Source organism: Streptomyces sp. NPDC030143, from assembly GCF_055573695.1.
In genome coordinates this window covers 106,706-161,273 of the sequence record NZ_JBVIAY010000015.1, presented here as the reverse complement: position 1 = coordinate 161,273, position 54,568 = coordinate 106,706, and the positions used below count along the sequence as shown (strand labels likewise).

General features: G+C 73.4%; 53 protein-coding genes (2 of these 53 cut by a window edge). 18 read left to right on the top strand and 35 right to left on the bottom strand.

Annotated features, from left to right (window positions below; genetic code table 11):
* On the top strand, positions 1–708 hold the 3' portion of the coding sequence (locus ACZ4YY_RS24875) for an FMN-binding protein (RefSeq protein ID WP_468294166.1). The gene continues 423 nt to the left of window position 1, outside the view; only the last 708 of its 1,131 coding nucleotides appear in the window; its start codon lies off the left edge, out of view; its stop codon occupies positions 706–708.
* The gene (locus tag ACZ4YY_RS24870; RefSeq protein WP_468294163.1) at positions 701–1,504 is read left to right on the top strand and encodes an FAD:protein FMN transferase; all 804 of its coding nucleotides are present in this window, start codon (positions 701–703) and stop codon (positions 1,502–1,504) included. The genes ACZ4YY_RS24875 and ACZ4YY_RS24870 overlap by 8 nt, the downstream gene beginning before the upstream one ends.
* A gap of 470 nt (positions 1,505–1,974) precedes the next feature.
* Here ACZ4YY_RS24870 and ACZ4YY_RS24865 read toward each other — a convergent pair whose 3' ends face one another.
* The 6 genes from ACZ4YY_RS24865 to ACZ4YY_RS24840 are packed head-to-tail and all read right to left on the bottom strand — an operon-like array spanning position 1,975 to position 8,102.
* The gene (locus tag ACZ4YY_RS24865; protein WP_031114708.1) at positions 1,975–2,520 is read right to left on the bottom strand and encodes an arginine repressor; all 546 of its coding nucleotides are present in this window, start codon (positions 2,518–2,520) and stop codon (positions 1,975–1,977) included.
* 7 nt (positions 2,521–2,527) lie between these two features.
* Entirely contained in the window at positions 2,528–3,724 is a 1,197-nt protein-coding gene (locus tag ACZ4YY_RS24860; protein WP_468294160.1) for an acetylornithine transaminase, read from the bottom strand.
* A complete protein-coding gene (gene argB, locus ACZ4YY_RS24855; RefSeq protein WP_468294157.1) occupies positions 3,721–4,629 on the bottom strand; it encodes an acetylglutamate kinase in 909 nt (302 codons plus the stop codon). Before argB ends, ACZ4YY_RS24860 begins: the two co-directional genes overlap by 4 nt.
* Positions 4,626–5,777 carry a bifunctional glutamate N-acetyltransferase/amino-acid acetyltransferase ArgJ gene (gene argJ, locus ACZ4YY_RS24850; RefSeq protein WP_468294155.1) on the bottom strand — a complete coding sequence of 384 codons (1,152 nt, stop codon included), beginning with the start codon at positions 5,775–5,777 and terminating at the stop codon, positions 4,626–4,628. The genes argB and argJ overlap by 4 nt, the downstream gene beginning before the upstream one ends.
* On the bottom strand, positions 5,774–6,802 hold the full coding sequence (argC, locus tag ACZ4YY_RS24845; protein ID WP_468294152.1) for an N-acetyl-gamma-glutamyl-phosphate reductase: 1,029 nt from the start codon (positions 6,800–6,802) through the stop codon (positions 5,774–5,776). The genes argJ and argC overlap by 4 nt, the downstream gene beginning before the upstream one ends.
* Before the next feature lie 25 nt (positions 6,803–6,827).
* Complete coding sequence (locus ACZ4YY_RS24840) at positions 6,828–8,102, bottom strand: MFS transporter (RefSeq protein WP_468294149.1); 1,275 nt, start codon at positions 8,100–8,102, stop codon at positions 6,828–6,830.
* A gap of 288 nt (positions 8,103–8,390) precedes the next feature.
* On the opposite strand from ACZ4YY_RS24840, the gene ACZ4YY_RS24835 reads away from it, so the two are divergent.
* Together ACZ4YY_RS24835 and ACZ4YY_RS24830 are read left to right on the top strand one after the other, a co-directional pair.
* Positions 8,391–8,885, top strand: a complete 495-nt coding sequence (locus tag ACZ4YY_RS24835) for a hypothetical protein (RefSeq protein WP_468294146.1) — start codon at positions 8,391–8,393, stop codon at positions 8,883–8,885.
* 31 nt (positions 8,886–8,916) lie between these two features.
* Positions 8,917–9,717: a hypothetical protein gene (locus ACZ4YY_RS24830; RefSeq protein ID WP_468294143.1), complete on the top strand. Its 801-nt coding sequence runs from the start codon at positions 8,917–8,919 to the stop codon at positions 9,715–9,717.
* A gap of 21 nt (positions 9,718–9,738) precedes the next feature.
* Here the strand turns inward: ACZ4YY_RS24830 and ACZ4YY_RS24825 are convergent, their stop codons facing one another.
* The gene (locus ACZ4YY_RS24825; RefSeq protein ID WP_468294140.1) at positions 9,739–12,216 is read right to left on the bottom strand and encodes an alpha-L-arabinofuranosidase C-terminal domain-containing protein; all 2,478 of its coding nucleotides are present in this window, start codon (positions 12,214–12,216) and stop codon (positions 9,739–9,741) included.
* A 144-nt stretch (positions 12,217–12,360) separates the two neighbouring features.
* Here ACZ4YY_RS24825 and ACZ4YY_RS24820 point away from each other — a divergent pair, with 144 nt between their 5' ends.
* Entirely contained in the window at positions 12,361–12,804 is a 444-nt protein-coding gene (locus tag ACZ4YY_RS24820; RefSeq protein WP_468294137.1) for a DUF6314 family protein, read from the top strand.
* On the opposite strand, the gene ACZ4YY_RS24815 is transcribed toward ACZ4YY_RS24820, so the two are convergent.
* Genes ACZ4YY_RS24815 through ACZ4YY_RS24805 form a run of 3 tightly spaced genes read right to left on the bottom strand, consistent with a single transcriptional unit; the run spans position 12,786 to position 15,388 of the window.
* Entirely contained in the window at positions 12,786–13,379 is a 594-nt protein-coding gene (locus tag ACZ4YY_RS24815; protein WP_468294134.1) for a histidine phosphatase family protein, read from the bottom strand. The genes ACZ4YY_RS24820 and ACZ4YY_RS24815 overlap by 19 nt on opposite strands.
* A 31-nt stretch (positions 13,380–13,410) precedes the next feature.
* On the bottom strand, positions 13,411–13,878 hold the full coding sequence (locus ACZ4YY_RS24810) for a GNAT family N-acetyltransferase (RefSeq protein ID WP_468294132.1): 468 nt from the start codon (positions 13,876–13,878) through the stop codon (positions 13,411–13,413).
* A 10-nt stretch (positions 13,879–13,888) separates the two neighbouring features.
* Positions 13,889–15,388, bottom strand: coding sequence for an aminotransferase-like domain-containing protein (locus tag ACZ4YY_RS24805; protein WP_468294129.1), 1,500 nt, complete (start codon positions 15,386–15,388; stop codon positions 13,889–13,891).
* Here ACZ4YY_RS24805 and ACZ4YY_RS24800 point away from each other — a divergent pair.
* Together ACZ4YY_RS24800 and ACZ4YY_RS24795 are read left to right on the top strand one after the other, a co-directional pair.
* A complete protein-coding gene (locus ACZ4YY_RS24800; protein ID WP_468294127.1) occupies positions 15,387–16,301 on the top strand; it encodes a DMT family transporter in 915 nt (304 codons plus the stop codon). The genes ACZ4YY_RS24805 and ACZ4YY_RS24800 overlap by 2 nt on opposite strands.
* 63 nt (positions 16,302–16,364) lie before the next feature.
* On the top strand, positions 16,365–16,571 hold the full coding sequence (locus ACZ4YY_RS24795; RefSeq protein ID WP_468294124.1) for a DUF1918 domain-containing protein: 207 nt from the start codon (positions 16,365–16,367) through the stop codon (positions 16,569–16,571).
* Positions 16,572–16,679: 108 nt separating this feature from the next.
* Here the strand turns inward: ACZ4YY_RS24795 and ACZ4YY_RS24790 are convergent, their stop codons facing one another.
* The gene (locus ACZ4YY_RS24790) at positions 16,680–17,903 is read right to left on the bottom strand and encodes a glycoside hydrolase family 10-like protein (RefSeq protein ID WP_468294121.1); all 1,224 of its coding nucleotides are present in this window, start codon (positions 17,901–17,903) and stop codon (positions 16,680–16,682) included.
* Positions 17,904–18,092: 189 nt separating this feature from the next.
* On the opposite strand from ACZ4YY_RS24790, the gene ACZ4YY_RS24785 reads away from it, so the two are divergent.
* Together ACZ4YY_RS24785 and ACZ4YY_RS24780 are read left to right on the top strand one after the other, a co-directional pair.
* A complete protein-coding gene (locus ACZ4YY_RS24785) occupies positions 18,093–18,968 on the top strand; it encodes a 3-hydroxybutyryl-CoA dehydrogenase (protein ID WP_468294118.1) in 876 nt (291 codons plus the stop codon).
* Positions 18,969–19,152: 184 nt separating this feature from the next.
* Positions 19,153–19,410 (top strand): hypothetical protein, encoded by a 258-nt coding sequence (locus ACZ4YY_RS24780; protein ID WP_468294115.1) that lies wholly within the window; start codon positions 19,153–19,155, stop codon positions 19,408–19,410.
* Between the two features lie 44 nt (positions 19,411–19,454).
* Here ACZ4YY_RS24780 and ACZ4YY_RS24775 read toward each other — a convergent pair whose 3' ends face one another.
* From ACZ4YY_RS24775 to infC, 10 genes are all read right to left on the bottom strand, one after another.
* Positions 19,455–20,000: an NUDIX hydrolase gene (locus tag ACZ4YY_RS24775; protein ID WP_468294112.1), complete on the bottom strand. Its 546-nt coding sequence runs from the start codon at positions 19,998–20,000 to the stop codon at positions 19,455–19,457.
* Positions 20,001–20,063: 63 nt separating this feature from the next.
* Positions 20,064–21,404, bottom strand: a complete 1,341-nt coding sequence (locus tag ACZ4YY_RS24770) for a transcriptional regulator (RefSeq protein ID WP_468294109.1) — start codon at positions 21,402–21,404, stop codon at positions 20,064–20,066.
* A 212-nt stretch (positions 21,405–21,616) separates the two neighbouring features.
* Positions 21,617–22,681 (bottom strand): PP2C family protein-serine/threonine phosphatase, encoded by a 1,065-nt coding sequence (locus ACZ4YY_RS24765; protein ID WP_468294106.1) that lies wholly within the window; start codon positions 22,679–22,681, stop codon positions 21,617–21,619.
* A gap of 245 nt (positions 22,682–22,926) precedes the next feature.
* Complete coding sequence (gene pheT, locus ACZ4YY_RS24760; protein WP_468294103.1) at positions 22,927–25,440, bottom strand: phenylalanine--tRNA ligase subunit beta; 2,514 nt, start codon at positions 25,438–25,440, stop codon at positions 22,927–22,929.
* Entirely contained in the window at positions 25,440–26,561 is a 1,122-nt protein-coding gene (gene pheS, locus ACZ4YY_RS24755) for a phenylalanine--tRNA ligase subunit alpha (RefSeq protein WP_468294100.1), read from the bottom strand. The genes pheT and pheS overlap by 1 nt, the downstream gene beginning before the upstream one ends.
* A gap of 148 nt (positions 26,562–26,709) precedes the next feature.
* Positions 26,710–27,849 carry a sensor histidine kinase gene (locus tag ACZ4YY_RS24750; protein ID WP_468294097.1) on the bottom strand — a complete coding sequence of 380 codons (1,140 nt, stop codon included), beginning with the start codon at positions 27,847–27,849 and terminating at the stop codon, positions 26,710–26,712.
* A 47-nt stretch (positions 27,850–27,896) separates the two neighbouring features.
* Positions 27,897–28,745, bottom strand: a complete 849-nt coding sequence (locus ACZ4YY_RS24745) for a TrmH family RNA methyltransferase (protein WP_468294094.1) — start codon at positions 28,743–28,745, stop codon at positions 27,897–27,899.
* A 121-nt stretch (positions 28,746–28,866) separates the two neighbouring features.
* Positions 28,867–29,250, bottom strand: a complete 384-nt coding sequence (gene rplT / locus ACZ4YY_RS24740; protein WP_030381833.1) for a 50S ribosomal protein L20 — start codon at positions 29,248–29,250, stop codon at positions 28,867–28,869.
* Between the two features lie 97 nt (positions 29,251–29,347).
* Positions 29,348–29,542, bottom strand: coding sequence for a 50S ribosomal protein L35 (gene rpmI / locus ACZ4YY_RS24735; RefSeq protein ID WP_468294091.1), 195 nt, complete (start codon positions 29,540–29,542; stop codon positions 29,348–29,350).
* Positions 29,543–29,651: 109 nt separating this feature from the next.
* Positions 29,652–30,329, bottom strand: coding sequence for a translation initiation factor IF-3 (gene infC, locus ACZ4YY_RS24730; protein WP_468294330.1), 678 nt, complete (start codon positions 30,327–30,329; stop codon positions 29,652–29,654).
* A gap of 393 nt (positions 30,330–30,722) precedes the next feature.
* Here infC and ACZ4YY_RS24725 point away from each other — a divergent pair, with 393 nt between their 5' ends.
* A complete protein-coding gene (locus ACZ4YY_RS24725; RefSeq protein ID WP_468294088.1) occupies positions 30,723–31,100 on the top strand; it encodes a DUF1844 domain-containing protein in 378 nt (125 codons plus the stop codon).
* A gap of 10 nt (positions 31,101–31,110) precedes the next feature.
* Here ACZ4YY_RS24725 and ACZ4YY_RS24720 read toward each other — a convergent pair whose 3' ends face one another.
* A complete protein-coding gene (locus ACZ4YY_RS24720; protein WP_468294085.1) occupies positions 31,111–31,839 on the bottom strand; it encodes an SseB family protein in 729 nt (242 codons plus the stop codon).
* Positions 31,840–31,989: 150 nt separating this feature from the next.
* Here ACZ4YY_RS24720 and ACZ4YY_RS24715 point away from each other — a divergent pair, with 150 nt between their 5' ends.
* Complete coding sequence (locus tag ACZ4YY_RS24715; protein ID WP_468294083.1) at positions 31,990–32,925, top strand: serine hydrolase; 936 nt, start codon at positions 31,990–31,992, stop codon at positions 32,923–32,925.
* Positions 32,926–32,961: 36 nt separating this feature from the next.
* Here the strand turns inward: ACZ4YY_RS24715 and mycP are convergent, their stop codons facing one another.
* Both mycP and ACZ4YY_RS24705 read right to left on the bottom strand, forming a co-directional pair.
* Positions 32,962–34,164, bottom strand: a complete 1,203-nt coding sequence (gene mycP, locus ACZ4YY_RS24710; protein ID WP_468294080.1) for a type VII secretion-associated serine protease mycosin — start codon at positions 34,162–34,164, stop codon at positions 32,962–32,964.
* On the bottom strand, positions 34,161–35,258 hold the full coding sequence (locus ACZ4YY_RS24705; protein WP_468294077.1) for a hypothetical protein: 1,098 nt from the start codon (positions 35,256–35,258) through the stop codon (positions 34,161–34,163). Before ACZ4YY_RS24705 ends, mycP begins: the two co-directional genes overlap by 4 nt.
* Before the next feature lie 763 nt (positions 35,259–36,021).
* Between ACZ4YY_RS24705 and ACZ4YY_RS24700 the strand changes: the two genes are divergently transcribed.
* Entirely contained in the window at positions 36,022–37,224 is a 1,203-nt protein-coding gene (locus tag ACZ4YY_RS24700; protein WP_468294074.1) for an amino acid deaminase/aldolase, read from the top strand.
* Between the two features lie 402 nt (positions 37,225–37,626).
* Here ACZ4YY_RS24700 and ACZ4YY_RS24695 read toward each other — a convergent pair whose 3' ends face one another.
* Genes ACZ4YY_RS24695 through ACZ4YY_RS24680 form a run of 4 tightly spaced genes read right to left on the bottom strand, consistent with a single transcriptional unit; the run spans position 37,627 to position 42,100 of the window.
* Positions 37,627–38,547, bottom strand: a complete 921-nt coding sequence (locus ACZ4YY_RS24695; protein ID WP_468294327.1) for a DUF2510 domain-containing protein — start codon at positions 38,545–38,547, stop codon at positions 37,627–37,629.
* Between the two features lie 28 nt (positions 38,548–38,575).
* Complete coding sequence (locus ACZ4YY_RS24690) at positions 38,576–39,358, bottom strand: 3-oxoacyl-ACP reductase (RefSeq protein WP_468294071.1); 783 nt, start codon at positions 39,356–39,358, stop codon at positions 38,576–38,578.
* Between the two features lie 7 nt (positions 39,359–39,365).
* Positions 39,366–40,730: an aldehyde dehydrogenase family protein gene (locus ACZ4YY_RS24685; protein ID WP_468294068.1), complete on the bottom strand. Its 1,365-nt coding sequence runs from the start codon at positions 40,728–40,730 to the stop codon at positions 39,366–39,368.
* An 11-nt stretch (positions 40,731–40,741) separates the two neighbouring features.
* Positions 40,742–42,100 carry a glutamine synthetase family protein gene (locus ACZ4YY_RS24680; protein ID WP_468294065.1) on the bottom strand — a complete coding sequence of 453 codons (1,359 nt, stop codon included), beginning with the start codon at positions 42,098–42,100 and terminating at the stop codon, positions 40,742–40,744.
* A gap of 113 nt (positions 42,101–42,213) precedes the next feature.
* Between ACZ4YY_RS24680 and ACZ4YY_RS24675 the strand changes: the two genes are divergently transcribed.
* Together ACZ4YY_RS24675 and ACZ4YY_RS24670 are read left to right on the top strand one after the other, a co-directional pair.
* Positions 42,214–42,948 (top strand): FadR/GntR family transcriptional regulator, encoded by a 735-nt coding sequence (locus tag ACZ4YY_RS24675; protein WP_468294062.1) that lies wholly within the window; start codon positions 42,214–42,216, stop codon positions 42,946–42,948.
* A 72-nt stretch (positions 42,949–43,020) separates the two neighbouring features.
* Entirely contained in the window at positions 43,021–43,776 is a 756-nt protein-coding gene (locus ACZ4YY_RS24670) for a gamma-glutamyl-gamma-aminobutyrate hydrolase family protein (RefSeq protein WP_468294059.1), read from the top strand.
* A gap of 22 nt (positions 43,777–43,798) precedes the next feature.
* Here ACZ4YY_RS24670 and ACZ4YY_RS24665 read toward each other — a convergent pair whose 3' ends face one another.
* A complete protein-coding gene (locus ACZ4YY_RS24665) occupies positions 43,799–44,734 on the bottom strand; it encodes a LysR family transcriptional regulator (RefSeq protein WP_468294055.1) in 936 nt (311 codons plus the stop codon).
* A gap of 71 nt (positions 44,735–44,805) precedes the next feature.
* On the opposite strand from ACZ4YY_RS24665, the gene ACZ4YY_RS24660 reads away from it, so the two are divergent.
* A complete protein-coding gene (locus tag ACZ4YY_RS24660) occupies positions 44,806–45,969 on the top strand; it encodes a TDT family transporter (RefSeq protein WP_468294052.1) in 1,164 nt (387 codons plus the stop codon).
* Here ACZ4YY_RS24660 and ACZ4YY_RS24655 read toward each other — a convergent pair.
* From ACZ4YY_RS24655 to ACZ4YY_RS24640, 4 genes are all read right to left on the bottom strand, one after another.
* Positions 45,881–46,600, bottom strand: a complete 720-nt coding sequence (locus tag ACZ4YY_RS24655; RefSeq protein ID WP_468294049.1) for a helical backbone metal receptor — start codon at positions 46,598–46,600, stop codon at positions 45,881–45,883. The genes ACZ4YY_RS24660 and ACZ4YY_RS24655 overlap by 89 nt on opposite strands.
* Entirely contained in the window at positions 46,600–47,166 is a 567-nt protein-coding gene (locus ACZ4YY_RS24650) for a helix-turn-helix domain-containing protein (protein WP_468294046.1), read from the bottom strand. Before ACZ4YY_RS24650 ends, ACZ4YY_RS24655 begins: the two co-directional genes overlap by 1 nt.
* 434 nt (positions 47,167–47,600) lie before the next feature.
* Entirely contained in the window at positions 47,601–49,415 is a 1,815-nt protein-coding gene (locus ACZ4YY_RS24645; protein ID WP_468294043.1) for an ABC transporter permease/substrate binding protein, read from the bottom strand.
* On the bottom strand, positions 49,408–50,490 hold the full coding sequence (locus ACZ4YY_RS24640) for a quaternary amine ABC transporter ATP-binding protein (RefSeq protein ID WP_468294040.1): 1,083 nt from the start codon (positions 50,488–50,490) through the stop codon (positions 49,408–49,410). Before ACZ4YY_RS24640 ends, ACZ4YY_RS24645 begins: the two co-directional genes overlap by 8 nt.
* A 199-nt stretch (positions 50,491–50,689) precedes the next feature.
* Here ACZ4YY_RS24640 and ACZ4YY_RS24635 point away from each other — a divergent pair, with 199 nt between their 5' ends.
* Both ACZ4YY_RS24635 and ACZ4YY_RS24630 read left to right on the top strand, forming a co-directional pair.
* Positions 50,690–51,619 (top strand): 5'-3' exonuclease, encoded by a 930-nt coding sequence (locus tag ACZ4YY_RS24635; RefSeq protein ID WP_468294324.1) that lies wholly within the window; start codon positions 50,690–50,692, stop codon positions 51,617–51,619.
* Positions 51,620–51,690: 71 nt separating this feature from the next.
* A complete protein-coding gene (locus ACZ4YY_RS24630) occupies positions 51,691–52,536 on the top strand; it encodes a siderophore-interacting protein (RefSeq protein ID WP_468294037.1) in 846 nt (281 codons plus the stop codon).
* A gap of 131 nt (positions 52,537–52,667) precedes the next feature.
* Here the strand turns inward: ACZ4YY_RS24630 and ACZ4YY_RS24625 are convergent, their stop codons facing one another.
* Positions 52,668–53,249: a GNAT family N-acetyltransferase gene (locus ACZ4YY_RS24625; protein ID WP_468294034.1), complete on the bottom strand. Its 582-nt coding sequence runs from the start codon at positions 53,247–53,249 to the stop codon at positions 52,668–52,670.
* A 69-nt stretch (positions 53,250–53,318) separates the two neighbouring features.
* Here ACZ4YY_RS24625 and ACZ4YY_RS24620 point away from each other — a divergent pair, with 69 nt between their 5' ends.
* Positions 53,319–54,293 (top strand): RluA family pseudouridine synthase, encoded by a 975-nt coding sequence (locus ACZ4YY_RS24620; protein ID WP_468294031.1) that lies wholly within the window; start codon positions 53,319–53,321, stop codon positions 54,291–54,293.
* On the opposite strand, the gene ACZ4YY_RS24615 is transcribed toward ACZ4YY_RS24620, so the two are convergent.
* Positions 54,287–54,568 carry the end of a cytochrome P450 gene (locus tag ACZ4YY_RS24615; RefSeq protein WP_468294028.1) on the bottom strand. Its footprint extends 1,356 nt past the window's final position, so only the last 282 of its 1,638 coding nucleotides appear in the window; the start codon falls outside the window, past its right edge; its stop codon occupies positions 54,287–54,289. The genes ACZ4YY_RS24620 and ACZ4YY_RS24615 overlap by 7 nt on opposite strands.

Genomic DNA, 54,568 nt, shown 5'->3' with positions numbered 1-54,568 from the left:
AAGGCGAAGGCGAGCGCGGGGGCCTCCCAGGGCTCCGGTGGCGCCGCGCAGGTCTCCGGCACGTTCACCGGTGACGCGGCGAACACCCAGTACGGGCTGGTGCAGGTCCGCATCACCGTCAGCAACAACAAGATCACCAAGTCGGAGACCGTCCAGGCGCCCAAGGGCGGGCAGAGCGACCAGATCACCTCGAACGCGGTGCCCAAGCTCAACCAGGCCGTGGTCACCACGCAGAGCCCCGACATCGACGCGGTGTCCGGGGCCACGTACACCAGTACCGGCTACCGGCAGTCCCTCCAGTCGGCGATCGACAAGGCGAACGCGAGCGCCGGGTCGCAGGGTTCGGGGTCGCAGGGCTCCGCGTCCCAGGGCTCCGCGTCCCAGGGCTCCGGTTCGCAGGACGCGGGGTCGCAGGGTTCCGGGAGCGCCCAGGCGTCCGGCACCTTCACCGGTGACGCGGCGAACACGCAGTACGGGGCCGTGCAGGTCCGCATCACCGTCGCCGGCGGGAAGATCACCAAGGCGGAGGCGGTGCAGGCGCCCAAGGGCGGCCAGAGCGACCAGATCACCGCGAACGCGGTGCCCAAGCTCAACCAGGCGGCCGTCGCGGCCGGCAGCGCCGACATCGACGCGGTGTCCGGGGCGACCTACACCAGCGGAGGCTACAAGCAGTCCCTCCAGTCGGCGCTGGACCAGGCCGGTGGCTGAGACGGTGGCCGAGTCGGCACAGGCTCCCGCCGCGGTACGTCACGCGGAGGAGGTCATGGGGACGGTCTTCTCCTTCGACGTCCGCGGCGGGGAATCCGGCGCGGTGCGGGCGGCGCTCCGATCGGCGATCGCCTCCCTGCACCGGGTCGACGAGGTGTTCAGCACCTATCGCGAGGACAGCCAGATCTCCCGGCTGGCGCGCGGTGAGCTGAGCGTCGAGGAGTGTGATCCCGAGGTGGCCGAGGTGCTGGAGCTGGGCGCCGAGGCGGAGCGGGTGACCGGCGGCTGGTTCAGCATGCGCTACCAGGGCGGCCGGCTCGATCCGACGGGGATCGTCAAGGGCTGGGCGGCCGAGCGGGCGGCCCGGCTGATCGCCGAGGCGGGTGTGAGCGGGGTGAGCGTCAACGGCGGCGGCGACGTGCAGTTGATGGGTGTGCCGGGGCCGGACCGGCCCTGGCGGGTCGGGGTGTCGGATCCGCTGCGCCCGGGCGGGCTCGCGGCGGTGGTCTCCGCGGCCGGGGCCGACGAGCTGGCGGTGGCCACGTCCGGGACGGTCGAGCGGGGGGCGCACATCGTCGACCCGCGCACGGGGCGCTCGGCGGTGACGGACCTGGTCGCGGTGACCGTGGTGGCCCCCCGGCTGACCTGGGCGGACTGCTGGGCGACGGCGGCGTTCGCGATGGGGTCGCGGGAGGCGCTGCAGTGGTTGGAGTCGCTGCCGGACGTGGAGGCCTTACTGGTCACGGCGGGCGACGAGGTGCGGTGCACCGGCGGGCTGGCGCGGCGGCTCGGCTGAGCCGGCCGGGGGGACGGATCGCGCGGCGCGGCGCCGACCGGCTGCCGCCGCGTACCCGTGCCGCCCCGGCGCCACGCGCTCCCGCGGTCGCGCCGGATGCCGTCGGGGACGAGCTGCGGGACGTCACCTGCTCATGGGCCAGGGGAACCGTACGCCACCCGGTTCGGGCTCGGGCGCGGAAACCAGACGCCACCCACCCGGGGCCCGGAGGGAACCGGACGCCGCCCGCTTCGGGCGCGGAGAACCGGACGCCGCCCAAGGGCGCGGCAAACTGAGCGTCTCCCAAGGGCCCGGGGACCTGGACGCCCCCGCCCCGAGGCGCGGGAACCGCCCGACCGGCCACGGTCAGCCCGCGGTCCCCGCACCACACGGGCTCGCCCACCGCACGGGCTCTCGCACCGCACAGGCTCGCGCACCGCACAGGCTCTCGCACCGCACGGGCTCGCACACCGCGCCGGCTCGCGCACCGCTCAGTGACCGTTCTGCGCCAACCGCAGCAAGTGGTCCGCGAGCGCCTGGCCCCCCGTGGGCTCCCGGCTGATCAGCAGCAACGTGTCGTCACCCGCGATCGTCCCCAGGATGTCGTGCAGTTCGGCCTGGTCGATCGCCGAGGCGAGGAACTGCGCCGCCCCCGGAGGGGTCCGCAGGACCACGAGGTTGGCGGACGCCTCCGCCGAGATCAGCAGTTCCTGGGACAGCCGCCGCATCCGCTCCTCCTTCGCCGACCCCCCCAGCGGAGCGCGCGGCGTGCGGAAACCACCCTCGCTCGGCACCGCGTAGATCAGGTCGCCGTCGGTGTTGCGGATCTTCACCGCGTTCAGCTCGTCCAGGTCCCGGGAGAGCGTCGCCTGGGTGACGCTCAGCCCGTCGTCGGCGAGCAGCTTCGCCAACTGGCTCTGCGAGCGCACCGGTTGCCGGTTGAGGATGTCCACGATCCGGCGGTGGCGGGCGGTACGCGTCTGCGGCACGGCGGGCCCGTTCGCCCCCGGCTGCTCGTGATCCTGCGCCTGGCTCATCGTCGTCTCATTCTCCGGATCGTCCGTCCCCGCCCACTGCGTCGAGGAGGCCGGGCAGTGCCCCGAGGAAGGCGTCCGCCGCGTCGTCGCCGAGGTTCAGCGGCGGCATCAGCCGGACGACGTCGGGGGCGGGCGCGTTCACCAGGAATCCGGCCTCCTGAGCCGCCTGCTGCGTCTGGGGCGCGAGCGGCTCGGTGAGCACGATACCCAGGAGTAGGCCCGCGCCCCGGACACCGTCGACCAACGGGTGCCCGAGACCCTCGATTCCCTCCCGCAGCTTCTCGCTCTGCCGCTTGACGTTCTCCAGCAGCCCCTCGTTCTCGATGGTGTCGAGGACGGCGATTCCGGCGGCGCAGGCGACCGGGTTGCCGCCGAAGGTCGTCCCGTGGTGGCCGGGACCGAGGAGTTCCGCCGCCCGCCCGAAGGCGACCGTCGCGCCGAGCGGCAGTCCGCCGCCGAGTCCCTTCGCCAGAGTGACGACGTCCGGCAGGACGCCCTCGTGGGCCTGGTACTCGAACCAGTGGCCGGTACGGCCGACGCCGGTCTGCACCTCGTCGAGCACCAGCAGCGCGCCGGAGGCGGCCGTGATCGCGCGGGCGGCCTTCAGATAGCCGGCGGGCGGGACGACGACGCCGTTCTCGCCCTGGACCGGCTCGATGATCACGAGGGCGGTCTCCTCGGTCACCGCGGCGGCCAGCGCCTGCGCGTCGCCGTACGGGACGTGGGTGACGTCCCCCGGCAGCGGCAGGAAGGGGTCCCGCTTGGCGGGCTGGCCGGTGAGGGCGAGGGCGCCCATGGTGCGGCCGTGGAACCCGCCGGTGGTGGCGACCATGTGGGCGCGCCCGGTGAGCCGACCGATCTTGAAAGCGCCCTCGTTGGCCTCGGCGCCGGAGTTGCAGAAGTAGACCCGGCCGTCCCGGCCGAAGCGCTGGAGGAGCCGCTCGGCGAGCGCGACGGGCGGCTCGGCGACGAACAGGTTGGAGACATGGCCGAGGGAGGCGATCTGCCGGCTGACGGCGTCCACGACCGCGGGGTGGGCGTGGCCGAGCGCGTTGACGGCGATGCCGCCGACGAAGTCGAGGTACTCGTTGCCGTCGGCGTCCCACACCCGGGTGCCCTCGCCGCGGACCAGGGGCAGGCGGGGGGTGCCGTAGTTGTTCATGAGCGCGCCCTGCCACCGCGCCGTCAGGTCCTGGTTGCTCACGACGACTCCCCCTTGTGCTCGTCGGGCACGACCATCGTGCCGATGCCCTCGTCGGTGAAGATCTCCAGCAGGATCGAGTGCTGGACCCGCCCGTCGATGACCCGGGCGGTGGTGACGCCGTTGCGCACGGCGTGCAGGCAGCCCTCCATCTTGGGGACCATGCCGGAGGACAGCTCCGGCAGCAGCTTTTCCAGTTGGGAGGCGGTGAGGCGGCTGATCACCTCGTCGGAGTTCGGCCAGTCCTCGTAGAGGCCCTCGACGTCGGTGAGGACCATGAGGGTTTCGGCGCCCAGTGCCGCAGCGAGTGCCGCAGCCGCCGTATCAGCATTGACGTTGTAGACATGTCCGTCGTCCTGGGAACGGGCGATCGACGAGACGACCGGGATGCGGCCGTCGGCGAGCAGGGCCTCGATGGCGCCCGTGTCGATCGCGGTGATCTCGCCCACCCGTCCGATGTCGACCAACTCGCCGTCGATCTCGGGCTGGTGCTTGATGGCGGTGATGGTGTGCGCGTCCTCGCCGGTCAGTCCGACGGCCAGCGGGCCGTGCTGGTTGAGCAGCCCGACCAGCTCGCGCTGGACCCGCCCGGCCAGCACCATCCGGACGACGTCCATGGCGTCCTCGGTGGTGACGCGCAGGCCGGCCTTGAACTCGCTGACGATGCCGTGCTGGTCGAGGGCGGCGCTGATCTGCGGTCCGCCGCCGTGCACGACGACGGGTTTGAGGCCCGCGTGGTGCAGGAAGACGACGTCCTGCGCGAAGGCGGCCTTCAGGTCCTCGTCGATCATGGCGTTGCCGCCGAACTTGATCACGACGGTCCTGCCGTTGTGACGGACCAGCCAGGGCAGTGCCTCGATGAGGATCTGTGCCTTGGGGAGCGCGGTGTGCTTACGCGTGGTGCTCATGAGGAGTAGGCGCTGTTCTCGTGGACGTAGTCGGCGGTGAGGTCGTTGGTCCAGATGGTGGCGGTCTCGGAGCCGGCGGCGAGGTCGGCGACGATGTGCACCTCGCGGTAGCGCATGTCGACCTTCTCGCGGTCCTCGCCCACGCCGCCGTTCTTGCACACCCAGACGCCGTTGATGGCGACGTTCAGCCGGTCGGGCTCGAAGGCGGCCCGTGTGGTGCCGATGGCGGACAGGACCCGGCCCCAGTTGGGGTCCTCGCCGTGGATGGCGCACTTCAGGAGGGTGTTACGGGCGATGGAGCGGCCCACCTCGACGGCGTCGTCCTCGCTCGCGGCGTTGACCACCTCGACCTTGATGTCCTTGCTGGCGCCCTCGGCGTCCCGGATCAGCTGCTGGCCGAGGTCGTCGCAGACGGCCCGCACGGCCTCGGCGAACTCCGCGTACTGCGGGGTGACCCCGGAGGCGCCGGAGGCGAGCAGCAGCACGGTGTCGTTGGTGGACATGCAGCCGTCGGAGTCGACGCGGTCGAAGGTGACCCTGGTGGCGGCGCGCAGCGCCTGGTCCAGTGCGGTGCTGTCGAGGTCGGCGTCGGTGGTGAGGACGACGAGCATGGTGGCGAGACCGGGGGCGAGCATGCCGGCGCCCTTGGCCATGCCGCCGACCGTCCAGCCGTCCTTCGTCACGACGGACGTCTTGTGCACGGTGTCGGTGGTCTTGATGGCGATGGCGGCCTTCTCGCCGCCGTGCTCGGACAGCTGTGCCGCGGCCGTCTCGACGCCCGGCAGGAGCTTGTCCATGGGGAGCAGGACGCCGATCAGGCCGGTGGAGCAGACCGCGACCTCGCCCGCGCCCACCCCGAGCACGTCCGCGGCCTTCTCGGCGGTGGCGTGCGTGTCCTGGAAGCCCTTCGGCCCGGTGCAGGCGTTGGCGCCGCCGGAGTTGAGGACGACGGCGGCCAGCTCACCGCTCCGCAGGACCTGCTCCGACCACAGGACCGGCGCGGCCTTGACGCGGTTGGAGGTGAAGACACCGGCGGCGGCGCGGCGGGGCCCGGCGTTGACCACGAGGGCCAGGTCCGGGTTGCCGTTCTCCTTGATCCCGGCGGCGATGCCCGCCGCCGTGAACCCCTTGGCTGCCGTGACACTCACGGTGCGACTCCGATCGTGGAAAGTCCGGTGGTCTCGTCGAGACCGAGGGCGATGTTCATGCTCTGGACGGCACCGCCCGCGGTGCCCTTGGTCAGATTGTCGATGGCGCTGATGGCGATGACCCGTCCCACGGCCTCGTCGTACGCGACCTGTACCTGAACGGCGTTGGAACCGTGGACGGACGCCGTGGCGGGCCACTGGCCCTCGGGCAGCAGGTGGACGAACGGCTCGTCGGCGTAGGCCTTCTCGTAGGCGGCGCGGAGGGACTCGCCGGTGACGCCCTGGCGTGCGGAGGCGCTGCACGTGGCGAGGATGCCCCGCGACATCGGCGCGAGGGTCGGCGTGAAGGACACGGAGACCCGCTCCCCCGCCGCGGCGCTGAGGTTCTGGATCATCTCGGGCGTGTGCCGGTGCCCACCGCCGACGCCGTACGGCGACATCGAGCCCATGACCTCGCTGCCCAGCAGGTGCGGCTTGGGCGTCTTGCCCGCGCCGGAGGTGCCGGAGGCGGCGACGATCACGGCTTCGCTGCCGGCGAGCCCCGCCGCGTACGCCGGGAAGAGCGCGAGGGAGACGGCCGTGGGGTAGCAACCGGGGACCGCGATGCGCTTGGACCCCTCCAGCGCGGCGCGGCCACCCGGCAGTTCGGGGAGGCCGTAGGGCCAGGTTCCGGCGTGCGGCGAGCCGTAGAACCGCTCCCAGTCGGCCGGGTCCTTCAGCCGGAAGTCGGCGCCCATGTCGACGACGAGGACGTCCGGGCCGAGCTGCTCGGCCACGGCGGCGGACTGGCCGTGCGGGAGGGCGAGGAAGACGACATCGTGTCCGGCGAGGACGTCCGCGGTGGTCTCCTGGAGCACACGGCCGGCCAGCGGCAGCAGGTGCGGCTGGAGCGCGCCCAGCTTCTGGCCCGCGTTGGAGTTGCCGGTCAGGGCGCCGATCTCGACCTCGGGGTGCGCGAGGAGCAGGCGCAGCACTTCGCCGCCCGCGTATCCGCTCGCTCCGGCCACTGCCGCACGTACCGCCATGGAATCCTCCTCCTGGATGGCATGACTATACGTTTCGTTGCACGTTTATGCAATCTGTTTCGGGTCTTCCGCCGCGGTGGCTGCGGCCGAGGACCGGGAGCCACAGGAGACATGCCAGCAGGGGGACGGCGGCGTAGGTGGCCATGCCCACGCCGGAGCCCAGCCCGTCCATGAGCGCGCCGAGGACGAGATAGCCGATGCCGATGAGCGCCGACTCCACGAACGCGATCATCGACAGCAGGCTCGCCCGGTGGCGCGACGGCACGGCCTCGTTGAACACGTTGTCCACGATCACGGCGGTGATCTCGGGAATTCCGACCAGGACCAGGAACGCGGCGATGGTGACCCAGACAAGGCCGAGGCCGCTCAGGCCGAGCGCCGCGGCGAGCGTCAGGAGAGACACCGGGACGATGACCCGGTACCCGATGCGCCGGTCCACGCGGTCCGACAGCAATGGAGTGAGCCCGCCGGCGAAGAACCCCGCCGATATGACCACGCTGACCAATGCGGTGCCCGCTCCCTGATCGGAGAGGGTCTTCTGCGTGAAGATGATGTACGGCGTCAAGGTCGCATGCATCAATCCGGACACCACGACGAGCGTCACGAGCGCCGGCGTGGCGACCCGAAGCACCGCCCGCCATGCTGTGGCGTCGCCGTGCTCCTCCTCGGCTCCGTCCTGCTCGTCCACCGCGTCCGCGCCGCGGATCTCGGGCACCCGTGACATCAGCACCACCACGGCCAGGGCGACAGCAGCAGCCGAACCGACGTAGACGGCTCCCCAGGAGATCCGCTGCAGTTGGCCGCCGAGGACGATGGCGGCTCCCGAGGTGACCGTCCCGAGCATGGTGAACCGAGACTTGATCTTGACGTAGCCGGCCGTTGCACCACGACGCACGAGCAGGTCGTACAGAAGGGCGGTGTCCGAACCGGACACACATGCCATGCCCACGCCCTGCCCGATGAACAACGCCAGGAACACCCAGTAGTCGGAGGACGCCGCCTGACCGAGCAGACATCCAGCTGTCAGCACCTGGCCGATCACGATGCCGGCACGCCTGCCGATTCGGTCGGCGATGACTCCCGTCGGCAACTCCGCCAGTCCGCTGACCAGATAGAGCAGCGTCTGAAGGAGGGCCACTTGCCCGGCGGAGAAGCCTCGCTGCTGAAGGAAGACGACGAATACGCCGCGCTGGAACAGCGAGTTGGCGAGCACGGCGTACACGTAGAACGGGCGCGTGACGCCTCGTGCCGCGTCGTCCGGTGCAGCCGACCCGCCAAGGGCCTCCGTGGTGCCGGTCATGCTGCGGGCTCCCCCTGGTGACTCCGGTGATCACACGCGCCCCCCGAAGGCGACCCCATCACTCTCATCCAGGGGTTCACACTGTCAAGTGCACTACCGGGTCGGGGTTCACGCTCCCGTGCTGAGCTCCGGCTCTCATCGACGTTCACGCACAGCGAGCGGTCACGGCGGCTCCGGGCGGTCAGTGCCCACCGCGTCGGCTCCCTCAGGGGTCCTTGCACCGTGCCCGCCTGGGCCGATCGGCCTGATCAGGCGGACACAGCGCAAGGACCCCTTAGTCTCCCCGTCATGGGCAACGTCTTCCGGGCCGGCGCCGACCGGCTGGACCTGTCGAACGGCGCGACCGAGGTCTTCGTGGAGGTGCTGACCCTCGCCGTCGCGGCGCTCGCGGGGCGCCCCTGGGAGCTGCGGTTCGCGGCACTGCTGTCCGCGCAGGACCAGTACGTGTGGGGCCGGGGCGCGGTCGGCTTCGATCTCGCCGAACTGGACTGGGGCGCCACGGCGCGGGAGCGGGCCGCCGCACGGGCCTTCGTCCTGCGCGTGACCGACCTGGCCGCCCGCGGACACCGCTGGGAGGAGCTGGGCTACGATCCGGTGCGCGCGCCCGCCCACCTGCTGCGGTTCCGGGAGATCGTCACGTCCTTCGTGCCGCCCGCCGCCACCCCGCCCGGCGACGCGCTCCCGCCGCCGGCCGTGGCCTGCTGCGTGCGGCACCGGGTGCTGAGCGGGCTGCCGGGGTGGGAGGGATGCGTCTTCTGCCACCGTGACGGCCCGGCATGGTGATCACCACGACCGGCCCGGCATCATGATCACCATGACACCGATCACCGGCTTCGACCTGACCGGCTTCACCGAGCGCGAGCCGGGCCTGTGGACCGACGCGGCGGGAGTCGTCCTGTCCGTCCACTTCTTCCCGCTCGTTCCCGACCTGCCGGCCCCGCTGCACGAGACGGAGCGGTTGCGGGCCGGGCTCGCCCAGGGGGTGGCCGCGGCCGGCGGAGGGCTGATCGAGGCGGCGCACGGCGAGGTGGACGGCGTCCCCGCCCTGCGCCAACTGGTGAAGATGCCGCTGGGCAGCCGGCCCGGGCAGGCCTTCCTCGCGACCTGGACCGTGCCGCGGGCCGGGTGCAGCACCGTCCTGAAGGTGCAGGCCGCCGAGGGCGCGACGACCGGCATGCGGGAGGCGATGGTCATGGCCCGGGTGGGACCGGCCGACTACTTCCGGCCCCATCCGTACGCCGGCGGGGGACAGCTGGGCGGGCTGCCGTACCACGTCGGCGACGACGAGCAGTGGGACGCGCAGTTCCCCGACCACCCGCTCACCCTCGTCCGGGCGGTCCTGCGGCGGATCACGCCCACGATCACCCTCGACGAGCGCTTCAAGGCGCTGCCGGCGTTCGCGGGCCCGGCGGCGCAGCCCCCGGCACCGCAGGCCCCCTACCCGCCGCAGGCCCCGCACAGCGCACAGCCGCCGCAGGCGCCTCAGGGGGCCTGCCCCCCGCAGACACCCCCGTTCCCGCATCACCCGCAGGCCCCCGTCCCTCAGCCGACCTACGCCCCGCAAGCGCCGCAGACGCCGCCCAAGCGGGGCTGGTTCCGGCGGAAGGACGGCTGAGGGAGGTCCCGGGAGAGCCGGCTACCGCTGTCTGATCCGCAGGAAGGTGACGGAGTTCGCCGGGAAGGTGTAGGTGAACCTGTCGGCGACCCCGGTGACGGTGGAGGTGACCGGAGCGACCGGCGTCTCCGTCTCCGTGTTGACCGCGTCGGGCGCCGCCGTCAGGGTGGTCGCCTTCGCGCGGGAGGCGACCCTGGCGCCGCCGAGGTCGATCGCGGTGCGGGCGGCCGCCGACTGGGCGTTGACGACCTTGACGATCAGGTCGCCCGTCCGGTCGTCCTCGGTGACGACCTGCCGGAACGGTTCGGCCGGCTTGTCGTCGGTGAAGTGGCCCCACTCCTGGCCGTCGAGGTACAGGGTGACCTGCCGGCCCCGCACCTTGATGTCGATGTCGTAGGCGCGACCGGTCTCGATCGTCCCGGGCTTGGAGAGGAGCGTGGACTTCCCGCCGTCCACGGCCTGCTCGACGGCTGAGGAGGTGTTGTTCCAGCCGCCCAGGTTCCACCAGTAGTAGGAGCCGGTGTCCTTCACGCCGAAGGCGACGAGGAAGCCCTCCTTGCCGGACTTCTTGGTGGCCTTCACGTGCAGGTCGTAGTCGTGCCAGGCCGGGTCACCGGCCGAGACCATGGTGTTCTCGGCGGCCACGTCGGTCTGCACGTACTGGCCGTCCTGGAGCGACCAGCTGCCGCCCCCGGTGTGCGTCCACCGCGAGGCGTCGCCGGAGAAGTCGTCGGTCAGCAGCGCGGCGCCGTCGGCACCGGTGACCCTCACGTCGTCGTACGCCGCCGTCGTCGCCCAGGTCGACAGGCCGACGGCACCGGTGATGGGGCCCTGCGCCGAGGGCGTCCCCGTGGCCTTGGACGGCACCACCCGGTCGCCGACGTTGGTCATGAACAGCTTCTGGACCTCGTAGTTGGCCGAGTTCCAGGAGGCGTGGTTGTTGAACCAGACCATGTCGGGGCGCCACTGGACGTAGTCCTCGTTGGCGAAGAGCGGGGCGTAGGAGGCGAGCTTGACGACGTCCGCGTTGCGCTCCAGGCCGGTCATGAAGGCCGCTTCGGCGAGGCCGTTGCCGAAGGCGTTGCCCTGGGAGGCGTACTCGCCGAGGAAGACCTTGGGGCCGCTGCGGTCGTAGGAGTCGTAGCGGTCGTTGTTCTGCAGGAACCACTGCGGGCTGTTGTAGTAGTGCTCGTCGACCATGTCGACGTTCTCTTCACGGTTGAGCCGCCACGCCGTGTCGAAGGTCGAACCGGAGTCGTCGGGGCCGGAGTTGGAGACGACGGTGATGTCCGGGTACGCGGCCTCGATCGCGGCGCGGAACCGCTTGAACCGTTCCATGAACTCGACCGGCAGGTTCTCCTCGTTGCCGACCCCGACGTGGGTGAGGCGGAAGGGCTTCGGATGTCCCATCTGGGCGCGCTTCCTGCCCCATGTCGAGGTCACCGGGCCGTTGGCGAACTCGATGAGGTCCAGGGTGTCCTGGATGTGCCTCTTGAGCAGCGCGTCGTCGACGACGGCCCTGTTCTGCCCGCAACCGGTCACCAGGGCCGGCACGACGGGCAGCGGCATCGCGCCGATGTCCTCGGCGAAGCGGAAGTACTCGTAGTAGCCGAGGCCGTAACTCTGGTTGTAACCCCAGAAGTTGGCGTTGGTGGCGCGCTGTTCGACCGGCCCGATGGTGTCCTTCCACTGGTAGGACCGGGCGCGCTGCCAGCCGGAGGCCTCGCTGTAGTCCTGCATGGAGCCGGTGTTGACCAGGCAGCCGCCGGGGAAGCGCAGGAAGCCCGGGTGCAGGGCGGCGACCTTCTCCGCGAGGTCCTTGCGCAGGCCGCCCGGCTGGTTCTTGTAGGTGTCGCGGGGGAAGAGCGAGACCATGTCGAGGGCGGCCGCCGCGGAGGAGCCGACCGTGAGGCGCCCGGCGCTGCTGGTGCGGGTCGCGGTGAAGGTGGCCCGGTACCGGGCCCAGCCGCCCGCCCGTACGGCGACCCGGCGGGCGGTGGCCAGGGCGCCGTCGGCGTCCTGCAACGAGACCGTGAGGGCCGTGCCGGCCTCGGCGCGGGCCCACACCGAGAAGTCGTACCTCCTGCCCTGCTCGACCCGGATGCCGGTGTTGTAGCCGGCGTTGGTGACGGACGAGCCGGCACCGAGCGAGAGGTAGGCACGGTTGCGGTCGTTGAGGCGGCCGGCGTCGTTCAGGACCTGCGCGGCGCCGTCGACCGTCCACGAGGTGAGCGGGGTGTAGGAGCGGTTGTCGACGGCTGCGTACTCGAAGGAGCGGTTCTGCACGAGTTCGGCGTACAGGCCGCCGTCGGCGGCGCGGTTGATGTCCTCGAAGAAGACGCCGTACATGGTGTCGTCGATCGTCGCGCCGCGCGCGGTGGGATCGACGGTGATGGCGTAGTCGGTGACGTCGGCGGCCCGGGCGGGTGCGGGCAGGGCGGCCGAGGCCAGCAGCAGGGCGGTGGCGCTGAGACCGAGTCTCCAGCGGGTGCGTGACATGGATACTCCGCAGCTCTCTGTTCAGATGTTCGAGATATCGGACTTTCGTCAGCACTTCGAACGGCAAGATAGGGAGGTGACGGAGGGACGTCAACGGGGCGTGCAGTGGCGGACGGGACAAACGAAGCCCGGGGAGGCAGAGCGGTGGACGAGTTCCGGCCAGTGTCCGACGTTCTGGTTCATCTGGCCGGGAGCTGGCGCGTGGAGCGGTCGGTGAGGGATCTCGCGAGCGGTGACGAGGGCTGGTTCACCGGGACGACCGTGTTCCGGCCACTGGACGGCGGCGGCCTGCTGCACGAGGAGTCCGGCACCTTCACCTGGCGGGGCGTGGCACGGCCGGCCGCGCGGACGCTGCGCTTCCTGCCGGGGGTGACGGCGGGCACGGCGGACGTGCGGTTCGCCGACGGGCGCCCCTTCCACGACCTGGACCTCAGAAGCGGACGGCACGTCACCGACCACCCGTGCGCCGCCGATCTCTACCGGGGCGACTTCACCGTCCGGGACGCCGACCGCTGGCGGACGGTCTGGCGGGTGGGCGGCCCCGCCAAGGACCTCGTCCTGGTCACCGACTACGTCCGCGAGCGCTGAGCGGGCAGCCCGTCGAACCGCAGGTTCCAGCGTCCGCACCAGCCGGTGAGCGTGGTCGTCGACAGCGGTCGCACATCGATGTTCCAGTACGACGCGGGCGGTGCCGCCAGCGCGTAGACCAGGGCGGCGCGGATCACGCTCGGCTCGGCCACCGCGACGATCCGCCCGCCGTCCTCCGCCGGCCGGGTGTCGAGCCAGCCGCCCACCCGTGAGACGAACGAGGTGAGCGCCTCGCCGCCGTGCGGAGTGGCCCGGGGGTCGGCCAGCCAGGCGTCCACCGCCTCCGGTTCGCGGGCCATCGCCTCCCCGAGGGTGAGCCCCCGCCAGCGGCCCATGTCGCAGTCGCGCAGGGCGAGCTGCACGAGCGGGGCGTAGCCGAGCGCCTCGCCGGTGGCCCGGCTGCACGGGGTCGGCGAGCAGTAGCGCAGCTCGGCGGCCGCGAGCGGCAGCAGGTCACCCGCCACGCGCAGTACCTCGTCCCAGCCGGCCTGGTCCAGCGGCCGGTCGTCATCGAAGCGCTCCGCGAGCAGCGGCAAGCTGCGCGCGGCCGCGACGAAGGTGACCCGCAGTGCCATGCGGTGATGGTGGGGCGCACAAGTGCGCAGGTCAAGGGGTGTTGTCCGGGGACTTTTCGAACGTCTCGAAAACGAGGGCCATCCACTGGTCGGGTTTCTCCAGCGCGGCGAAGCCGACCTTCTCGTACACGCCGTGCGCGTCGTGCGTGGCCAGCAGCAGGCGGCGCGGTCCGTGCGGCCGCAGGTGGTCGCGGACGGCCGCGACGAGCGCCGTGCCGAGGCCCTTGCCGCGTGCCGCCGGGTCGACGTACACGTCACACAGCCAGGCGAAGGTCGCCAGGTCGGTCACGACCCGCGCGTAGGCGACCTGCTCGCCCGACGCCGTGTCGTACACACCGAAGTTGAGCGACCCGGCGATCGCCCGGTCCTGCTTCTCCCGCTCGCGGCCGAGGGCCCAGTAGGCGTCGGTGGACAGCCACCGGTGGACGCGGGCGGCGTCGAGGCGGGCGGGGTCGGTGGAGATCTCGTAGCCCTCGGCCAGGGGCGGGGTGTCGGTCATGGGGGGAGGGTCACAGACCGGGCACCGGGTGTCGAACGGATTCCGCGAGCACCTCGTCGCAGGCCTTCCGCAACCGCCGTACCCCCTCGGCGATCTCCGCCGTTCCGGCCACCGCGGCGAAGCTCAACCGGACGTGGGCGGCCGGGGGTTCGGCGCTGAAGTACGGGCGGCCGGGGGTGAGGGCGACGCCCGCGCGCAGGGCGGCGTCCGTGAGAGCGCCCTCCGTCCCGGAGCCGACGGCCCGGGAGACGCCGCCGGAGCCGTCGGGCAGGCGCAGCCACAGGTGGTAGCCGCCGGACGGGACGTGCGGCAGGGCCAGTTCGGGCAGGTGGAGGGCGAGCGCGGAGGTCATCGCGTCCCGCCGCGCCCGCAACTCGGCGGCAATGGCGCGCAGGTGGCGCGGCCAGGCGGGCGAGCCGACGAGTTCGAGCGCGGCCTCCTGGAGCGGCCGGGGCACGAAGAAGGTGTCGACGACCTGGATGGCGCGCAGCCGCTCCAGGACCGGTCCGCGGGCGGCCAGCGCGCTGACCCGGAAGCTCGGCGAGGTCGCCTTGGTGAGCGAGCTCACGTGGACGACGACGCCGTCGGGGTCGTCGGCGACGAGCGGGCGCGGCAGCGGCCCGGCGTCCTCGTGGGCGAGCCGGCGCACGAAGTCGTCCTCGACGACGAAGGCGCCCGCCTCGCGCGCGATGCGCAGCACCTCACCGCGCCGGGCGGGGGCGAGGACGGCGCCGGTGGGGTTCTGGAACAGCGGCTGGCAGACGAAGACCCGGGCGCCGGTCGCGCGGAACGCGTCGGCGAGCAGCTCCGGTTTGACCCCGTCGCGGTCGACGGGCACCGGTACGGGACGCAGTCCCGCGGAGCGGGCGATGGCCAGCATGCCGGGGTAGGTGGGCGACTCCACGAGCACCGGCGCGCCCGGCGGGGCCAGGGCGCGCAGGGCGGTGGTGAGCGCCGTCTGGCCGCCCGCGCTGACCAGGACGTCGGCCGCGCCGACCGAGCCGCCGAGGGAGCGGGCGAACCACTCGCGCAGTTCGGGCAGGCCCTCCATGGGGGGTCGCCCCCAGGCCCCGGGGCGCCGGCCGGCCCGGGCGAGGGCGGCGGACATCGCCCGCTCCGGCTGGAGCGAGGGGTGCAGATAGCCGCCGTTGAACTCGATCACGCCGGGAGGCGGGGCGGACAGCGAGACGGTGACCCCGGAGGCGTCGACCGAGCGCGGGACGAGGTCGGCGGCCCCGTCCGCGCTCAGCGCGACCTCCTGCCAGGAGGTGTCCCCGGCGGGGGCGGCCGGGGTGAGCGGCGGGCGGGCCCGGAACGCGCCGGCGCCGGGCCGGGTGACCACCAGCCCCTCGGCGGCAAGGTGCGCGAGAGCCCGCGAGACGGTCACCGGACTCACCCGGAACCGCTCGACGAGGGCCCGGCTCGACGGGAGCTTCTCGCCGGGTGAGTAGCGGTCGAGCTCCCGCCGCAGCCGTTCCGCCAGTTCACCCACACTGCTACGCTCATGCATGAAGACAGAGAGTAGCGCTATCCGCAAGCCGACGATAGCGGTCACCGCTCCGCCGACCCGCGGGTTCGGCACCCTCCAGGCAGCCCTGGGCGTGGTCGCCTTCTCGCTCACCTTTCCCGCCACCGCCTGGGGACTGGAGGGCTTCGGGCCCTGGTCGCTGGTCGCGGTGCGCAGCGTCCTGGCCGCCCTGATCGCCGGCGCCTGTCTGCTCCGGCTGCGCGTACCGCTCCCGCCCCGGCGGCACCGGGCGGGGCTCGCCGTCGTGGCCGCCGGGGTCGTCGTGGGCTTCCCGATGCTCACCACGCTCGCGCTGGGGACGTCCACCACCGCGCACGCCGCCGTCGTGGTGGGTCTGCTGCCGTTGACCACGGCCCTGCTGTCCGCCCTGCGCATCGGCTCGCGCCCCTCCCGCACTTTCTGGGCTGCGGCGCTGGCGGGCGCCGCGGCGGTGGTGGCGTTCACCGTGCGGCAGAGCGGCGGGGCCCTGACCACCGCCGACCTCTACCTGTTCGGGGCGCTGCTGGTGTGCGCCGCCGGGTACACGGAGGGCGGCAGGCTCGCCCGGGTCATGCCGGGCTGGCAGGTCATCGCCTGGGCGCTGGTGCTCTGCCTGCCGCTGAGCGTGCCGGCCGCGGCGATCGCGCTCTTTGTCGAACCGGTCCGGCTGACCGCGCACGCCGTGGCCGGGCTGCTGTGGGTCGCGGCCGGTTCGCAGTTCCTCGGCCTGGTCGTCTGGTACCGGGGCATGGCGGCCGTCGGCATCCCCCGAGCCAGCCAGTTGCAGTTGGCGCAGCCCCTGCTCACACTGGTGTGGTCGGTGCTGCTGCTGGGTGAGCACCTGACACCCGCCGCCCCGCTGACGGCAGCGGCCGTCCTGGTCTGCATCGCCGTCACCCAGCGGGCTCGCGGCTGAGCGGGGCCTCGACCGGCCCGCGGCCACCGATCGCTGCTCCACATGGTGAGGAGGCCCCTCGAGATGCAAGCCACCGTGGGCGACCAGCTTGTCCAGCACGGCAGGGTGGTCGGCCAACACGACAAGGTCGGCGAGATCGTCGAAGTACTCGGCCAGGAGGGCAAACCCCCGTACCGCGTCCGTTTCCAGGACGGGCACGAGGGGCTGTGCTCGCCCGGCCCGGACACCGAGATCCGTCACCGGGAGACCGGACCGCCGGTCGGCCGGTAGCGCGGGTCAGCGCGGCGGCGTCGCCCCGGACCCGGAGTGGTCAGCGCGGCGGCGTCGCCCCGGACCCGGAGTGGTCAGCGCGGCGGCGTCGCCCCGGACCCGGAGTGGTCAGCGCGGCGGCGTCGCCGGCTCCCGGTAGTGGTCGGCGACCACCCGCGCCATCGCCCCGATCCGGTCCGCCGCCACCTCGGCGGCGGAGAAGAAGACGTGCCCGCGGACCTCGGGACGGCTGCGGGCCAGGGCCAGGTGCCGGGACAGCTCGGCCGGGTCCTGCCAGGCGGGGGGCTGCGCCGGGTCCCCGGCCTTGTACAGCGCCTCCCCCAGGTACAGCTTCGTCCGGCTGCCCCGCGCCACGTCCGCCCACCAGCGCACGAGCTCGGCGTAGTCGGCCACGGACAGTCCGATGTTCCAGTACAGCTGCGGGACGACGTAGTCGAGCCACCCCTCCCGCACCCACCTGCGCGTGTCCGCGTGGACGGCGTCGTAGGACTCCATGGCCCGGGTGTCCGAGCCGCGCGGGTCGGTGGAGGCGTTGCGCCACACCCCGAACGGGCTGATGCCGAACAGGGTGCCCGGCCGGACCGCCCTGATCCGCGCCGCGGTCTCGGCGACCAGCCGGTCGACGTTGTCCCGCCGCCACGCGGCCCGGTGGGGGAAGGCGGCGCCGTGGCGGTCGTACGCCTCGTCGTCGTCGAAGGTCTGCCCGGCCACCGGGTAGGGGTAGAAGTAGTCGTCGAAGTGGACCGCGTCCACGGGGTACTTCCGTACCGCGTCGAGCATCGCGTCCTGCACGAAGGCCCGCACCTGCGGCAGCCCGGGGTTGTAGTAGAGCTTCCCGGCGTACGGCACCACCCAGTCGGGGTGCCGGCGTGCCGGGTGGGAGGCGACGAGCCGCGTCGGGTCGGCGTGGGTGGCGACCCGGTAGGGGTTGAACCAGGCGTGCAGCTGGAGTCCGCGCGCGTGGGCCTCCGTCACCGCCGTGCCCAGCGGGTCCCAGCCGGGTGCCTTGCCCTGGGTGCCGGTGAGAACCTCCGACCAGGGCTCGTACGACGAGGGCCACAGGGCGTCGGCGGTGGGCCGCACCTGGAAGACGACGGTGTTGAGGCGGTTGCGGACCGCGACGTCCAGCCAGGCGATCAGCTCGGCGCGCTGGAGGGCGGCGCTCAGGCCCGGCCGCGAGGGCCAGTCGCGGTTGCCGACCGTCGCCAGCCACATGCCCCGCATCTCGGTCGCCGCCCGGCGCGGGCGCCCGGCGGCAGGGGCCGCCACCCCCGTTGTCGTGACCGCCGACAGCGCGGCCAGCGCGAACGCCCGCCGGGTCAGTCGCCCCATCGCCCACATCCCCACACACGCCGTGGATCCGCTCGGTCACGGATCGTCTCCGCGCCCCAGCATGCCCCCACCCCGACGATCGATCATCGATACTTGCTAGTAACGTGCACGATCGGAGCAGGCCGTCCGGGACCCGGCGGACCGGCTCCGTCATCGAGCGTCAGCGCCAGTGCCAGTGAAGGGGACGATGTGACCACCATCCCATCGGGAGATATCGCACGCGTCGGAGTGGTGGGCTGCGGCCAGATGGGCGCGGGCATCGCCGAGGTCTGCGCGCGCGCCGGACTGGACGTCAAGGTCGCCGAGACCACCGGCGAAGCCCTGGAGATCGGCCGCACCCGGCTGTACAACTCCCTGGCCAAGGCCGCCGAGCGCGGCAAGATCACCGAGGAGGAGCGGGACGCCACACAGGCGCGGCTGAGCTTCACCACCGACCTCGGCGAGTTCGCCGACCGCGACCTGGTCATCGAGGCCGTCGTGGAGAACGAGCAGGTCAAGACGGAGATCTTCCAGGTCCTGGACCAGGTGGTGACCCGCCCGGACGCGATCCTCGCCTCCAACACCTCCTCCATCCCGCTGGTGAGGCTGGCGGTCGCCACCTCGCGGCCCGACCAGGTCGTCGGCGTCCACTTCTTCAACCCGGCCCCGGTACAGCAGCTCGTCGAGCTGATCCCGGCGCTGACCACCTCCGAGGGCACGCTCAGCCGGGCGCAGCTGTTCGCCGAGAAGGTGCTGGGCAAGCACGCGATCCGCGCCCAGGACCGCTCCGGGTTCGTCGTCAACGCCCTGCTGATCCCCTACCTGCTCTCCGCGATCCGGATGTTCGAGACGGGCATCGCCAGCCGTGAGGACATCGACAACGGCATGGAGCTGGGCTGCGCCCACCCGATGGGCCCGCTCAAGCTGTCCGACCTGATCGGCCTGGACACGGTCGCCTCCGTGGCGCAGAGCATGTACGACGAGTACAAGGAGCCCCTGTACGCCGCTCCCCCGCTGCTCCAGCGCATGGTCGACGCGGGCCGGCTGGGCCGCAAGACCGGCTCGGGCTTCTACAGCTACGGCTGATCGCCTCGACGAGACCCGCTCGGGCCCGGCGCTCCACGGAGTGCCGGGCCCGCGGTGTTCACACGCCGTGTGCGCGACGGGCCCGCATATGCCGCGCGCACACTCTCCCCGCTCGTCCACCGGGAGGGTTCACTCATCATGCGCATGCAAGGGATGTGAGAGAACTACGGAAAGGAGCGGACACGTGACCGCCGATCCCGAGCATCCCGTCGTCCATGGAGAACTCGCGGAGTTACGGCGCCGGCTCGACGTGGCGTACGCCCGTGTCGAGGGCGGCCTGGCCCTGCTGACCCACCGCACCGAGGAGACCGCCAAGGAGCTCGACGAACTGAGCACCCGTCTCGTCACGTTGGAGCACGCGCGCTGGCCGCTGCCGTCGATCGCGGCGGTCACGGCCGTCGGCGCCCTCGTGGTGACGCTCTGGCAGGCCTTCGGTCGCTGAGGGGTCCTTGCACAGCGCAAGGACCCCTGAGGCCCGGCGGGGCGTCAGGGCGTGGCGCCCCGTCCCGGCCTGAGGTGGTGCAACAGCAGTAACGCGGCTGCCATGTTGGCGGCCGGGACCTCCCCCCGGGCGACCAGGTCCGGGACGAGCCTGAGCGGGACCCATTCCCGGCGGTCCGACTCGAAGTCGTCCACGGGGTGCCCGACGTACTCGGCCGCGTCCGACCAGTAGATGTGGTGCACGGCGTCGGTGAGGCCGTTGGACGGTTCCACGCTCATCAGGTGGTGCAGGGGCCCCGGTCGCCAGCCGGTCTCCTCCTCCAGTTCCCGGGCGGCCGCGTCGGCGACGTCCTCGCCGTCCTCGACCACGCCCGCCGCGAGTTCCCAGCCCCAGCTGTCGGTGATGAAGCGGTGCCGCCACAGGAGCAGTACCTCGTCGGCCTCGTTCACCACCGTGGCCACGGCGACCGGCCGCAGCCGTATGAGGAAGTGGTCGAGGTGCCGGCCGTCCGGCAGTTCCACATCCGCGAGGTTGACGCTGAACCAGCGGTTCGCATACACAGGCCGTTCGTTCTGTTTCGTCCACTGCACGGTTCTGCCACCTTCCGTCGGGTAAGGGGCAATATCGCAGCAGGGACTGTGCCTCGCCGGTGACTACAGCGGTACGCGCAGTGCTCCGTCGATGAGTTCGGCGGCTTCGGCCGTGCCCGCACAGCCGCTGCGCACCAGATGTTCGCGTACCGCCCGGAGTCTGTCGCGCAGGCGCTGTGACTCCATCCCCCGGGCCTGCTCCGCCATGAGCACGGCGGTGACCGACGCCTTGTCGGCGTTGCCCTGGCGCAGTTCGATCGTGCTGAGCATGGCGAGCCGGTGCACCCGGCCGCGGTCGTGGGCGGGGGTGTCGACGGCGGCCGCGGCGTGCTCCGCGGCGGCCGTGAGGTCACCGAGGCTGAGCAGGGCCTCCGCCACCTGCACGTTGACCAGACCCGGCTGGACATAGCCGGTCTCGTCGGGTTCGTGGCCGCGCAGGATGCGCTCGGCGGCCGTCTCGGCACTGCGGATGCACGACAGGGCGCTCCTACCGTCGCCGAGGTGGGCGTAGGCCTTCGCCTGCATCGCGTACAGGTCGGAGGCGAGGGCGGGCGTGATGTCCCGGCCCGTGGCGCGCAGCGCGGCCTCCGCGAAGGCGACGGCCTGCCGGTGCTCGCGCATGAACAGCGACTGGTTGACGAGCAGCGCGATGACGTAGGCCCCGAGCCCCCGGTCCCCGCTGGCCTTGGCGAGCCGCAGCGCCTGGTGGAAGTAGCGCTGGGCGAGACCGTGCGCGTCGGAGTCGTAGGCGCAGATGCCGGCGATCGCCACCAACCCGCCCGTGGCCCGGTGCAGTTGGCGGCCCGTCGCGTCGGTGTAGCCGCCGCGCAGCAGCGGGGCGGCCTCGGTGGTGAGGAAACCCACGATGCGGCTGCGGGTCGCCACCCCGCCGGCCTTGCGGTACATCTGCTCGTAGTGGGTGCGGGCGGCGCGCAGCATCTCGATGTCGGCCGGGGTGACCCGGTGCGGGCCGCCGCGGGAGACGTCGACGTCCTCGGGCGGGTTCTCCCACTCCCAGACCGGCATCACGGCGGGCGTACCGGTGACCGCGGGCGCCCCGAGCAGGTGGGGTCGCTGCTGTTCGTCGGAGCGCCACAGGGCGGTGGCCCGCTCGACGAATCCGGAGAGGGACGTTCCGTGCGGCGCCGAGGGCTCGCCCGGGACGCCGAGGCCGATGTCGTCGAGGGTGACCGGCCGGCGCAGCCGGGCGGCGAGCACCTCGCAGATCAGGTCGGGCACCTGGCCGCGCGGTCGCTGGCCCTTCAGCCACCGGGCGACGGCCGTGTGCTCGTACCGCAGGGCGAGTCCCCGGGCGCGTCCCGCCTGGTTGACGTGGGCGGCGAGGCCGGCATGGGAGATCCCCGCCTCGTCCAGGATGGCGTCGAGCAGTGTGTTGAGCTGCATGGGTGCCCCCCGATGGCTCCGTGCGGTCAGCGTAGTGGGAGCGCCTTCACACGGGGTGTGAACCGAGTGCACGTATCCGCACCGTGTGCGCGCTGTCGCGGAGCGTCGCCGGACGGTTGACTGAATCGCCTCGAAAGAGGCCGGCCGGGCCGTCGGCTCCCCCTCGTTACAACGACGGCCCGGCGGGACGCTCGGCGGGTTCGGCCACCGCGCTACAGATGGCTCGTCGGCTGCGGGCGCGTGGTGCCCGGTCGCGCCGGATCCTGCGCCCCCGGGGCACGCGGGTGCGCCCGCGCGTTCGCCAGGACCAGCAGCGCGATGTCGTCGGTCGGCCGGCCCGCGGTGTGGTGGTGGAGGGCGCCGAGGACCGTGCGCAGGATCTGCTGGGGCGAGACCGGGTGGTCGTGGAGGGCCTTCTCCAGCGCGGAGGTGAGGGAGAAGAACCGGCCGCGGGCGTCGCGCGCGTCCTCGGCCCCGTCCGTGAAGAGGACCAGCGAGTCGCCGGGGAGCAGCGGGTCGCAGGCGGTGACCGGCAGCTCCGTCGGCAGGGGGAACGGCCCCAGCGGCGGCATCGGCTCGGCGCGGGCCAGCGGTTCGACCGCGCAGCCCCGCAGCCGGTAGGGCCAGGGGTGGCCGCAGTTGAGGGCGCTCGTCTGGCCGTCGCGGCCGATCTCCAGCAGCAGGAGGGTGACGAACTCCTCGGCGACCGGGGTGTCGGGGGCACGGCCGCTCGCGGGGTGTTCCTCGCGGTGCCGCTCGCGCAGGTGCCGGGCCAGGGCCCGGTCCAGTCGGCGCAGCAGACGGTCCAGGTCGGGTTCGTCGTGCGCGGCCTCGCGGAAGCTGCCGAGGAGCGCGGCGACGGTGCCGAGGGCCGGCAGTCCGTGCCCGCGGACGTCGCCCATCACGACGCGTACGCCGTGCTCGGTGGCGATGACCTCGTACAGGTCGCCGCCGACGGTGGCGCCGCGGTCCGCGGAGAGCTGGGTGGCGGCCACGTCGAGGCCGTCGACGCGCGCCGGCGGTGGCCGCAGCAGCACGCTCTGGGCGGCCCGCGCGATCCTGCGGGCCTGCTTCAGCTCGCGCAGCAGTCTCTGCCGGACGTACAGGATCAGCCCGGTGCCGACGGCGAAGAAGACGGCGCTGGTCACGATCCGGGCGCCCCACCCGTCCTGCTGGGCGAGGGGACAGGCCAGCTTGTAGGTGATCGCCGTGGCGCCCCAGGCCGTGGGCAGCCCCAGCGAGAGAGCCCGGCGCAGCGGCCGCCTGATGCCGAACATGGTCGATGGCCCCCCGTCTAGGCCCGGACGCAGACGAACCGGCCCCGAAAGGCCGGTCCGATTCTGTCGATGTCCTGCCCGGGAGGGCCAGGCCACAGGGAGATCTCATCCGAACGAGTGAGGTGACCTCCGCAGCGACCGCGGGGGGCGGGGGCCCGTGCGACCAGCCACGATGCCGCCGCACCCGGCCGACTGCCCGGTCCCCCGCGGCGACCGGCCGCGGGGTCGACCGGGCGCGGCGGCGACTAGCCGCGGAGCACCGCTCCGGTCCGCTCGCCCGCGAGGGCCACCGCCGCGTCCCGGGCCGCCGACGCCTCGTCGACCGTCAGCGTCCGGTCCGCGGCGCGGAAGCGCAGCGCGTACGCCAGCGACTTCCGCCCGTCACCGAGCTGCTCGGCGTTCTCGTACACGTCGAACAGCCGGATGCCCTCCAGCAGCTCGCCGGCGCCCTCGCGCAGCGCGGCCTCGACCTCGGTGTGCGGGACGAACGTGTCCACGACGAGGGCTACGTCCTGCGTGGCGACGGGGAACGTGGAGATGCCCGGCGCCTGCGGGGTGTCGTCGCCGACCGTCTCCACGAGGTCCAGGTTCAGCTCCATGGCGCAGGTGCGCGCGGGCAGGCCGAGGGCCTTCACCACGCGCGGGTGGAGTTCACCCGCGTGACCCACGACGCGCTCGGCGCCGTCGGCGACGACCGCCAGCTCGGCGCAGCGACCGGGGTGCCACGGCCCGTACTGGCCACGGCGCACGATCAGCTCGGCGCCGGCCTCCCGCGCGACCGCGCGCGCCGCCTCGACGGCGTCGGCCCAGTCGGCCGGGCGGCCCTTGCCCCACCAGCCGGCCTGCTCCCGGGCGCCCGCGAGGACGACGGCGACGTGGCGCGGCTGCTCGGGGAGCGCGGCGTCCAGGGACGCGATCTCCTCGGCGGTCGGGCGGCGGTCGGCCGGCAGATGACCGGCGGCCCGCCTCTCCTCCCGCGGGAGGAAGACCAGCCCGGTCTCGAACAGGGCGAGGTCGTGGCCGCCCCGCCCGTCGTTGCGCCGCAGGGCGGCGAGCAGGCCCGGCAGCAGCGACGTGCGCAGCGCGGGCTCCTCGTCGTTGAGCGGGTTGGTCAGCCGGACGACGCGGCGGGCCGGGTCGTCGGCCTCCAGCAGCAGCTGGTCGAAGACCTGCTCGCCGACGAAGGGGTAGTTCGGTGCCTCGACGTACCCGGCGCCGGCCAGCGCCCGTCCGACGCGGCGGTGCAGCCGCTGGCGGGCGGTCAGCCCCCGGCCCGAGGGGGGCTTGGGCAGCGTGGAGGGCAGGTTCTCGTAGCCCTCGAGGCGGATGACCTCCTCCGCGAGGTCGTTGGCCTCGGCGAGGTCGGGCCGCCAGGACGGCACGGTGACGATCAGCTCGTCCTGCCCGTACACGTCGCAGCCGATCTCCTGGAGCCGGCGGACGACGGTCTCGCGGCCGTAGGTGACGCCGGCGACCTTGTCCGGGTGGTCCGCCGCGACGGTGACGGTGTGCGGCGCGGACGGCGCGATGACCTCGGTGACGCCCGCCTCGGCGGTGCCGCCCGCGAGCAGCACGAGCAGGTCGACCGTGCGCTGCGCGGCGGCCGCGGCGGCCTGCGGGTCGACGCCGCGCTCGAAGCGGCGGGAGGCCTCGGAGGACAGCTTGTGCCGGCGGGCCGTGCGGGCGATGGAGACGGCGTCGAAGTGCGCCGCCTCGATCACCACGTCGCCGGTGGCGTTCTCGAGGTCGTCGTGGTCGGCGATCTCCGTGTCGGCGCCGCCCATCACCCCGGCGAGGCCGATCGGGCCGCGCTCGTCGGTGATGACGAGGTCCTCCGCGTGCAGCGTGCGCTCCACCCCGTCCAGGGTGACGAGCTTCTCGCCCTCGGCGGCCCGGCGCACGCCGACGGTGCCCTGGACCAGCGTGCGGTCGTAGGCGTGCAGCGGCTGGCCGAGTTCCATCATCACGTAGTTCGTGACGTCGACGGCGAGCGAGATCGGACGCATGCCGACCTTCTGCAGCCGGCGCTTCATCCAGATCGGGGAGCGCGCCTCGGGGCTCAGACCGGTGACGGTGCGCGCGGTGAAGCGGTCGCAGCCGACCGGGTCGGAGACCTGGACCGGGTAGCCGAAGGCGTTCGGGCCGGGCACGTCGAGCAGCGCCGGGTCGCGCAGCGGCAGGCCGTAGGCGATGGCGGTCTCGCGGGCGACGCCGCGGATGGACAGGCAGTCGCCGCGGTTGGCGGTGACGGCGATGTCCAGGACCTCGTCGACCAGTTCCAGCAGCTCGATCGCGTCCTTGCCGACCTCGGTCTCCGGCGGCAGCACGATGATGCCCTTGGTGCCGTCGTCGCCCATGCCCAGCTCGTCGCTGGAGCAGATCATGCCGTGGGACGTCCTGCCGTACGTCTTGCGCGCGGAGATCGAGAAGCCGCCGGGCAGCGTGGCGCCCGGGAGGACCACGACGACCTTGTCGCCGACGGCGAAGTTGCGGGCGCCGCACACGATCTCCTGCGGCTCGCCGGTGCCGTTGGCCTGCCCGACGTCGACCGTGCAGAAGCGGATCGGCTTCTTGAAGCCCTCCAGCTCCTCGATGGTCAGCACCTGGCCGACGACGAGGGGGCCCTTGAGGTCGTGGCCGAGCTGCTCGACCGTCTCGACCTCGAGGCCGGCCGAGATGAGCTTGGCCTGGACGTCACGGCCGGTCTCGGTGGCCGGCAGGTCGACGTACTCCCGCAGCCAGGAAAGCGGGACCCGCATCAGATCTCCATCCCGAACGGCCGGGTGAACCGGACGTCACCCTCGACCATGTCTCGCATGTCTTCGACGTTGTGGCGGAACATCAGCATCCGCTCGATGCCGAACCCGAAGGCGAAGCCGCTGTACTTCTCCGGGTCGACGCCGCAGGCGGTGAGCACCTTGGGGTTGACCATGCCGCAGCCGCCGAGCTCGATCCAGCCCTCGCTGGAGCAGGTGCGGCAGGGCCGGTCCGGATTGCCGACGGACTCGCCGCGGCAGACGTAGCACACCATGTCCATCTCGGCGGACGGCTCGGTGAACGGGAAGAAGTTCGGCCGCAGCCGGGTCTTCATGCCCTCGCCGAACAGCGACTGGACCATGTGGTCGAGGGTGCCCTTGAGGTCGGCCATGGTCAGGCCCTCGTCCACGGCGAGCAGCTCGACCTGGTGGAAGACCGGGGTGTGTGTGGCGTCCAGCTCGTCGGTGCGGTACACCCGGCCGGGACAGATCACGTAGACCGGCAGCTCACGGTCGAGCAGCGAGCGGATCTGCACGGGCGAGGTGTGGGTGCGCAGTACGACGCCGGACTCGGTGCCGCCGTCGGGGCCCTCGATGAAGAAGGTGTCGGCCTCACCGCGGGCCGGGTGGTCCGGGCCGATGTTGAGGGCGTCGAAGTTGAACCACTCGGCCTCGACCTGCGGACCCTCGGCGACCTCGTAGCCCATGGCGACGAAGACGTCCTCGATCCGCTCGGACAGGGTGGTCAGCGGGTGGCGGGCGCCGGCCGGCACGCGGTCGTAGGGCAGCGTGACGTCCACCGCCTCCTCGACCAGGACGCGCGCGTCGCGCTCGGCCTCCAGCTCGGCCTGGCGGGCCGCGAGGCCCTTGTTCACCGCGCCACGGGCCTGGCCGACCAGCTTCCCGGCGGCGGCCTTGGCGTGCGGGGGCAGGGCGCCGATCTCGCGGTTGGCCAGGGCCAGCGGGGAGGTGCCGCCCGTGTGGGCGACCTTGGCCTCCTGGAGCGCGTCGAGGGAGTCCGCGGCGGCGAAGGCGGCGAGCGCCTCGTCCCGCATGCGCTCGATCTCTTCCGGTTTCAACGCCTCGACCTCGACAGGGTCGTACGACTTATTGGGTGCCGACATCTCTTCCCGTGCTTCCGATTGGCTGGCTGACGTCCCCGTCACCGACTCGTGGACAGATCGTCACGGTTTTTGGGACACAAAGGTGCCAAAGGCCGAGTCTAACGGGGTGGAGGAATGCGCATGCGCCCGCGGGCTGCTCGGGCGGATCTCAGGCGAGATACGCCGGGGCCCCCACGGGCAGGGTAAATCGGAACTCGGCACCGCCTCCGGGGGCGCGGCCGACCGTGACGGTGCCGCCGTGGGCCTCGACGATGCCCTTGACGATGTACAGCCCGAGGCCCGTGCCGCCGCGCTTGCTGCCCCGCCAGAAGCGGGTGAAGACGCGGTTCATGGACTCCTCCGGGATGCCGGTGCCCTCGTCGCTCACCACGACCGACGTGCCGACGTCCTCTCCCTCACGCGGGGACGGGGCGGGCGTGATGTCGATGGTGACGGTTCCCTCGCCGTGCCGCACCGCATTTTCGATGAGGTTGCTGAGCACCTGGTCGACCTTGTCGGGGTCGGCCCACAGCGCGGGCAGCGGCTGCTCGATGCGCAGCAGGAACCGGTCGGCGGGCTGTCCGGCGGCGACGTAGGCCTGGATGTGCCGGCCGACGGCGGCTCCTATGTCGACGGGCTGCCGGCGCACCTCGAGGCGTCCGCTGTCGATCCGCGAGATGTCCAGCAGCTCGGCGATGAGCCGGGTGACCCGGTCGGCGTCGGCGTCGACGGTCTCCAGCATCAGCCGTTTCTGGTCGTCGGTGAACCGTGACCACTTGGCGAGCAGGGTGGCGGTGAAGCCCTTGACGGAGGTGAGGGGCGAGCGCAGTTCGTGGGCCACCGTGGCGATCAGCTCGGCGTGGGAGCGTTCGGTGCGGCGGCGGGCCTCGGTGTCGCGCAGGGAGACGACGACGCGGCGCACGGGCCCGGTGGGTTCGCTGCGGACGTACCGCGCGGACACGAGGACCTCGCGCCCTCCCGGCAGCAGCAGGTTCCGCTCGGGTTGGCGCACCCGGATGGCGAGCCCGCCGTAGGGGTCGGTCAGCTGCCACCAGCGCCGGCCCTCCAGGTCCTCCAACGGCAGGGCCGTGTCGAGCCGTTGCCCGAGGGAGTCGGCCGCGGCGAGCGCCGTGATGCGCTCGGCGGCGGCGTTGAAGCAGACGACGTGTCCGTGCTCGTCGGCGACGACGAGTCCGTCGGGCAGGTCGTCGGGGTCGATGCCGAGTTCGGCGGGGTCACCGGCCGGCCGGGCCGCGGGCGGGCGCCTCGTCGTACCGGCTCCCCGTGCGCTGCTCGTACCGACACCCATCCCCGTACCCCACCTCCCAGACGAGGACCCCCGAGCTGGTCACCCTACTAGCTGTCGGTGACGGAGCGGCACCCTCCGGAGGCGCGCTGTGCACGGGCCGACGCATAGAGACATACGGCCGCGGCGGTGGCGAGGTTCAGGCTCTCGGCCTTCCCGTGGAGGGGAACGCGGACGACGGCGTCGGCGAGGGCCCGGGTCTCCTCCGGCAGCCCCCAGGCCTCGTTGCCGAACACCCACGCCGTGGGCCCGCCCATGGTGCCCCGGTCGAGCTCCTCGTCGAGGTCGTGCGCGCCCGCCCCGTCCGCGGCGAGGACCCGCACCCCGGCCGCCCTCAGGCCTTCCACGGCCCGCTCCACGGGGACACCGACGGCGACGGGCAGGTGGAAGAGGGAGCCGACGGAGGCACGGACGGCCTTGGGGTTGTACAGGTCGACGGAGGCGTCGGTGAGGACGACGGCCTCGGCACCGGCGGCGTCCGCGCACCGCAGGACCGTGCCGGCGTTACCGGGGTCGCGGACGTGCGCCAGGACGGCGACGAGCTTCGGGCGGGCGGCGAGGACGTCCTCGAAGGGCGTGTCGAGGAACCGGCAGACCCCGACGAGTCCCTGCGGGGTGACGGTGGTGGAGATGTCCTCGATGACCTGCTCGTCGGCGAGGTGGACCCGGGCGCCGGCGTGCCGGGCCCCGGCCAGGATGTCGTCGTACCGCCCGGCGGCCTCGACGGTGGCGAACAGCTCCACGAGCGTGTCCCGGTGCCCGGTGGCCTCCCGCACGGCCTGCGGCCCCTCCGCGAGGAACAGCCGCTCCTTCCCCCGGAAGTTCCGCTTCGCGAGCCGCCGGGCGGCCAGGACGCGGGGGGAGCGGGGGGAGATGAGGTCGCCGGTGGCGGGGGGCATGGGGGTCCTCGGTGAGCTCGGTGGGGGCGACTGCGCTCAGCGCCGTCGCCGTGACAGAGCGGACCCGCAGGTTGTCACCTGCGGGTCCGTTCGATGACGTCGGCGTGGAGCCGACGCGGTGTCACGCGGCCTTGGGCGCGTTCACGTCGCTCGGCAGCGCCTTCTGCGCGACCTCGACGAGCGCGGCGAAGGCGTTCGCGTCGTTGACGGCCAGCTCGGCCAGGATCTTGCGGTCGACCTCGACGTTCGCGGCCTTCAGACCCTGGATGAAGCGGTTGTACGTCATGCCGTTGGCGCGGGCAGCGGCGTTGATGCGCTGGATCCACAGCTGACGGAAGTCGCCCTTGCGCTTCTTGCGGTCGTTGTAGTTGTAGACCAGCGAGTGGGTGACCTGCTCCTTGGCCTTGCGGTACAGGCGCGAACGCTGACCGCGGTAGCCGGAGGCCTGCTCGAGGATCGCCCGGCGCTTCTTGTGGGCGTTGACTGCCCGCTTGACGCGTGCCACTTGTTAACTCCTTGTAGCGGGGTCGTGGGGGTGCTCACACGACCCGGAAACGATTGGGTCCCGGTCGGAGGTCGGGCGCGAGGCTTCGCGCCCGACCTCACTTGCCGAGAAGCTTCTTGATCTTCTTGGCGTCGCCCGGGGCCATCTCGGCGTTGCCGGTCAGGCGACGCGTCAGACGGGACGACTTGTGCTCGAGCAGGTGGCGCTTGCCGGCGCGCTCACGGAGCACCTTGCCGGTGCCGGTGACCTTGAAGCGCTTGCTGGCACCGCTGTGCGACTTGTTCTTCGGCATAGCGCCGTTCTCTCCTCGTCGGGTGGCGCTCCGGTGCCCGGTCGCGAAAACCGGGCACGGGTGGAGCGTCGCTTGTTTCGGTTACGTCCTGGGACTCGCGTCCCGGGGGTCACGCCTCGGCGGAAGCCTCGGCAGGGGCCTCGTCGGAAGCCTCGAGCGGAGCCTCGGCGTTCACGGCGTCCGCGTCCGCGGCGTTCTGCGAACGGCCCGGGTTGGCCTTCGCTTCGGCCTTGCGGGCCTCCTGCGCCTGACGGGCCTCGGCCATCGCCTCGGTCTTCTTCTTGTGCGGACCGAGAACCATGATCATGTTTCGGCCGTCCTGCTTCGGGTTCGACTCGACGAACCCGAGGTCCTGGACGTCCTCCGCGAGACGCTGCAGCAGTCGGTAGCCCAGTTCGGGACGGGACTGCTCACGACCGCGGAACATGATCGTGATCTTGACCTTGTCGCCCTGCTTGAGGAACCGGACGACGTGACCCTTCTTGGTGTCGTAGTCGTGCGGGTCGATCTTCGGCCGGAGTTTCATCTCCTTGATGACCGTGTGCGCCTGGTTCTTGCGCGCCTCACGGGCCTTCATGGCCGACTCGTACTTGAACTTCCCGTAGTCCATGAGCTTGCAGACCGGCGGGCGGGCGTTCGCCGCGACCTCGACCAGGTCCAGGTCGTACTCCTGGGCAAGCTCCAGTGCCTTCGCGAGCGGCACGATGCCGACCTGCTCGCCACTGGGACCGACAAGTCGCACCTCGGGAACGCGAATCCGGTCGTTGATGCGGGGCTCGGCGCTGATGGATCCTCCTCGGTAGCACCACGCGGCGGTCTGGCGGACGGCCGCGTAACGTCTGTGTTCGATAGAGCTGGTAACCACGCCGAAGCACAAAAAATGCCCCGAACGACACAGGCGGGGCTCCAAGCACTACCGGAGCACCGTCGCGAGGATCGCGGGGCGCACTACCGGGCGACTCCATCGTCCGTACGGAACGATGGTGGTCGCCTGACCGGGGTGACCCGCCGGCCCGGAGGTCGGTCGGGTGGGAGTTCGGAGCCTCCACTTGTGGGCCGGACACAGTCATGTCCAGCCGGTCGTGACACAAGGCTAGCAGCTCAGGGACGCGTGCGCTAATCCGGTGTCTCCCGCCTCCTGCTGTCAAGAGGGCGCGCACCGGGATCTATGGTGTCCTGCATGAGTGAGACCTCCCCCGCGGACAGCCCCGAGCCCACCGGCGCCGCCGACTTCGACGAGATGACCCGCGACATCGCCGAGGTCCCGGCGGTCGAGGTGATCGTGACGGTCGCCGTCAACCTGATGAGCGCCGCCGCCGTGAAGCTCGGTCTGACCGAGGAGGGCGACGCGTACAAGGACCTGGACGAGGCGCGCAAGCTGGTGACCGCGCTGGCCGGTCTGCTGGACGCGAGCGCGACCGAGATCAGTTCCTTCCACGCGGCCCCGCTGCGCGACGGCCTGAAGTCCCTCCAGCTTGCCTTCCGCGAGGCCTCGATCGTCCCGGACGAGCCGGGCCAGGGCCCGGGCGAGAAGTACACCGGCCCGGTCTACGGCTGACCCGGGCTCCTCACCTCACGTACAGGGGTTCGCCCGGGGGCGTCGTCCCGGCCGGCAGGAGTGCCAGGTCGAGACCGCGGACCAGGCGGGCCCTCAGTGTCGTGTCGGCGGCGAGCCGCTCGGCCACGGCCCGCGCCGTCGCGGCGGGGTCGGCGGCCGGGTCCACGACCAGGGCGAGGGTGCCGTCGGCCCGGCCGGGCCCGAGGTGGGCGCGCAGGACGGCGGGTTCGGCCGCCACCACGCCCCGTACCGCCCCGACGACGGCCGGGTCGGTGAGCGGGTCGGTCGTGGTACGGCCCTCGGCGAGCGCGAGCAGGGCCGGGCCCGTGAGTTCGAAGGGGACCGGTCCGGCCAGGTCGAGGACGACCGTGTCGGCCTTCTCGTGGGCGGCCGCCCGAAGGGCCTGGTGCAGGGGGACGGCGACGGGGCGGGCGGCGGGGTCCCAGCGGGCGAGCGACTCGGTGGAGGTGAAGGCGGGCAGGGCCGTGCGGTCCCCCGCCTTGAGGGTGGGGACGGCCATGTCGCTGGTCTTCTCGCGGCGCAGTCCGTTCTCGTCCACCTCGACCTCCCCGAGCACGGCCACGACCGGGACCAGCAGGCGGGCGCCCCCGAGTGCCTCCAGGACGGGTCCCACGGCGGTGCGGTCCTCGGCCCAGGCGGCGAGCGCGGCGCTCAGCCGGGGGTCGGCGGAGCCGTCGTCGTCGGAGAAGCCGGGGTCGGGAATGTTCTTGTTCGCCACGGTCACCGACCCTATCGGGGCAATGCTGCTGCGGTTGTGCGGGGCCGGAAACACGGCGGTGACCGCTTTCACGGGTTTTTCGGTGTCTGCTGACAGACCTGTTACGTCCGGCACACGGCACGCTCGGTCGCCGCCCCGATCATCGCGGGCATGGAGCTCTCCCGAGCACGACGCGGCCGCCGCGCCCGTCCGTCCCGGCGCCGTCCGCGCGTCTCCTGCGCGCTCGTCCTCGTCGCCGTCCTCGGCGCCGTCGCGGCCGGGACGGTGTGGCCGAGGACCCGGGCCCCGTCGGACGTCGATGCCCTACCGTCGGTGTCGTCGAGCGGGGAGGCGTGGGTGGACCCGGTGGTGGAGACGGAGCCCGTGGTGGACCGGGACGCGCTGCTGGCCGAGGCGATGACGGCGGTGACGGTGCCGGCCGGCGCGCGGGTCTCCGCGGCCGTGCTGGACGTCGCCTCCGGGGAGAGCGCCGGGTACGGCTCGGGCGTCTTCGACACGGCGAGCATCGTCAAGGTGGACATCCTCGCGGCGCTGCTGCTGCGGGCGCAGGACGAGGGGCGGCACCTGAGCGCGCGCGAGAGGGAGTACGCCACCGTGATGATCGGCCGCAGCGACAACGACGCGGCGACGGCGCTGTGGAACGGCATCGGCGGGGCCGCCGGGCTGGACGCGGCGAACGAGCGGTTCGGACTGTCGGACACCGAGGGTGGCGAGGGTGCCCTGTGGGGGCTGACGCAGACCACGGCCGCCGACCAACTGACCCTGCTGCGGCAGGTGTTCGGGGAGGAGTCCGAACTGAGCGAGGCCTCGCGGACGTACGTCCAGGCACTCATGGGGGAGATAGCCGTCGGCCAGGGCTGGGGGGTGTCGGCCGCCGCCGACGGTGCGGCGTGGGCGCTGAAGAACGGGTGGCTGCCGCGCAGCACGACCGGGTTGTGGGTCGTCAACAGCATCGGCCGGGTGACCGCCGGCGGGCGTGACCGGCTGGTGGCCGTGGTGTCGGACGGCAACGCGACGCGGGCGGAGGGCATCGCGCTCGTCGAGGCGGCGGCGAAGGCGGCCGTGTCGGCAGTCACGGCTTCCTGAGGGCGGGGCCGGCGGGAGCCCCTTCGGGAGCGGGCCCTACGGGATGTCGTAGGGCTCCTGCTCGCGGCGACGGCCGTGCCAGACGACGACCGCGGCCACCAGCAGCACTCCCCCGGCCCCTCCGGCGAGCGGACCGGCCCAGCTCGACGCGTCGTCGTCGGGGCTCGGCTCGTCGGGCCCGGGGCCGAAGTACCGCTCGCCGTAGGCGGCCGACCGCAGGCCCGCGGGCTTCATTGCGGCGGCGGCCTCGATCGCGGCGGCCGGGTCGATGAAGCCGAATCCGCGGGAGTCGTCGCGTCCGCCGGCGGGGGCGTTGCGGGCGGTGTCCTCCAGGAGCTGTTTGATCTGCGCCGGGGTCAGGCCGGGGTGGGCGGCCTTGACGAGGGCGACGGCGCCGGAGACGAACGCGGCGGCGGCCGAGGTGCCCCAGCCCTCGTAGTACTTGTGGTCGGGGTCGGCGATGACGACGTCCACGCCGGGCGCGCTGACCGTGGCGTACCAGCGGCGGGTGGAGAAGGAGGCGCGGGTGCCGTAGCGGTCGACGGCGGTCACGGCGATGACGCCCGGATAGGCGGCCGGGTAGGAGATGTGGTCGCCCTTCTCACCGCCGTTGCCGGCCGAGGCGACGACGACGGCGCCCTTCTGCAGCGCGTACTGGACGGCCTCGTCCTCGGCGGGTTCGGGGTGGGCGGAGGCGGAGTCGTCGCCGAGGGAGAGGTTGATGACGTCGGCGCCCTGGTCGGCGGCCCAGCGGATGCCCTCGGCGAGGGCGTTGCCGCGGATGTTGCGGGCCTTGGTGCGCTGGGGGTCGCCGTCCTCGAGGATGACGCGGACGGGGAGGATCTTCGCCTCGGGGGCGATGCCGAGGACGCCGTCGCCGTTGGCGTAGCCGTGTCCGTGGCCGGCGATGATGCCCGCCATCGCGGTGCCGTGGCGGGCCCAGGCGCGGTCGCCGGGCCGGGCTCCGAAGCCGACCATGTCCTTGCCGGGCAGGACGTTGCCTGCGAGGTCCGGGTGGTCGGCCTCCACGCCGGTGTCGAGGACGGCGACGGTCGTGCCGGCACCCTTGGTGGTCTGCCAGACCTTCTCGGTGTGCAGGGCCTCCAGGGCCCACTGCTTGGCGCGGATGCCGTCCGCGTACGCCGGGGCCGCGGGCAGCAGGGCCACGGCGCCGGCGAGCAGACAGCACATCAGGGCCCCGCGGGCGGTCGTACGGCGCCCGGTCGTACGGCGGCTCATGAAGGCTGCTCCGAGGGCGAGGCGGCGGTCCTGCGCAGGCTGCGCTCGATGCGGTCGGCGAGGCCCTTCGCCTCGTTGCCCAGGCCCGCCTGGGCGGGGGCCGTGGAGGCGCCGGACGCGGTCGCCTCGGCGGCCGGCTGCGGAGCGGTGACGACACGGCCGTCGGCCCAGCCGGAGACCGCGTAGACGACGACCGGCGCGTCGGTGAGGACGGAGATCGTCCACGAGGCGCGCTGGCGGTCGCCGAAGGCGTCGGCGACGGTGTCCGGCGCGGTGTACGGGCGGGGCACCAGGTCGGTCCGGCGGGTCAGGCCCTCTCGGTCGAACCGGGCGTCGAGCGCGCGCATGCCGGCCGCGTCGGCCTTCGTGAACAGCAGGCCGACGGTGGTGACGTAGCTCTGGGTGGCGTCGGTGTAGGTCGCGCGCAGCAGGCGCTCGCAGCCGACCGGGGCGAGGGCCTGGAGCAGCAGCGGGTCGAAGGCGTCTGCGCAGCCGGCGTCCGGGGCGACGGCGATCCGCGTCCAGGTCCGGTCGGCTCCGCCGGGACCGGCGCCCTGTCCGGCCACGGTGGGCGGGAACAACTGGTCCACGGGCACGTTGTGCCACAGCCCGCCGGCCAGGGCGTACGCGGCCGCCTCGCCGCTCTCGGCGGAGTCGCCGACGAGCCAGCTCCCGGTGACGGCGCCGCCGATGAGGCCCAGGCCGAGCACGACGCAGGCGGCCGCCGTGACGAGCCGTCCCCGTCGCGCCCGGTCGCCGAAGCCCTCGGGCTCCGCGAACGTCACGACGGGCCGTGCGGCCCCGCTCGCGCCGCCGGACGCCGGGGGCGCGCTCCAGGACAGCGTGGGGTCGGGGGCGCGGACGTCCGCGCGCGGCCGGGGCGGGACGCCCGCGGGCGACGCCGGGACGGGCGGGGCGTCCCGGCCGCCGGGGGCGGAGGGGACGTCGAGGTCCGGGCGGCGCGCGGCGGCGGCGGCGCGGGCCGGGGGGACGTCGAAGCGGGGGTGGCGGACGGAGGTGGTGGGCGTCCAGGCCGGGCCGGAATCCTCGTCGGGGTCCGGGGACGCCGGTGCCCCGGTGCGGCGGCCGGGCACCGCACCGGACAGCCCTTCCCGGTGCGGTGCGACCGGCGGCGAGGCCCAGGCGCGTGGCAGCGGGCTCCAGGCGGCTTCCGAGGCGGGCGGCCGGTCGGTGTCGGAGGCGGCGGAACGTATGCCGGCCGGCCCCGCGGGCTCCGCCGGCCTCGGGAGACGCCAGGGGCGCGGAGGCCGCGCGGGGCGCGGGGGCCGCGGGCTCTCCGCGGTGGGCGGACCCTCGGCGCGGGCCGTGTCCCGGTCGGGCGGGTTGTCCGGGAAGCGGGCCGAGGCCGGGGGCGGGGGCGGATTCATGGGGTCCGTGTGCTGGGGGGAGGACGGGGTGCGCTGCGGCGCGTGCCCGTCCGTGGTCGCGGCGGGGGGTGGCGTTGCGTGGTCCTGGGGTGGCGCCGGCGGTCCGGGCGGGCGGGGCGGGGCGGCGGGGCGCGGGGGCACGGTCGGGCGCGGGGGAACCGCGGCGCGGCGTGCTTCCGTGCTCATGCACCCCCCGTTTCTCGTGCCCGGGCCGTCGTTCTCCCGCTCGGGCGCCTCGTTGCTCGTCCTCGGGCGACCCGACGCGGACGTTCGGGTCCGCTCCGGGCACGCATACCCGCACGGGCGGACCGTCATCCCGGCGCAGAGGCCCGGCCGGAGCGGGTCCTCCGTGCGTGCGCGTCACTCTACGGCTTGTTCGCGCGCGAACGGGAACCGGTCCGCGGCGCCGGGGGCATCTGCCCGGAACGTCCCCCTACCCTGCGGTAATCCGGTCTGGCAGGCTGCGTTCATGACTGCGCGCGCCGCCGACCGGGCCCGTTACGACCGGGCCACCGCCCCCTACGACGCCCCCCTCGCGATCGTGGACCTCGACGCCTTCGACGCCAACGCGGACGACCTGGTCCGCCGGGCGGGCGGGAAACCGGTCCGGGTCGCCAGCAAGTCCGTGCGCTGCCGGGCGCTGCTGGAGCGCGTCCTGGCCAAGGACGGCTTCGCGGGCATCATGTCCTTCACCCTCGCCGAGTCCCTGTGGCTGGCCCGGTCCGGTTTCGACGACATCCTGCTCGCCTACCCCTCGGCGGACCGCGCCGGCTTCGCCGAGCTCGCCGGCGACCCCAAGCCGGCCGCCGCCGTCACGGTGATGATCGACGACGTCGCCCAGCTCGACCTGATCGACGCCGCACGCGCCGGCGGGCGGGAAGTCGTGCGCGTCTGCCTGGAGTTGGACACCTCGCTGAAGCTGCTCGGCGGGCGGGTGCGGGTGGGGGCCCTGCGCTCGCCGCTGCACTCCCCCGCGCAGGTCGCCGACGTGGCGCGAGCGGTGGCCCGGCGGCCGGGGTTCCGGCTGGTGGGGATCATGGCGTACGAGGGGCACATCGCGGGCGTCGGCGACGCGGTCGCCGGGCGGCCGCTGCGCTCGCGGGCGGTCCGGCTGATGCAGTCCGTCGCCCGCCGGGAACTCCTCGAGCGGCGTGCCGCCGTGGTGCGCGCGGTGCGGGCCGTGGCGCCGGACCTGGAGTTCGTCAACGGCGGCGGGACGGGCAGTGTGCAGCACACCGCCGCCGAGGACGCCGTCACGGAGATCGCGGCGGGCTCGGGGCTGTACCTGCCGCGTCTGTTCGACAACTACACGTCGTTCACCGGCCGTCCGGCCGCCCTGTTCGCGCAGCCCGTGGTGCGCAGACCGGGAGTGGGCGTCGTCACCGTCCTCGGCGGCGGCTACCCCGCCTCCGGTGCCGCCGGACCCGACCGGCTGCCGGTGCCGTACCTGCCGGAGGGGCTGCGCTACGACCCCCAGGAGGGCCCCGGTGAGGTGCAGACCCCGCTGCTCGGCTCCCCCGCCGACGACCTGCTGGTCGGCGACAAGGTGTGGTTCCGGCACGCGAAGGCCGGTGAGCTGTGCGAGCGGTTCGAGGCGCTGCACCTGATCGAGGGCGACGCGGTGACGGCGACGGTGCCGACGTACCGCGGCGAGGGCCACACGTTCCTCTGAGAGGTCCTCGCACTGTGAGCGCCTGATCGGGCCGCGCGGTCTGGTGCCGGGCAACGCGGTGAGGTGCGGTACCGGGCCGCGCGGCCCAGGCGGGCACCGTGCGAGAACCCCTGAGACCGGTCCTCCCGGCCTCCTCGCCCGCCCACGCCCGGTCACGGCGGACAACCCCTCCCGGCCTCCGCGCCGGACCTTCCGGTCACGACGAACCGCTCCTCCGGCCACGGCGCCCGGCACCTGCGGTCACGGCGGGCGGCCCGCTCCTGAACGGTCTCCACACCCGGCACTCGGTCACGACGAACCGCTCCCACGGTGTCCGCGCCCGGTCCCGACCTCGGTCACGACGCCCGGTCACGGCGCCGCGCACCTGCGGTCACCGCGTCCCCCGCCCTCGCCGCCGGGTTCTCATCGCGTCGGGCCGATGCCGCTTCCCACGCCGCCGCCGGTGTCCGCGTCGCCGATCGGGCGGATGCCCTTGGTGATGCGGTCCATGTCGGCGAGGGGCGGTCCGTCCGCGCCGGCGTCGAAGACGAACCGGACGAGGACCGGGGCCTCGACGCCGACGGTCGAGGGGAAGACCAGGGACTGGACGTATCCGCCGGGTCCCTCCTTGGTCGTCACCCGCCAGCGGACGTAGTACCCGGCGCGGCCCGCGACCGCGACCTGCCCCGAGGCGACCACCCGGTGCGCGGTGATGCCGCCGAAGGGGCTCCGGCCGATGGTGTCGCGGTCGTAGGCCTCGTCGGCCGCGTCGGCGATGTCGGCCTCGGCCAGGACCCTGGGCGAGGTCTCGGCGGTGTCGGTGATCGTGCGGGTGAGCACCAGCCCGTGTCGGCAGATTCCGGGGTCGACCGGGCAGTCGTAGGTGCCGTCGGTGGTCATGACGACGTCGTCGAGGGCGACGTACTCGGGCCGGACCCAGCCGTTCGGCAGGGGCAGGGTGATGCCGTTCAGCTCGTCCACGATGACGGAAGGATCCTCGGAGGAGGACGGCGAGGGCGAGGGGGACGGGGACGGCGAGTCGGGTGCCGGCGCGGCGGTGGCGCTCGCGGTCGTCACCGGCGGCGCCGCCTCCCGGTCGTCCTCGCGCAGCAGGACGGCCCCCGTCACGACGGCCGCGACCAGGACGGCCCCGGTCACGACCAGCGCGACGGTCCGGCCCCGCCCGCCGCCCCCGCCGGTGGCCGGCGCGGGCACCGGGACCGGCGCGACCGCGGGGCCGAACCCCTCGGGGATGCGCCGGTGTTCGGTCCAGGCCGTGCCGTCCCACCAGCGTTCCCGGTGCGGGGCCGACGGGTCGCGGTACCAGCCGGGCGGGGGCGTCATGCTCATCCCGGCACTGTAGGACGCCCCCCTACAGGGGCGTGACGTAGGCCCCGGAGATTCCTCCGTCGACCAGGAAGTCGGTGGCGTTGACGAAGGAGGAGTCGTCGCTGGCGAGGAAGGCGACGGCGGCGGCGATCTCCTCGGCCTCGGCGAACCGGCCCACCGGGATGTGGACCAGCCGGCGGGCCGCCCGCTCGGGGTCCTTGGCGAACAGCTCCCTGAGCAACGGGGTGTTGACCGGTCCGGGGCACAGGGCGTTGACGCGGATGCCCTCCCGCGCGAACTGCACGCCGAGCTCCCGGGACATGGCGAGCACGCCGCCCTTGGAGGCGGTGTACGAGATCTGCGAGGTCGCCGCGCCCATCCGCGCCACGAAGGACGCGGTGTTGATGATGGACCCCTTGCCCTGGCGCCGCATGTAGGGGAGGGCGGCCTTGCAGCACAGGTAGACGGAGGTGAGGTTGACTTCCTGGACGCGCTTCCAGGCCTCCAGGCCGGTCTCGAGGATGGAGTCGTCGTCGGGCGGGGAGATGCCGGCGTTGTTGAAGGCGACGTCGACGCTGCCGTAGGTCTCGTACGCCGTTCTGAAGAGGGTCTCGACCTGGTCGGGGTCGGTGACGTCGACCTTCACGAAGGTGCCGCCGACCTCCTCGGCGGCCGCCTTGCCGCGGGTCTCGTCCACGTCGCCGCAGACGACGTGCGCGCCCTCGGAGGCGAGCCGGCGGGCGGCGGCGAGGCCGATGCCGCTTCCGGCCCCGGTGATGACGGCGGTGCGGCCGACGAGGCGGCGGCAGATGGTGTCCTCGGTCATGAGCGGCTCAGGCCTCCGTGCTGATGAAGACGTTCTTGGTTTCGGTGAAGGCGGTCAGGGCGTCCGGGCCCAGCTCCCGGCCGACGCCGGACTGCTTGAAGCCGCCGAACGGGGTCCAGTAGCGGACGCTGGAGTGCGAGTTGACGGACAGGTTTCCGGCGCGCACGGCCTGCGAGACGCGCAGGGCGCGGCCCACGTCCCGGGTCCAGATGGAACCGGACAGGCCGTACGGGGTGTCGTTGGCGAGGCGGATCGCGTCCTGTTCGTCGGTGAACGGCAGCAGGACGGCGACGGGTCCGAAGATCTCCTCGCGGGCGGCGGCGGAGTCGGGCCGCTCGCCGGTGAGGACAGTCGGCGGGAACCAGAAGCCGGGACCGTCGGGGGCGCTGCCGCGCAGCGCGGGGGCGCCGTCCGGCACGAACGACCGCACCCGCTCGAGCTGTCGACGGGAGATCAGCGGGCCCATCCGGGTCCTGTCGTCGGACGGGTCGCCGACGACGACGGCGGAGAGCGCGTCGGCGAGCAGCGCGCACACCTCGTCGAGGACGGACTCCTGGACGAGGAGGCGGGTGCGGGCGCAGCAGTCCTGACCGGAGTTGTCCAGGAAGGAGGAGGGGTCGACGGCGGCCTCGAGATCGGCGTCGGCGAAGACGACGTTGGGGCTCTTGCCGCCCAGTTCCAGGGTGACGGGCTTGACCTGCCGGGCGCAGCGCTCCATGACCTCGCGGCCGGTGCGGGTGGACCCGGTGAACACGATCTTCGCCACGTCCGGGTGGTCGACCAGGGCTCGGCCGGCGATGTGGCCGTGGCCGGGCAGCACCTGGAAGAGGTATTCGGGCAGGCCCGCCTCCAGGCCCAGTTCGGCCAGCCGCAGGGCGGTGAGCGGGGTGGTCTCGGCGGGCTTGAGGACGACGGCGTTGCCGGCGGCGAGCGCGGGGAAGGAGCCCCAGGCGGCGATGGGCATCGGGAAGTTCCAGGGGGCGATCACGCCGACGACGCCGAGGGGCTCGTGGAAGGTGACGTCCCAGCCGCCGGGGACGGGGATCTGACGGCCGGTGAGGCGCTCGACTCCGCCGGCCGCGTAGAGCAGCAGGTCGCGGGCGTTCGCGGCCTCCCAGCGGGCGTTGCCGAGGAGGTGGCCGGCCTCGCGGACCTCCAGCAGGGCCAGTTCCTCGACGTGCGCGTCGACGACGTCGGCGAAGCGGCGCAGCAGCCGGGCCCGGTCGGCGGGGGCCGCGGCCGCCCAGGTCCGCTGGGCGGCGGTCGCGCGGGTGACGGCGCGGTCGGCCTCGGCGACACCGGCGGCGGGGACGGTGGCGACGACCTCCTCGGTGGCCGGGTTGAGGATCTCCAGCTCGTGCGGGTCGGACACGGGTTGACCTTTCACAGGCGTTCGAAGGAGCGGCGCAGTTCCCAGTCGGTGACCGCGGCGTCGAAGGCGTCCAGTTCGACGCGTGCCATGGTGCGGTAGTGCGCGACGACCTCGTCGCCGAAGGCGGCCCGGGCGATCGGGCTGTTCTCCCACAGTCCGGCGGCCTCGCGCAGCGTGGTGGGGACGTGGTCGTAGTCGGCGGTGTAGGCGTTGCCGGGGCAGGGGTCGGGCAGTTCCAGCTGGTGCTCGACGCCGTACAGGCCGGCGGCCACCAGCCCGGCCACAGCGAGGTAGGGGTTGACGTCGCCGCCGGGCAGCCGGTTCTCGAAGCGCAGGGAGCGGCCGTGGCCGACGACGCGTAGGGCGCAGGTGCGGTTGTCGTGGCCCCAGGCGACGGCGGTGGGGGCGAAGGAGCCCGGCTGGAACCGCTTGTAGGAGTTGATGTTGGGCGCGTACAGCAGCGAGAAGTCGCGGAGCGCGGCGAGCTGTCCGGCGAGGAAGTGCCGCATGAGCTCGGACATCCCGTCCGGGCCGGCCATCGCGTTGGCGCCGTCGGCGTCGGCCAGCGAGAGGTGGATGTGGCAGGAGTTGCCCTCGCGCTCGTTGTACTTGGCCATGAAGGTGAGCGAGACGCCCTCCTGGGCGGCGATCTCCTTGGCACCGGTCTTGTACAGGGCGTGCTGGTCGCAGGTGACGAGGGCCTCGTCGTAGCGGAAGGCGATCTCGTGCTGGCCTGGGTTGCACTCGCCCTTGGCGGACTCGACGGTGAGTCCGGCGCCGGCCATGTCGTTGCGCAGGCGGCGCAGCAGGGGCTCGATGCGGCCGGTGCCGAGGACGGAGTAGTCGATGTTGTACTGGTTGGCCGGGGTGAGGCCCCGGTAGTTCGCGTCCCAGGCCTGCTCGTAGGTGTCCTTGAAGACGATGAACTCCAGCTCGGTGCCGACCTGTGCGGTGAGGCCGAGGGCGGCGAGACGTTCGAGCTGGCGGCGCAGGATCTGGCGGGGCGCGGCGGCGACCGGGGAGCCGTCGTCCCAGGCGAGGTCGGCGAGGAGCAGGGCCGTGCCCGGGTGCCAGGGCACGCGGCGCAGGGTGGTCGTGTCCGGGAGCAGGGCGAAGTCGCCGTACCCGCGGTCCCAGGAGGACATCGCGTAGCCGTCGACGGTGTTCATCTCGGTGTCGACGGCGAGGAGGTAGTTGCAGCCCTCGGTGCCGTGGTGGAGGACCTCGTCGAGGAAGAACCGGGCGGCGAACCGCTTGCCCTGGAGACGCCCTTGCATGTCGGGGAAGGCCAGGACGACAGTGTCGATCTCACCGCCCGCGACGAGGGCGTGCAGCTCCTCGACGCCGAGCGGGGGTGTGCGGTCTGCCACGGGAGGGCCTCCTTCGGGGCTTCTTCGCGCTGTGACGGCCGGACCGGGAGCCATAAGGTAGTGCGCCATAAGGTATTGCCGAGAACCATTGCCTGGGAAGGGGGCGCGGCCGGATGCCGGAGAAACCTGGCGGCGGGGTGTCGGACCGGCTGGCGACGGTGCTGCGGCCGGTGCGGGCGGGCAACGGTTTCGAGGAGGCGCTCGAGCAGATCCTGCAGGTGCTGCGGCTGGGCCTGGTGCCCGGCGGCGAGCGGCTGCCGGCCGAGCGGGAGCTCGCGGAGCGGCTCGGGATCAGCCGGGTGACGCTGCGCGAGGTGCTGAAGGTGCTCCAGGACCAGGGGCTGGTGGAGTCGCGGCGCGGCCGGTACGGCGGAACGTTCGTGCTGCCCCGTACGGACGTCGGGGGCGAGGACGAGCTGCGGCGCAGGGTCGCCGGGGTCGATGTCGAGGACGTGCTGCGCTTCCGTGAGGTGCTGGAGGTCGGCGCGGCCGGGCTGTGCGCGGCGCACGGCCTGACCGGCGGGCGGGCGGACCGGCTGCGCGAGGCGCTGGCCCGCACGCACGACGCCCCGCTGGGGGACTACCGTCGCCGCGACACGCTGCTGCACCTCACGCTCGCCGAGCTGTGCGGCTCGCCGTCGCTCGCGGCGCGGTACGCGGCGGTGCGGGCGACGGTGAACGACCTGCTGGACTGCATCCCGCTGCTCGTGCGCAACCTGGAGCACTCCCAGCGACAGCACACCGCCCTGGTGGAGGCGGTGCTCGACGGGGACGCCGACGGGGCGCGGGAGATGATGCGGGAGCACTGCGCGGGGACGGCCGCGCTGCTGAGGGGCTTCCTGACGTGATCGCTCCGGGTTTCTCGCCGGGACGGCCCTGAAAAGGTATGCGAGTGGTCCATTGAGCGGACGGAGGGTCACATGGGCGACAGACCGCTGATCGGCGTGAGCACCTATCTGGAGACCGCGGCGCGCTGGGGGGTGTGGGAGCTGGAGGCGGCGCTGCTGCCGGTCGGGTACCCGCGGCTGGTGCAGCGGGCGGGCGGGCTGGCCGCGATGCTGCCGCCGGACGCGCCGGAGCACGCGGCGGCGACGGTGGCACGGCTGGACGGTCTGGTCATCGCGGGCGGCCCGGACGTCGACCCGGTCCGCTACGGCGCCGAGCGCGACCCGCGGACCGGGCCGCCGGCACCGCGGCGCGACGCGTGGGAGCTGGCCCTGATCGAGGCGGCGCTGGCCGCGGGCACCCCGCTGCTCGGGGTCTGCCGGGGCATGCAGCTGCTCAACGTCGCCCTGGGCGGCACGCTGGTCCAGCACCTCGACGGGCACGCGGAGGCGGTCGGCGTCTTCGGCGGCCACCCCGTCGCGCCGGTCGCGGGCACGCGGTACGCCGAGCTGGTCCCGGAGGAGACCTCGGTGCCCACCTACCACCACCAGGCGGTGGACCGCCTCGGCACCGGCCTGGTGCCGGCGGCGTACGCGGCGGACGGCACGGTGGAGGCGGTCGAACTGCCGTCCGCCACCGGGGCATGGGTGCTGGGGGTGCAGTGGCATCCGGAGATGGGGGAGGACCTGCGGCTGATGCGCGCCCTGATCGGCGCGGCGGCCGGGGTCTCCGTCCGAGACGGCCGGCAGACCGAGCTCCCCGCCCCCTCGCACGGGGGCCTACGCCCCTGAGACCCTCTCCGCCCGGCTGCTCTCACCCCCGGGTGAGCGACAGCAGTTCCCGTGCCGGGCCCGTGGGCCGGTGGCCCGTCGGCCAGACCGCGCGCAGGTCCCGCGCCAGGCGGACGCCCTCGACGGGCACCCTGACCAGCCGTCGCATCGCCAGCTCCTCCCCCACCGCCAGTTCGCTCAGCACCGCGGGCCCCGCCCCGCCGACCGCCGCCGCCTTCACCGCCGTGGTCGAGGAGAGCTCGATGAGAGGACGGGCCAGACCGCCGAGCGCCGCGTCCAGCACCTGCCGCGTCCCCGATCCCTTCTCCCGCAGGATCAGCGGCGTCGACGCCAGCTCGGAGGCGGTCAGCGCGCGCCGCCGCCGTACCCACGGGTGGCCGGGAGCGGCGACCACGATCAGCCGGTCGTGCGCGACCACCGCGGAGTCGAGACCGGGCGGCACGGTGAGGCCCTCCACGAACCCGAGGTCGGCCTCCCCGGACAGCAGCCGCTCCACCACCGCGGCCGAGTTGCCCGCGTGCAGCGAGACCGCCGTGTCGGGGCGCTGGTCGCGCAGCGCGAGCAGCCAGCCGGGCAGCAGGTACTCGGCGATGGTCATGCTCGCCGCCACCCGCAACCGGGAGTCCCGCCGGTCGCGCAGCGCCTGCGCGCCCGCGTCGAAGGCCTCGGCCGCCTCGACGACGCGCCGCGCCCAGTCGGTGACCAGCGCGCCGGCGTCGGTGAGCCGGGAGCCGCGCGGTGAGCGGTCGACGAGGGCCACGCCGAGCTGGCGTTCCATCGAGCGGATCCGGCTGCTGGCGGCCGGCTGGGTGATGCCCCGCTCGCGCGCGGCGGCGCCGAGGCTGCCGAGCCGGGCCACGGCCAGCAGCAGCTCCAGCGCGCCGAGGTCCGGGACACGGTGCGCGAGCGATCCGGTCACGCCCGGCGGACGCGCCTCCTGCTGCTGTTCCCTGCTCATAAGGTCAGTTTATGCCCCCATAGGAACGTCCTCCCTGGTCGTCGGGGTGCGCCCGCGGGACGGTGGGGATCATGGTCACCGCAGCCCCGCCCCTGTTCGCGGCCCGCCCGCGTGCCGCCGCCGTCCGTCATCTCGGGCCGAACTGGTACGCCACGGTGATGGGCACCGCCGTCGTGGCCACGGCGGGCGCGGCACTGCCCGTCCCCGTCCCGGGGCTGCGCCCGCTGTGCGCGGGGGTGTGGGTGCTGTCCCTCCTCCTGCTGGTGACGGTGCTGGCCGCCCGCGCCCTGCACTGGCTGCACCACCGCGACCAGGCCCGCGCCCATCTCCTCGACCCGGCGACCGTGCCGTTCTACGGCTGCCTGGCGATGGCGCTCGTCGCGGTCGGCGGGGGCGCGCTCGGCGTCGGCCGGGACTGGATCGGCACCGGAGCGGCGCTCGCCCTGGACGCGGCGCTTTTCTGCGCCGGAACGGCCGTCGGACTGGCCGCGGCCGTGGCCGTGCCGTACCTGATGGCCGTCCGCCATCGGGTCGGGCCGGGCCAGGCCACGCCGGTGTGGCTGCTGCCGCTGGTCGCGCCGATGGTGTCGGCGGCGTCCGGGCCCCGGCTCGTGCCGTACCTGCCGGCCGGACAGCCCCGGGAGACCCTGCTGCTGACGTGCCTGGCGCTGTTCGGGCTGAGTCTGCTCGCCACGTCGGTCATGCTGCCGGTGGTCTTCGGCCGGCTGGTCACCGGAGGGCCGCTGCCCCTCGCCCTGACCCCGACGCTGTTCCTGGTGCTGGGCCCGCTCGGGCAGTCCACGACCGCCGTCGGGGCGTTCGCGGAGATCGCCGCGGGCGTGGTCCCCGCGCCGGACAGCCGTGCTCTCGCGGTCCTCGCCGTGCTGTACGGGGTGCCCGTGACGGGGTTCGCGCTGCTGTGGCTGTGTCTGGCCACCGCCCATGTGGTGCGCGCCCGCCGGCACGGTATGCGGTTCACGATGGCGTGGTGGGCGTTCACCTTCCCCGTCGGCACCTGTGTGACCGGCGCCGAGTCGCTGGCCCGGCACACCGGACTGACCGCGTTCGCCGTGCTCGCCACGGCGCTGTACGCCGTCCTCGTCACCGCCTGGGGCGTCGCCGCCGTGCACACCGTGCGCGGGCTGGTCAGCGGAGAGCTTCTCGCAGCGCCGCGGCCAGCACCCCCGGCGCCTCGGCGAGCGACGGCCCGTACCACGTCAGGTGCCGTCCGCTGACGAGCGCGCAGGGCAGGCCGGGAAAGGCCTCGGGGCCGTCGGCGGCGGTGAAGCGGTAGGGCTCGTCGGGGAGGACGACCAGGTCGGGGGCCGCCGCGCGCAGCTCGTCGAGGGGGACGCCGGGGTAGCGGTCGGCGTGGGCCGCGTACAGGTGGTCGACGCCCAGGCGGGCCAGGACGTCCCCCGCGAAGGTGTCGCGGCCGAGGACCATCCAGGGGCGGCGCCAGATCGGCACCACGGCCGTCCTGCGGCGGTCGGGTGCGGGCGGCGCCGCCCACGCCGCCTCCGCCTCGTCCAGCCAGCGGGGCCGGCTGCGCGCTCCGCACGCGTCGAGCACCCGGGCCAGTTCGCGGAAGGCCTGCGGGACGTCCCTGACCTCCGTCACCAGGACCTCGGTGCCCGCCGCGCGCAGGGCGGCGAGGTCGGGCTCCCGGTTCTCCTCCTCGTTGGCGACCACCAGGTCGGGGGCGAGGGCGAGGATCCGGTCGACCTTCGGGTTCTTGGTGCCGCCCACACGGAGGACGTCGAGGTCCGCCGGACGGGCGCACCAGTCGGTGGCGCCGACGAGGGCGCCCGGCAGGGAGACGGCGACCGCCTCGGTCAGCGACGGGACGAGGGAGACGACGCGCACTACCGCTTCCGGTTCCGGACGGCCTCGATGTGCTCGGCGACGGCGACGACGACCACCCGGGTGTCCGGCACCGTCGCCCGCCAGCGGTGGCGGACCCCGCCGGTGAGGTAGAGGGTGTCGCCGCGGCCGAGACGGTAGGCGCGGCCCTCCGCCTCGATCTCCACGGCGCCGTCGGCGACGTACATCAGCTGGTCGTTGCGGTACTGGAACTCGCGGCCGGCGTCGTGGTCGCCGGTGAACTCCGTGGCGTGCATCTGGTGGTGACCGCGCACCAGGGACCGGGACTGCGGCTCGGGGCCGGGTTCGGTGAGCTCGGCGCGGACGACGTCCACGCTGCACGCCGGGTCGGCGGCGGCGAGGAGTTCGACGGCGGTGGTGCGCAGGGCGTCGGCGACCTTCTCCAGGGAGCTGGTGCTGGGCCGGGCGCGGTCGTTCTCGATCTGGCTCAGGAAGGGGACCGACAGGCCGCTGCGCTCGGCCACGACGGCGAGCGTGAGCTCCAGGGACCGGCGCCGCCGCCGGACGGCCGCGCCCACCCGAAGGGGCTGCTCTTTGTGGTCGCCCATCGCTCCGGCTCCCTCCTTCGCTCGTCGCTCCGACGGTGCGTGTGCCCGCCGGCCGCGCGCCGGTGTCCGGGTTCCCCCGCGTGGGCGTGCGTCCTCTGATGAGTTCTCTGCACCCTACGCATGTTCGGCAAACCGTTTCATGGGCCCGTCACATCGAGGGCGCACGGGGTCGCCCGCGACCTCACGGTTCGCGCCAGTCGATCATCCCCGGGGACCGGCCGGCCGGTGGCCGTGTCCTCGCGTTCTTCTCTTCAATGCGCGAGGCGCCCGCGGTGTTCCCTGCGGGAAGGCGCCGAGCGCGGGCGAGGGCGTCGCTCTGCGTGGTTGGCCTGATCCTGCCGTGGGTGGGAACGGCACGAGGGGCGGGCCCGGCGCACGCGTCGGCGGCGTGCGGCGGTACCCGCCCCTCGTCGGGCGGTGGCGGGGTTGTCAGGTCACCCGGCCGCCCTGCTCTTCGTCCCCGAGCCCGTGACCGGGGCCCACTGGTCGACCAGGGCGGGGTTCTCCTCCAGCCAGGCGCGGACGGCGTCCTGCTCCCGTCCCTTGCCGGCCTTCTGGATGCGGGCCTCCAGACCGGTGAGCTGCTTCTCGGTCATCCGGAAGTCCTTCAACCAGGTGCCGACCTCGGGGTGGTCGGCGGCGAAGCCCTTGCGGGAGAGGGTGTGCACGCCGTCGCCCGCACCCCAGGCGCCCCGGGGGTCCTTCAGCTTCTTCAGGTCGTACTCGCTGTAGGCCCAGTGCGGCGACCAGAGGGTGACGACGATCGGCTCCTTCTTGGCGTAGGCGCGCTTGAGCTCGGCGAGCATCGCCGGGGTGGAGCCGTCGACGACCCGGTAGGCGCCGTTCAGGCCGTACTCCTCGAGGACCTTGTCCTTGAGCAGGCCCATCATCCCGGCGCTGGGCTCGATGCCGGTGATGCGGCCCTTGAGGGCGCCGGACGTCTTCTTCAGGTCCGCCAGGGTGTTGACGTCCTTCATGTACGCCGGGACGGTCAGCTCCAGGGAGGTGGGGCCGTACCAGCGGCCGAGGTCGTCGAGCTGCTTGCCGTACTTCTGCCAGTACTCGGCGTGCGTGGTCGGCAGCCACGAGTCGGTCTGGAAGTCGACCTGGCCGGTGGCCAGGCCCGTGTAGAGGGGGCCCGCGGCGTACTGGGTGGTCTTCACCTCGAAGCCCCGCCGCTCCAGGAGCTCCTTCCACAGGTAGGTGGAGGCGATGCCCTCGTCCCACGGGATGTACCCGATGGTGATCTCCTTGCCCTTGCCGACGTCCGTGGCGGAGGCCTCGGCGGTGCCGGCGTCGGAGCCGAACACGTTCACGCCTGCGGCGACCAGCGCGAGGACGACGGCACCGACGACGGCCACGGCCGGGCGGGGGCGGTACGACCACACGGTGGTGCGGGCCTTTGCGGCGGCGCGGCGGCCGAGCGGGGAGATCCGGGTGCCCAGGGCGCCGGTCATCCGGTCCAGGTAGATGGCGAGGACGACGATGCCGAGGCCGGCCTCGAAGCCGAGGCCGATGTCGAGCTGGCCGATGGCCTCGTTGACGGCGCCGCCGAGGCCGCCGGTGCCGACCATGCCGGCGATGACGACCATCGACAGGCCCAGCATGATGACCTGGTTGACGCCCGCCATGATCGTCGGCAGGGCGAGGGGCAGCTGGACGCGCAGCAGGGTGTCGCGGGGCGACGTGCCGAACGCCTCGGCCGCCTCGACGAGATCGGCGTCGACCTGGCGAATGCCCAGCTCGGTCATGCGCACGCCGGGGGCGAGAGCGAAGATCAGGGTGGCGACGACACCGGCGGGGACGCCCATGCCGAAGAACAGGATCGCCGGGATCAGCAGGACCATCGACGGCATCGTCTGGAGCAGGTCCAGCACGGGCCTGACGATCGCGCTGACCGTCTTGGAGCGGGCCGCCCAGATGCCCAGCGGGACGGAGACCACCAGGGCGATCACGGTGGCGACGAGCACCAGCGACAGCGTGGACATCGCCTCCTCCCACAGGTCGAGGGAGTCGATGAGCGCGAAGCCGGCGAAGCCGAGGACGCCCGCGACCAGGCCGCGCAGCCACCAGGCGAGCACCGCGAGGATGCCCGCGAGCAGCAGCGGCTCGGGGGCGGTGAGGACGGCGTCGATGCCGTCGTACATGCCTTCGACGAGCGCCTTGACCGCGTCGAAGAGCCAGGACATGTGAGCGACGAGCCAGTCGACACCGGAGTCGACCCAGTCGCCGAGGTGGAGCCTAGGCACGGGCGGCCTCCTTCCGGCCGTCGCGCGGGCTCTCGCAGCGGGACTCCGCGGCCGGCTCGTCGCCGAGGAAGCCGACCAGGCGCCGGCGTGGGACGACACCGACGAGGGCGCGTCGGGCGTCGAGCACGGCGACCGGGTGCGGCAGGCGGGCGCTGAGCGCGCACAGTTCGGTGAACGGCGTGTCGGGGGTGGCGGTCGCGCAGCCGCAGTCGGCCTCGTCGCCGCGGACGGCGGGGTCCATGACGGCGGACGCGGTCAGCACACGGGAGCGATCGACGTCCTGGATGAAGGAGGCCACGTAGTCGTCGGCGGGCCGCACGAGGATGTCCTCGGCGGTGCCGGTCTGCACGATGCGGCCGTCGCGCATGACGGCGATGCGGTCGCCGAGGCGCATCGCCTCGTTGAGGTCGTGGGTGATGAAGACGATCGTCTTCTTCAGCGTCTTCTGGAGGGTGAGCAGCTGGTCCTGCATGTCGCGGCGGATCAGCGGGTCCAGGGCGCTGAAGGACTCGTCCATCAACAGCAGGTCGGCGTCGGTGGCGAGGGCGCGGGCGAGGCCCACGCGCTGCTGCATACCGCCGGACAGCTCGTCCGGCCAGGACTTCTCCCAGCCGGCCAGGCCGCACAGGGACAGCGCCTCGGCGGCGCGACGCTCGCGCTCGGCGCGCGGGACGCCCTGGACGGCGAGGCCGTAGGCGGCGTTGTCGAGGACGCTGCGGTGCGGGAAGAGCGCGAAGTGCTGGAAGACCATGCTGATCTTGCGGGCGCGGACCTCGCGCAGCTCGCGGTCGGTGAGCGCGGTCAGGTCCTGGCCGTCGAAGAGGACGCGTCCCGAGGTGGGCTCCAGCAGTCCGTTGAGCATGCGCAGCAGCGTGGACTTGCCGGAGCCGGACAGGCCCATGACGACGAAGATCTGGCCCGGGTCCACACCGAAGGAGGCGTCGACGACGGCGGCGGTGGTGCCGTCGGCGCGCAGCTCCTCCCGGTCGGCTCCGCCGCGGAGCCGGTCGACGGCCTCGTCCGGTCGTCTGCCGAACACCTTGTACAGATGCTCGGCCTCAAGCCTGGAGGACACACATACCTTCTCGGATCGGGGGCAGGGGGCGGAGGGTGCCATGAGGTCACTGACGGTTGAAAGTGCAAACGGCACCGCTCCGAGGCCGCGCCTGCCCGGGGCCGGGCAGGCCAAACGCGCCGGTGTGCCAGTTCACAGGGCCTTCACACGTGTCACGGGAGGGAATACCTGCCGGGCAGCGGGGGACACGTGCGGCATGATGCGTGGCGTGACCGGACGACTGATGCTCCTCGACACCGCCTCGCTGTACTTCCGCGCCTACTTCGGCGTCCCGGACTCCGTGAGGGCGCCGGACGGCACGCCGGTGAACGCCGTGCGCGGACTGCTGGACTTCATCGACCGCCTGGTCAAGGACCACCGGCCCACCGAACTGGTGGCGTGCATGGACGCGGACTGGCGCCCGGCGTGGCGGGTCGAGCTGATCCCCTCCTACAAGGCGCACCGCGTGGCCGAGGAGCACGCGGCGGGACCGGACGAGGAGGAGGTGCCCGACACGCTCTCGCCACAGGTGCCGGTCATCGAGGCCGTGCTGGACGCGCTGGGCATCGCGCGCGTGGGCGTCTCGGGCTACGAGGCGGACGACGTGATCGGCACGTTCACCGCGCGGGCGAAGGTCGGGGTGGACATCGTCACCGGCGACCGCGACCTGTACCAGCTGGTGGACGACGCGCGCGGGGTGCGGGTGCTGTACCCGCTCAAGGGCGTCGGCACGCTCCAGACGACGGACGAGGCGTGGCTGCGCGAGAAGTACGGCGTCGACGGCCCCGGCTACGCGGACCTCGCGCTGCTGCGCGGCGACCCCAGCGACGGACTGCCCGGAGTGCCCGGCATCGGGGAGAAGACGGCGGCCAAGCTGCTGGCCGAGTTCGGCGACCTGGCCGGGATCATGGCGGCGGTCGACGACCCCGGGTCCCGCCTCACGCCGACGCAGCGCAAGCGGCTGGACGAGGCGCGGCCCTACGTCGCCGTCGCGCCGAAGGTGGTCCGGGTCGCCGCCGACGTGCCGCTGCCGGACGTGGTCACGGCGTTGCCCCGGGCGCCGCGCGACGCGGCGGCACTGGAGGGACTGGCGGAGCGCTGGGGCCTCGGCGGGTCGTTGCAGCGGCTGCTGTCCACGCTTTCCGGATAGACGTCCGGGCATCAGAGGGGGGATCAGTGCTAACTTAGGTAAACCTAACCAAAGGAGATTGGGAGGCCGTCATGGCAGAACGTCCGGCACGGAAGCCGCGGAAGCCCCACTCCGCGCAGGTCGTCCGCACCGAACGGCTCACCCCGCACATGCAGCGCGTGGTCCTCGGCGGAGAGGGACTGGCCGAATTCGCCACCGGCACCTGCACCGACCACTACGTGAAGCTGCTGTTCGGTCCCGAGGGCGTGACCTATCCCGAGCCGTTCGACCTGGAGCGCATCCGGGCCGAGTTCCCCCGCGAGCACTGGCCCGTGACCCGGACGTACACCGTGCGCCACTGGGACGCCGAACACCGCGAGCTGACCCTGGACTTCGTCCTGCACGGCGACGACGGCCTCGCCGGGCCGTGGGCGGCGCGCGTCCGCCCGGGCGAGACCGTCCGCTTCATGGGCCCCGGCGGCGCCTACGCCCCCGACCCCGCCGCCGACTGGCATCTGCTGGCCGGCGACGAGAGCGCCATGCCCGCCATCGCCGCCGCGCTGGAGTCCCTGCCGGCCGGCGCCGTGGCCCACGCCTTCATCGAGGTGGCCGGGCCGGAGGAGGAGCAGAAGATCGACTCCGACGTGGAGGTCGTCTGGCTGCACCGCGGTGACCGCCCCGTCGGCGAACGACTCGTCGACGCCGTACGGGCGTTGGAGTTCCCCGAGGGCCGCCTGCAGGCGTTCGTCCACGGCGAGGCCGCCTGCGTGAAGGAGCTGCGCCGACTGTTGCGCGTCGACCTCCGGATCCCCCGCGAGGACCTCTCGGTCTCCGGCTACTGGCGCCTCGGCCACAACGAGGACGGCTGGCAGGCCTCCAAGAAGGAGTGGAACGCCCGCGTGGAAGCCGAACAGGAGCACACGGCCCCGGCCGCCTGAGGGGTCCTCGCAACCCCTCTGAGCGGCGGACCGCCCCCGACTCGGAGCTCCGGACGGAAGGCGGGGCCGCGCGAGCAGCCGCGGGCACCGGCCGGTGCCCGCCGGCCACGCGGCCCGACCCCCGGCCGGCCTCAGTCTCCCCGTACGCGCGCGTGCAGGTGCATGTCGTGCCAGCCGTCCGGGTGCAGGAGTGCGCTGCGCTTGGTGCCCTCCAGGGCGAAGCGGGTCTTGCCGGCGACGCGGCAGGAGGCCTCGTTGGCGACGGCGTGCATCAGTTCCAGGCGCTGGAAGCCGACCTCCTCCAGGGCCCAGTGGGCGAGGGCGTCGGTGGCGCGGGCCGCGACGCCCCGGCCGCGCGCCCGCGCCGTCGTCCAGTAGGCGACCTCGGCCACCCCGTCGCCCAGCAGGATGCAGCGCAGCGCCACCCGCCCCAGCAGGACCCCGCTCTCCGCGTCCGCGACGGCCCACTGCGCGTTGTCCTCCTTCTCCCAGGCCGCCCGCCACTCCTCGATCCAGCCGGCGACCTCCTGAACGGAGTCGGCGGCGCGGATGTGCCACTGGTGCATCAGCGGGTCCTGGAAGGCGGCGTGGACGGCGGGCGCGTCCTCGGGCCGCCACGGGCGCAGCAGCAGCCCGTCACCGGTGGCGAGCACGGGCTGCGGAGTGCGGGAGAGGGAACCGGCGGGCAGGACGGGACGGGTGAGGAAGGGCATGACCCGTATCCTGCCCGCCGCGTCCGCGGCGGCCCACGCGTTTTCCCCGTCGCCGTAGTCTGGGTGCCGATGAGACGCCGCACCCCTCCCCCGCCCTCCCCGCTCCCCCAGCGCGACGGAGTCGACCCGGTCCGGGTACGACTGCCGGGCGAGGGCCACTGGAGGACCGTACGGGAGCATCTGCTGGAGCGGTTCGGCGCGGCCCGGGCCGCACTCGTGGAGGGGATGTTCGCGGCGGGGCGGATCGTCGGGGCCGACGGGCGGGCGGTGGCGGCGGACGCCGCTTACACGCCGGGTCTGTACGTGTGGTTCCACCGCGAGCTCGCCGCCGAGCCGCCGGTGCCCTTCCCGCTGGACGTCGTCCACCGCGACGAGCACGTCGTCGTCGCCGACAAGCCGCACTTCCTGGCGACCACCCCGCGCGGCAGCCACATCACCGAGACCGCCCTGGCGCGGCTGCGCCGCGACCTCGGCCTGCCCGCCCTCGGCGCCGCGCACCGCCTCGACCGGCTCACCGCCGGCCTCGTGCTGTTCACCGTGCGCCCGGAAGAACGCGGCGCCTACCAGACGCTGTTCCGCGACCGCCGTGTGCACAAGGTGTACGAGGCCGTCGCGCCGTACGATCCCGGGCTGGACCTGCCGGTCACCGTGCGCAGCCGGATCGTGAAGGAGCGCGGGACGCTGACCGCCCGCGAGGTCCCGGGCGAGGTCAACGCGGTCAGCCGCGTCGAGCTGGTCGAGCACCGGTCGGACGGACTCGCCCGCTACCGGCTGACACCACTGACCGGGCAGACCCACCAGCTGCGGGTGCACATGAACGCGCTGGGCGTGCCGGTCCTGGGCGACCCGCTCTACCCCGAGGTGACCGGCCCCGTGCCGGCCGGCGACTTCCGGCGCCCGCTGCAACTGCTCGCGCGCGAGCTGGAGTTCACCGATCCGGTCACGGGGACGGTCCACCGGCTGCGCAGCGGGCGGACGCTGACCGCCTGGACCTCGTACGAGGACTGGGACGGCCATGGCGGCCGGGGAGACCGGGATCAGTAGCCGCGCCACCAGTCGAGGAGGCGCCGCAGGGCGTTCCGCCTGCGGGCCGGCCGGGCGCCCGCCGCGTCGGGCCGGGGCTGCGGGGCCGCGTCGGACTGCGGCCGGGCCTCGTGCGGGCCGGGCTCGGCGACCGCTGCCCCGGAAGCGGCCGTCTGCCGGTCCGCCGACCGGCTCTTCGGCAGATCCGCCGGCCGCTCCGCAGGCGCATCCGCCGACGGGCCCGCCGCCGGGTCCACGTAGCGATCCGCCGCCCGGGCCGTCGTCTCGGGCGTCGG

Excerpts from the sequence above, each read along its gene's own strand:
- ACZ4YY_RS24865 (WP_031114708.1), bottom strand. The coding sequence starts at position 2,520 with ATGAGCCAGGCGCAGGATCACGAGCAGCCGGGGGCGAACGGGCCCGCC.
- argB (WP_468294157.1), bottom strand. The coding sequence starts at position 4,629 with ATGAGCACCACGCGTAAGCACACCGCGCTCCCCAAGGCACAGATCCTC.
- argC (WP_468294152.1), bottom strand. The coding sequence starts at position 6,802 with ATGGCGGTACGTGCGGCAGTGGCCGGAGCGAGCGGATACGCGGGCGGC.
- ACZ4YY_RS24840 (WP_468294149.1), bottom strand. The coding sequence starts at position 8,102 with ATGACCGGCACCACGGAGGCCCTTGGCGGGTCGGCTGCACCGGACGAC.
- ACZ4YY_RS24835 (WP_468294146.1), top strand. The coding sequence starts at position 8,391 with ATGGGCAACGTCTTCCGGGCCGGCGCCGACCGGCTGGACCTGTCGAAC.
- ACZ4YY_RS24830 (WP_468294143.1), top strand. The coding sequence starts at position 8,917 with ATGACACCGATCACCGGCTTCGACCTGACCGGCTTCACCGAGCGCGAG.
- ACZ4YY_RS24825 (WP_468294140.1), bottom strand. The coding sequence starts at position 12,216 with ATGTCACGCACCCGCTGGAGACTCGGTCTCAGCGCCACCGCCCTGCTG.
- ACZ4YY_RS24815 (WP_468294134.1), bottom strand. The coding sequence starts at position 13,379 with ATGGCACTGCGGGTCACCTTCGTCGCGGCCGCGCGCAGCTTGCCGCTG.
- ACZ4YY_RS24810 (WP_468294132.1), bottom strand. The coding sequence starts at position 13,878 with ATGACCGACACCCCGCCCCTGGCCGAGGGCTACGAGATCTCCACCGAC.
- ACZ4YY_RS24800 (WP_468294127.1), top strand. The coding sequence starts at position 15,387 with ATGAAGACAGAGAGTAGCGCTATCCGCAAGCCGACGATAGCGGTCACC.
- ACZ4YY_RS24805 (WP_468294129.1), bottom strand. The coding sequence starts at position 15,388 with ATGCATGAGCGTAGCAGTGTGGGTGAACTGGCGGAACGGCTGCGGCGG.
- ACZ4YY_RS24795 (WP_468294124.1), top strand. The coding sequence starts at position 16,365 with ATGCAAGCCACCGTGGGCGACCAGCTTGTCCAGCACGGCAGGGTGGTC.
- ACZ4YY_RS24790 (WP_468294121.1), bottom strand. The coding sequence starts at position 17,903 with ATGGGGCGACTGACCCGGCGGGCGTTCGCGCTGGCCGCGCTGTCGGCG.
- ACZ4YY_RS24770 (WP_468294109.1), bottom strand. The coding sequence starts at position 21,404 with ATGCAGCTCAACACACTGCTCGACGCCATCCTGGACGAGGCGGGGATC.
- ACZ4YY_RS24765 (WP_468294106.1), bottom strand. The coding sequence starts at position 22,681 with ATGTTCGGCATCAGGCGGCCGCTGCGCCGGGCTCTCTCGCTGGGGCTG.
- pheT (WP_468294103.1), bottom strand. The coding sequence starts at position 25,440 with ATGCGGGTCCCGCTTTCCTGGCTGCGGGAGTACGTCGACCTGCCGGCC.
- pheS (WP_468294100.1), bottom strand. The coding sequence starts at position 26,561 with ATGTCGGCACCCAATAAGTCGTACGACCCTGTCGAGGTCGAGGCGTTG.
- ACZ4YY_RS24750 (WP_468294097.1), bottom strand. The coding sequence starts at position 27,849 with ATGGGTGTCGGTACGAGCAGCGCACGGGGAGCCGGTACGACGAGGCGC.
- ACZ4YY_RS24745 (WP_468294094.1), bottom strand. The coding sequence starts at position 28,745 with ATGCCCCCCGCCACCGGCGACCTCATCTCCCCCCGCTCCCCCCGCGTC.
- rpmI (WP_468294091.1), bottom strand. The coding sequence starts at position 29,542 with ATGCCGAAGAACAAGTCGCACAGCGGTGCCAGCAAGCGCTTCAAGGTC.
- ACZ4YY_RS24725 (WP_468294088.1), top strand. The coding sequence starts at position 30,723 with ATGAGTGAGACCTCCCCCGCGGACAGCCCCGAGCCCACCGGCGCCGCC.
- ACZ4YY_RS24715 (WP_468294083.1), top strand. The coding sequence starts at position 31,990 with ATGGAGCTCTCCCGAGCACGACGCGGCCGCCGCGCCCGTCCGTCCCGG.
- mycP (WP_468294080.1), bottom strand. The coding sequence starts at position 34,164 with ATGAGCCGCCGTACGACCGGGCGCCGTACGACCGCCCGCGGGGCCCTG.
- ACZ4YY_RS24700 (WP_468294074.1), top strand. The coding sequence starts at position 36,022 with ATGACTGCGCGCGCCGCCGACCGGGCCCGTTACGACCGGGCCACCGCC.
- ACZ4YY_RS24695 (WP_468294327.1), bottom strand. The coding sequence starts at position 38,547 with ATGACGCCCCCGCCCGGCTGGTACCGCGACCCGTCGGCCCCGCACCGG.
- ACZ4YY_RS24690 (WP_468294071.1), bottom strand. The coding sequence starts at position 39,358 with ATGACCGAGGACACCATCTGCCGCCGCCTCGTCGGCCGCACCGCCGTC.
- ACZ4YY_RS24675 (WP_468294062.1), top strand. The coding sequence starts at position 42,214 with ATGCCGGAGAAACCTGGCGGCGGGGTGTCGGACCGGCTGGCGACGGTG.
- ACZ4YY_RS24670 (WP_468294059.1), top strand. The coding sequence starts at position 43,021 with ATGGGCGACAGACCGCTGATCGGCGTGAGCACCTATCTGGAGACCGCG.
- ACZ4YY_RS24665 (WP_468294055.1), bottom strand. The coding sequence starts at position 44,734 with ATGAGCAGGGAACAGCAGCAGGAGGCGCGTCCGCCGGGCGTGACCGGA.
- ACZ4YY_RS24660 (WP_468294052.1), top strand. The coding sequence starts at position 44,806 with ATGGTCACCGCAGCCCCGCCCCTGTTCGCGGCCCGCCCGCGTGCCGCC.
- ACZ4YY_RS24650 (WP_468294046.1), bottom strand. The coding sequence starts at position 47,166 with ATGGGCGACCACAAAGAGCAGCCCCTTCGGGTGGGCGCGGCCGTCCGG.
- ACZ4YY_RS24635 (WP_468294324.1), top strand. The coding sequence starts at position 50,690 with ATGCGTGGCGTGACCGGACGACTGATGCTCCTCGACACCGCCTCGCTG.
- ACZ4YY_RS24630 (WP_468294037.1), top strand. The coding sequence starts at position 51,691 with ATGGCAGAACGTCCGGCACGGAAGCCGCGGAAGCCCCACTCCGCGCAG.
- ACZ4YY_RS24625 (WP_468294034.1), bottom strand. The coding sequence starts at position 53,249 with ATGCCCTTCCTCACCCGTCCCGTCCTGCCCGCCGGTTCCCTCTCCCGC.
- ACZ4YY_RS24620 (WP_468294031.1), top strand. The coding sequence starts at position 53,319 with ATGAGACGCCGCACCCCTCCCCCGCCCTCCCCGCTCCCCCAGCGCGAC.